Consider the following 57,671-nt stretch of genomic DNA (forward strand, 5'->3'; position numbering starts at 1 on the left):
CACGCTTAAAAATAATAAAAGCAGACTTGACCTGATAGTTTGGCTGTGAGCAATTATGTGCTTAGTGCATCTAACGCTTTTAGCAGGGGCGCGACGTCAGGAGCGTCCCTTGCCTAAACTTGTTAAGGCATTTGTGAACAAACGCCACCAGTATTTTGGTTTAGAACCAATGCATACTTCATACGAATACAGCCTATCTCGAATCAAGCAGGAACCATCCAAGATTGGCATAAAAGGTACATTCAACCTTTTCACTGCATCCCATTGGTGCACGTACTCGGTCTTGCAACTCGGACACTTTGGGTTTGCACCAGGAACAAACCTACCCCCGCAAGGGCAATCTGGAAGAGTTGCTGCTATTCGATCCAAGAGCTCTTGATTGATTTCATTTTCATACAGTAATGCATGGTCCTGCTCTCTATGGATTACATTCGAGCAAGTATCACAGAAAAAATGCGGGCAACTGTCGCTCATGCCGCTCGATTGCCAGGCAGGAGTTTCCTTCCCACACTTTGGGTTTGGGCATTTCATTCTTCCTATCCATGGTGCATTCGCTTCGTAATGTACGATTTTCATGTAGCCTTAACGCCTGGCACAGCGGATCGCAAACCTGGCGCGGCTTTTGGTACAAAAGGCGTGACAGGTTTGCGAATCCGTTGCTGCCACTTGTTAACCCTTTTGCCAGATTTGGTAACTATAATTTATGTTAGAGGCGAAGTCTTGGGTAAAAACTGGCCTAAAATTGCTGGGGATTTCAGGAAAGTAAACATCACCTTCCGGCTCGATGTCTATTGTAGATATATGTAGTGTATCTACTTGATCGATCAGGCTTTTGTATATCTCCCCACCACCTGAAACAATGACATGATCCGTTATTTTCTTTAGGTTGGTTAAAGCATCTTTAATTGATGGAAAGATCAATACGTTCTCATTGTCAGATGTAAAACTTGAACGTGTTACGACCGCATACTTTCGGTTGGGTAATGCTCCCATTGATTCAAAAGTCTTGCGTCCAACCAACAGCCATTGGTTATAGGTAATAGCTTTAAACAGGAGCTGTTCACCTTTGGCACTCCATGGAATATCAGGGCCATTCCCGATAACTCCATTCTTCGATATAGCTACCATTAGTGATAGTTTCACAATTCTTCCTCAGAGGTTAACTTTGTTTTAGGGCGACTGCCCTGCTGCGTAACATCGTTGCTGCTCCATAACATCAAACATCGACCCACGGCGTAACGCGCTTGCTGCTTGGATGCCCGAGGCATAGACTGTACAAAAAAACAGTCATAACAAGCCATGAAAACCGCCACTGCGCCGTTACCACCGCTGCGTTCGGTCAAGGTTCTGGACCAGTTGCGTGAGCGCATACGCTACTTGCATTACAGCTTACCAACCGAACAGGCTTATGTCCACTGGGTTCGTGCCTTCATCCGTTTCCACGGTGTGCGTCACCCGGCAACCTTGGGCAGCAGCGAAGTCGAGGCATTTCTGTCCTGGCTGGCGAACGAGCGCAAGGTTTCGGTCTCCACGCATCGTCAGGCATTGGCGGCCTTGCTGTTCTTCTACGGCAAGGTGCTGTGCACGGATCTGCCCTGGCTTCAGGAGATCGGAAGACCTCGGCCGTCGCGGCGCTTGCCGGTGGTGCTGACCCCGGATGAAGTGGTTCGCATCCTCGGTTTTCTGGAAGGCGAGCATCGTTTGTTCGCCCAGCTTCTGTATGGAACGGGCATGCGGATCAGTGAGGGTTTGCAACTGCGGGTCAAGGATCTGGATTTCGATCACGGCACGATCATCGTGCGGGAGGGCAAGGGCTCCAAGGATCGGGCCTTGATGTTACCCGAGAGCTTGGCACCCAGCCTGCGCGAGCAGCTGTCGCGTGCACGGGCATGGTGGCTGAAGGACCAGGCCGAGGGCCGCAGCGGCGTTGCGCTTCCCGACGCCCTTGAGCGGAAGTATCCGCGCGCCGGGCATTCCTGGCCGTGGTTCTGGGTTTTTGCGCAGCACACGCATTCGACCGATCCACGGAGCGGTGTCGTGCGTCGCCATCACATGTATGACCAGACCTTTCAGCGCGCCTTCAAACGTGCCGTAGAACAAGCAGGCATCACGAAGCCCGCCACACCGCACACCCTCCGCCACTCGTTCGCGACGGCCTTGCTCCGCAGCGGTTACGACATTCGAACCGTGCAGGATCTGCTCGGCCATTCCGACGTCTCTACGACGATGATTTACACGCATGTGCTGAAAGTTGGCGGTGCCGGAGTGCGCTCACCGCTTGATGCGCTGCCGCCCCTCACTAGTGAGAGGTAGGGCAGCGCAAGTCAATCCTGGCGGATTCACTACCCCTGCGCGAAGGCCATCGGTGCCGCATCGAACGGCCGGTTGCGGAAAGTCCTCCCTGCGTCCGCTGATGGCCGGCAGCAGCCCGTCGTTGCCTGATGGATCCAACCCCTCCGCTGCTATAGTGCAGTCGGCTTCTGACGTTCAGTGCAGCCGTCTTCTGAAAACGACACAAGTTGATTGGAATTTAATCTATATACATGTTAAAATACTTGTATAAAATTCTATGTTAAAAAAACGTACATGAATCAAAAAATTGGCTACGCTAGGGTTTCAACCGACGATCAGAACCTGCATTTGCAGAGAGATGCGTTGGCTGCTGCTGGTTGCGAGATCATTTACGAGGACAAGGCCAGTGGGAAGAATGCCGCTAGACCCGAACTTGATAACTGCTTAAAGGCTCTTAGACCTGGGGATACGTTGGTCGTTTGGAGGCTGGATAGGTTAGGCCGTAGTTTGGCAGACTTGGTGAGCGTTGTTACCCATCTGGTTGATGAGCGACGGATTGGATTTCTGAGCCTACAAGAACAGATTGAAACGAACAGTGCTTCTGGAAAGCTGGTTTTTCATGTGTTTGCTGCTTTGGCTGAATTTGAGCGAAATTTGATTAGCGAACGTACCAAGGCGGGATTGGAAGCCGCAAGAGCTCGCGGTCGCTTGGGTGGGCGGAAGCCAAAGTTACAGAAAAAGGATATCAGGGAGATTAGGGCATTACTCAAAGATGGTTCTATTCCTGTATCTGATGTTGCTAGGCGATATGGTGTATCTAGAACGACTATTTATAATCATGTAGGGGTGGTGAGTGTACAAAATTCTAGAGGGGATTAAGTGCTTAAACCCTGTCATACTACACAGACTTTATTGTATAAAATTGGTAAAGTTGCCCCGTCTTATGGAGATTGAATAATGGCTACTGCGGAACAACTAAAAGCGCTTTTAAAGAGTCACGCTGAACGTGACGATCAGCGTTTTTATTCTGTTGCCCTTCAGGTTGCTGCCAAAGAAGCTCGACAGGGGCATAATAAGCTTGCGAGCGATATTAAAAATCTTGTTGAGAAATCTCAGCGTTCTACCAATAAGCTGGGTCTAGCATCGTCTAGAACTATACCTTTTGCGCAACAGAATCAAAGTGAGTTAAAAGGTCTATTAGAGCTCACGCCACACAGTGTTCGCCTAAATGAGCTTGTTCTTTCTGATGACATACAAGAACGTATGGAGAAGGTGATATTAGAACAGCGTCAGAAGGATAAACTCAGTCAGTTTGGTTTGCAGCCGCGTAGAAAACTTCTTTTTACTGGTTCTCCTGGAACTGGTAAGACAATGTCTGCATCTATGTTGGCAACAGAGTTAAAATTACCTCTTTATACAATCGTCCTAGATAATCTTATTACTCGTTTTATGGGAGAGACTGCTGCAAAGTTGCGTTTGATCTTTGATCATATAAGGCAAACAAGAGCTGTTTATCTTTTTGACGAATTTGATGCTATAGGAACTCAACGAGGTGCACCCAATGATGTTGGGGAAATTCGTAGGGTGTTAAACTCATTTTTGTTGTTTGTAGAGCAAGATGCATCAGAGAGTATTATTGTTGCAGCTACAAACCATCCAGAGTTACTAGACCAAGCGCTTTATAGAAGATTTGATGACATCATTAAGTTTGAAAAACCAAAATTTGATCAAATATGCCTTCTTATTCAAAACCGTCTATCACTTTTCGATACCGATGATTTTGATTGGAGGATGGTTGCTGAAGCTGCAAATGGTTTGAGCTCTGCTGAGATTACCCGATCTTGTGAAGATGCAGCTAAAGAAGCTGTTTTGAATTTTAATGCAAAAATAACAAGTGAAACACTGTTAAAGGCCTTTTCTAGAAGGCAGTCAGGTAATAAAAAATAAAAAGTATATAAGGGAATTATATGGTTTCTAAAAGGAAGCATTTAGATGTGGCTCGGTTTTTCATTGACGAACCTTTTAAATCTAAAAGGCCTGGTCGAAATTCAGGTGTTCCTGGTCGAGATAGAAACCAACATGGAAGTTATTTGGCTGGTTTATATCAGAATTTAATAAATGCTTACGAACAAAAAAGAAAACAACAAATTAATCCTATCACAGATGATTCTGGTATTTATGTTGAAATTATCGGAGTTGATGGATGCAAGCTCCCATTAGATAGTTTAGATAACAGAGATTTTAAACTCTGTTCTTGCCAAATGAGAGGAGATAGAGAGTTCGCGTTAATTTTTATACCTGAAGATAAACGTGATACATTCCTTAAAAAAATACAACAGTATTTAGACCCTCAGAAAGATGGAAAACCAAATAAGGAAGGCGTTTCTTTTCCTCGAAATCATACGTTAATAGATAGTATTTCCGAGATCAGGCTTGCAAATTTGGAGTCATTTTGGACAGATCCTATAGATTTATTTCCTGCAGATAGGAATCTTGATGTCTGGTGGGAATTATGGTTGAAAAGTAACACCGTAGACGACGTTAAAAAAATAGCAGAGTCTCTTGCTGAAAGAGTTGATGGTCGCTTAGGAAACACATCTCTTTCATTTTTCAATTCTTTTGTTGTTCTTATTAAAGCCTCAGTTAATAAACTTGAGAAAGCTCCTGAATTAATTTCAAATTTAGAAGAAATTCGGAAAGTGAAGGAGACACCAGTTCCCATCATTAGCTCTTCACCAAAAGAGCAACAAGAGTGGCTGAAGAGTATTTCTGATCGAGTATCTCTTTCAGATAATATAACAACCAGTGTGTCAATACTGGATACTGGTATTAATTACAATAACATGCTGTTAAGTAAAGTGTGCTGTGATGATTTTTCTGTTTCTTGGGATCCTGATTGGCCCAAATACGATCAATATCAAGCACTAGCGCCGTTTAATGAGCATGGTTCTTTGCAGGCAGGACTTGCAGCATTTGGGAATTTGATGGATGTCGTATTAGGAAATAGCGCTATCCAACTATCACATGTTATTGAGTCAGCAAGAATTTTACCTCCGCAAGGCAACAATGATCCCTTTTTATATGGGGCTATAACGGTAGGAACAGCATCCAAACTTGAAGTAGATAGGCCAGATATAAATAGAGTATATAGCCTTGCTGTTACGTCTGATCACGAAAGAGAAAGTGGCAGACCTTCTTCATGGTCTGCAGAAATTGATCAATTCACTTCTGGTATGCAAGATGGAAAGCGGAGACTTTTTGTTATTTCTGCCGGTAACAACTTAGATATTCGTCCTGACCAAGACTATTGGGATCAAGTCAATCTCGCGCAGATAGAAGATCCAGCTCAAGCATGGAATGCTATTACTGTTGGGGCATATACAGAAATGACCACAAATGATGATCCATATTTTGAAGGTTGGTCACCATTTGCAATGGCGGGTGATGTTGCTCCATCAAGTCGTTCTTCGGTGAATTGGGCGTGGAGAAAGCAAGCACCATTTAAGCCAGATGTAGTTGCCGAAGGTGGTAATCGACTTTTGTCACCTGATAAGACTGAACTCAGTAATGAAGATACTGTTGGATTATTAACAACATCAGGAAAAACTACCGGTCAGGTTTTTGAGCGGGGTAGTGATACAAGCGCTGCGTGTGCGTTAGTCTCGAGATGTGCGGCTCAGTTAACAGCCGAGTATCCTGAACTTTGGCCCGAGACTATACGAGGTTTGATAATTCACTCTGCGGAGTGGACTCCACGAATGATGGAACGATTTGGTTTATTAAGTGCAGTACATAGTCCTAAAGTAGCAAAAGAAACATTATTGCGTACGGTTGGGTATGGTGTAACAAACATTGACAGAGCTAGATATAGTGCTGACCATGCGCTTACTTTGATCGCTGAAGGCGAAATTCAGCCATTTATCAAATCCCAAGATGCTAATGCGTCATCTGATCCTAAACTAAATCAAATGAAACTTTATCAGTTACCTTGGCCTCTCGCGGAATTGCAAAATTTGCCGCCAGAGTTAGAAGTTAAACTCAAAGTTACTTTATCTTACTTCATAGAACCTAATCCTGGTAGGAGAGGTTATCGTACAAGATATAGCTATCAATCTCATGGTTTAAGGTTTGAAACTATCAGACCTGGTCAATCAATTGCTAACTTCCGTTCTTACATTAATGGTTTAGCAAATATGGATGATTACGATGGACCAGAAGGTGACAATGATGGGTGGTTTTTAGGGAGTCAACTTCGAACAAGAGGTTCAATTCATTCAGATCACTGGACTGGTAGTGCTCAAGATTTAGCTGATATGCATACTATAGCTATTTTTCCAGTAGGTGGATGGTGGAAATATAAAACTGCAGAAGAACGGTGGGAAAATAGAGTGCGGTTTAGCCTTCTTATTAGTATTGAAGTACCTGATGAGAGTGTTGACATTTACTCTGTAATAGAGAATCAGATTGAAGTTGCAATAGAAAATCAGGTCGCAATAGAAATTGTAACTTGAGTTACTAAAAGCCATTAGTTTAATTTCCCCTGTCTTATTTTAAGACAAGAAAATACTTCTAGGAGTTGAAGGCAAGGATGAAACTGCACAGTATTCGGATATCAAATTTTCAAAGTTTTGGTGCTGAACCAATAGAACTGACACTGGAAAATATTACCTATCTGATTGGCCCCAACGGGTCAGGCAAGACTGCTGCACTCCAGGCTTTGTGCCGACTGTTTGCATTTGATCCATCATTACGCCGTATTCAGCGCTCAGACTTCCATGTCCCGCACGATGAACAAGAAGCGCCCGAAGAAAGGCAGTTATGGATTGAGGCGGACTTCGTTTTTCCCGAGTTGGAGGGTGAAGAAGATAACTCAAGCGTTGCTCCCCATTTCAGTCACATGCGCCTTGATGACCCTGACGGAATTCCTCGGGTACGGTATCGCCTAAGTGCCACTATGGGCCTAGATGGAGATATTGATGAAGCTTTCGTGTATGTGCTTGAAGTTGGTCCGGACGGCTCACCTATAAATCCTGAAACAGTTCCTCGATCTGACCGAAATCACATACAAGTCCACTATCTGCCAGCCAGGAGAGATCCTACTGACCACATAGCATACGGAACGAGTGCGCTGCTTGGCCGCTTGCTACGTGCCGTGAACTGGGAAAATGAACGAGAAAAGGTCAAAGGGTTCACCGACCAGATTAGTGAGAGCCTGGCTGCTAATTCATCGGTTAATGCTTTTAGCTCCCACCTGAAGAAAATATGGGGCACCCTCCATAAAGGCAGCTACTTTACAGATCCCAAGATTACTTTTGTGGCATCTGAGATCGAGGCGTTGCTTCGTCATTTGTCCGTATCATTCTCGCCTGGACATGATGACAATCTTGTCGATTTTTCTCGACTCAGTGACGGTCAGAAGTCGATGCTCTATCTATCGTTGGTTCTCTCATCTCAAGCTGTTGGTCGTGCTGTCCTTGCCGGTGAGGACGACTCTTTTGACCCTGAAAAGTTGCGTCCGCCAGTCTTTACTTTAATAGCCCTTGAGGAACCAGAGAACAGCCTCTCACCTCACTATTTGGGAAGAATTGTTAACGCTCTTAACTCAATGACGAGTAACGAGGATGCTCAGGCCCTAGTCGCTACGCATGCTCCGTCGATGTTGCGACGTGTCGATCCGGAACATATTCGATATCTTCGACTTACTGAAACCCGGCAATCAAGAATTAAGAAAATCCAATTACCCGCTAAAACCGATGAAGCGCACAAATTTGTACGTGAGGCTGTCCAGGCATTTCCTGAGATCTACTTCTCTCGTTTGATTGTGTTGGGTGAAGGGGATAGCGAAGAAATTGTATTACCGCGCCTTTTCCAAGCAAAGGGTGCGCCAGTTGATGAATCAGCGGTTACGATTGCTCCGCTTGGAGGTAGGCATGTAAACCATTTTTGGCGTCTGTTATCCGAACTGCAAATCCCATTTTTGACTCTTCTAGATTTAGATGTGGGCAGATATCAAGCGGGCTGGGGAAGAATAAAGTATGTAAATAACCAACTTGGTTTGTATCAACCTGAAAAGGTACTACCAACTACTTTTTCTTTATCAGATTGGAATGATGACAAAGTACCTGTTCGTACACATCATTTCTTTGAAAACGGCACTAAGAGTGTATTTTTAGAGCTGGAAACACGTGGTGTTTTTTTCTCATTTCCAATGGATTTAGATTTTTCAATGCTTCTTGCTTTCCCTAATGCGTACGGTGTTCAGCAGGAGGTTTCAGATGAGTCTACGATTAAAGCCGTTTTGGGTAAGAGCCATCATGGCTCATACCAATACAGCGGAGACGAGTTAAATCTTTTCTCTACGTATCACAAGCTTTTTAAACTGGGTAGTAAGCCCGCTGCGCATATAGATGCTCTTGCTCAACTGAGCAACGAGGAATTGCTGGCGAACATGCCAGGATCATTTGGACGACTTGCAGATGCCGTGATAGCCAAGCTTGCGGAGCTGCCCGAGTGATTGCTGTAGATGCATGGTTGCCTTCTGATGGGCTAACACTTGAACCCAATGCTCTGCTGGCTGCGAAGGAACAAGCGCGCTGTCTTGCACTGACTGCGGGGCCGGGAGCGGGCAAGACGGAAATGCTTGCACAGCGAGCTGACTTCCTCCTCCGAACCGGAACCTGCCGTTATCCGAAGAGAATACTCGCTATTTCTTTCAAAGTTGACGCCAGCAAAAACTTGAAGGAGCGAATCCAGCGACGCTGTGGACAAGAATTGGCTTCCCGTTTTGATAGCTACACATTTCATGCGTTTGCAAAGCGTATTATTGATCGCTTCCGAGTAGTGCTTACTGGTAATGATGCTCTGGATACGGATTATTCGATTGGCGAAAGAAAAGTCACAAGAAGGCAAATTACATTTCATGATCTTGTGCCGCTAGCAATTCAAATTCTCAAGGCCTCTGTTGTCGCAAGAAATGCCATACGCCAAACTTACAGCGATGTTTTCTTGGATGAATTCCAAGACTGCACGGATCAGCAATATGAACTCGTTAAGGTAGCTTTCCAAAGTACAAGCATTCGTCTTACCGCTGTCGGTGACACCAAGCAGAAAATCATGGGATGGGCAGGAGCTTTGGACGGAATTTTCCAAACGTTCGCTAAGGATTTTTCAGCCGTACCACTAAACATGTACCGAAACTTTCGTTCAAAACCACGCCTGCTTCGGATGCAGAACGAGATAATTCGTGTGCTTGATCCAGCTTCCGTTATGCCAGATCACCAACTTGCTGGTGAGGAGGGAGAGGTTTTCGCGTGGCAATTCGAGAATGCACAGGGGGAAGCTGAGTATTTGGCCGATTTGATTGCCGGGTGGATAAGAAATGAAAAGGTTCCGTTGTCCGAAATCGCCGTATTAGTGTCCAAACAACTAGATCTTTATGCCAACCACTTGATGACGGCATTGGAAGTTAGGGGAATACCGTACCGGAACGAGCAGGAGATGCAGGATATTACTGTTGAACCTGCCGCGAGGCTCGTTGTTGACTATTTGTCCTGCCTCTACGGCCAGCGAGAGCCCAAAGCTTGGGTTCGGCTTATGAATCAATTGATTCCCTTTGCTGATGATGAGGTGCAGTCTAGCGCTAGGCAAAGCTTCCAACGCTTCTTCAAGGAGCAGAGAAAAATCATCACCATGACCGAGCTGTTGGATGAGCCGTTTTCGGGATGGTGGGATTCTGTGTGTAGCTTTCTGAAGAAAATAGGAATGGAGACTCTTGTTGCTCTCTCGCCCGACTATGAGTCACATGCTAGGTTAGGTGAAGTTGTGAGAGATACCAAAGCGCGCATTGAAGAATTGCTTGAACTTACCCCCGATTTGCCTCAAGCCTTGACTCGTTTCTCTGATGATCAGGCTGTGCGTATTCTGACTATCCATAAGAGCAAAGGATTGGAGTTCGACTCAACGATAATTATGGCCGTTGAGAACGAAATATTCTTTGGGGATCAAGATGCTAATCGGTGTGCTTTCTTTGTTGGTGTATCCCGTGCCAAGCGTCGGCTTGTTGTTACATACGCAAAAGAGCGAGATAAGCCTGATAATTATTCAGGGATATGGCGAACGAATCGCTCTGCTCAGTTAGAATATTTTGGATATACATCTCCTTTTGTTAAGTGAGCCGATAGTAAGTTAGTTGAGCATCCAAACACCGCCCAAAAGGCGCTTTTTGATTATTTCCTACCACTCAAGAATCGTTCAGGTTGTAAGGTTCTATCTAAAAAGCATCAAAAAGCGACTTCTGAATATACAAGACATTTTTAAGAATGAAAACATCACCCAAAAGCCATCGAAAAGCCACTTTCTGATGAACTTGACGTTACTATCAGATTGATTAATATATGAATTGTAAACGGTAGCTGGCCCAAAACAGCATTTTTCCAAATCTAAGGCGTTTGCCTTCACTTCGTTAACCCTCAGGGGGACTGTCCCCTAGGGGCACTCCTCCGTCTAAAACCTATCTCCCCGGAGGAAAATCAGATGTTTATCATCATTGTGCTTGCAGCGTTTTGCTGCTGCCTGCGTTTGTGCATTCCGCAAGCGACCAGGCTTCCATATCGCGATCTGGCTGACAGCTATGTCGCGTTCCTGGCGCTCAATTCCGAGCGGCCAAACACAAGAGGGCCTCCCTCATCCGTCAGAACGAGTGCTGGATTTCCGGCTTACTCTATGCTCCACCCCGTCTCTGTCGCCGTAGGCGTAAACAGAGACGGGGGTAGAGCCCCCGACGGAAGCCTTGAGCCTCAAGGGCTCTAGGCTTTCGCACCGCGCACGAATGTGCGCGAATTATACCGCCTTCGGCGGTTAGCGCGCTTCGCGCTTTCCTTTCCAAAGAATGACACGACAGTACCAGCCGGATCTGCTGGCAGTTTGTTCCGTCGGAACAGACCAGCCAATGGAATGAGCAGTTCGCTCCATAGCAGTACAATTCGTAATTAATGACCGTGGACATCGGGTTTAACTGTCCTGTGTTTGGGCAAGATCCCAGCGTTGGCCTTAGCATGCAGAGCTAATTAAAAAACTGCGTTTCACTTACCACCGGATACGGACGGGCCAACAAAGTAACAATTTTGATTAACAGAGTTAGGGGGATCAATGCGTTCAGAGCGGACTAATCCGGATTCACGGAATTTTGGTCTTCGTAGTCGAGATATAAACAAGGCAGCCCTGAACGCTCTCAAGGAGGGGATGAAGAGTTTTCAGTCCATAGCCACTATTCATGACCGATGGAGCGTTTTTAGCGCTTGGATTAAGTCCGAACAGGGCATAAAGGACATGCGGGACATAGAAAAGGCTCATTTGGTCGCTTATGCGGCGCACCTTAATGATCGCTACGAGCGGGGAGAAATTGCGCCATCCACGGCGCAGAACTACCTGAGCGCAGTGAATCGGGTGATGGAGATTGCGCGTGGCGACCGACAGGTACGTGTAGATCCTGTCTCCGAGGGGGGACTTCCAAAGCGCTCAGGTATCGCCACTGGCGACCGAAGTGTTTCGGAAGCTTCCCATAATGCCGCAATGGGGGCAGCCTCCGAGCGCCTTGGGGCTTTGCTGGAACTACAGCGTAATTTCGGTCTGCGGTTCGAGGAATCGGCCAAGCTGGATGCAGCCAGAGCACTAAGAGAGGCCGAGAAAACTGGCTCCGTGAGCATAAAAGATGGCACCAAAGGTGGCCGGGCGCGCACTGTTCCGATCACCAGTGATGCTCAAATTACGGCACTCCAGCGAGCCGCCGCCATACAGGATGGCCGCAGCATGATCCCCGCAGAGAAGAATTATCGTGAGTTTCGGCAAGAAGCCTACCGGGAGATCGGCCGCCATCCGGTGAACTTCCATGGCGAAAGGCACCACTACGCTCAAACGCGCTACAAAACTTTGATGCGTGCTGATTGCCCGGTAAAAGCAGGTGTTAAACATGGGCGAGAGCACTATGAATATTTAGCCAAAGAACTTGGAGTATCAATAGCTCACGCCAAAATGCTGGACAAAGAAATCAGATCTGAAGTGGCTTTGGAATTGGGTCATGGTCGCATCGATGTGACAAATAGTTATTTGGGGTAATTGATGGAAAAATGGGTAAGAGAAAGAAGCCATGTTTATGTGCGGCATGGAGGGAAGACGGCTCGGCGAGCTATGGTAAAAAGGCTAATTTCGGCTCTAAACGATATTGCCGCCAATGAAAAAGGAGTCAACGCACCATCACAAATTGGAAGAGCTCATATCCACCGGTATTACACAAGGCATCAAGGATTGAGTACCACGACATTGCGGGATCATTTTTATGCGTTCCGACTCTTGTGGGAATTACTTAACCGTCCTGGAGAGCCTCCGCGCCCAAAAAACACCGGCTCTGCTGATTAAAAGCCATCTACGCCTATGTCATATTCCTTAATAAGACCTTCCGTTCGCTGCTTTGTTTAAATGTGCCCAAAAAGGGCCAATACAGCGCGTGTCGATTCAGAAATGAGCTGTTAAATTTGAATCAACTTCAGCTCCGTGCTGAGTATGTGCGATAGCTGGTCGCCAAAAACAAACAGCATTTTATCAATTTATCCCGTAACCGGGGTTCACCGGTTATGCGGTGTAACCCCTTCAATTCCAACTAATTGGAGGTGTTTATGTACTTTTCTACGTTCGTTTTGATCATGATTGTTACCGTGGGCGTTATTGCTTTCGGGGCTACGATTGTCGCCAAACTACTAAATAAGGCTTCGATTCTGGCATATCGATCATTGATAAAAACGCGGCCTGTACGGGTCGTTAGCCCATTGGTAACTAATAGCAGTTCATTGTGTGGTGAATGGTTGAAAGCTACCTCCGGTAGCCATCAACCTAGAGTCTCCGATGCTGTCGAATGCGCTCCGCTTGAGGGGGAGCTGGTTGCTGAACGCGCTGTAATAGGTTCCACCAGGAAATTATTGTCAGCTCAAAGATGAGGGAGATTTTATGTATCGACTGATTCTGACAAACAAAAAAAAGCGAACGCGAGAGTATCAGCCTTCTGATGCTGGTTATAGGGCAGCTCTCAAAGCCACGCGCAAGTTTTTGGAACAAAATCCCCAGGGAAATGCAGTGCTTTACGGGCATGGTGTTTGTGAGTCCTTGACTATACGCAACATGCCTGAAGCCTAATCCCTAATTAAATAACCCAACCGGGTACTTTGCCCGGTTGGGCTAAGTCCCGGCTATTAAACTTTTGGAGAATTAATATGTTGGGACAAAATCAAACAGAGATCCATCAATTCGATGTGTGTGGCCGCGTGTATTATCGTGGGGTTAACTACACTGAAAAAGAAGGTGAGTTGGCTGTTGAAACAGTAGAAGCTACTTCTCATGATGAAGCTGAAGCGCTGTTTAAAAGCCTGCAGGATGAGTATGCTCGTGAGTGTAATCGGACTGTTGAGCGCATCGATATCACTTTCACTATTGACTTGACGATAGCTGAAAGCGACAACGATGAACCGTACTTAGTGATGTAATTACTAAGAAAAGCAAAGGGCCAGCTTGTCTGGCCCTTTGCTACTTCTGGTGATAGGAATCTACTGAATCGGTTTCATTATCCTGCTTGGCCGTTTGCTCATCCAAGAGACGGAGCATCTCTGATGCCTTGCGTCTGGCCTCGGCTACAATTTCTGGCTTCTCATGCTCCAAGATCTGGTCTAGTGTTTTTGCCACTGGTAAATCTCGCTAGTTTAGTTAGACTCTAAGTATATAAGGTTTTACAAGAGAGGTTCAGTTCCGTGGATGCCTTTACTATTGCAATGTTAAGTTTGCTCGCATTTTTTACCATTGTGACGTTCGGAAGTTTGTATTTATACAACAAACACAATCAAAATCGCGCTGATCAATAAATATATGTGTATTAAACGGCCCTGTTATCTATGCTGAATAATTCAGCAACAAACTGGTATTTTTACTGTCTCAATTAGATGATCGGACATAGCGTTAATTTCCTCATCGTCTAGCTTCGGGGCAAACAGGGGCGTTCCCCAGAATTGAACCTGTGGATAGTCTGAAAGCCTAAATACTCCATGCGGCCATCGGTCCTCGTCACCCAACCACCGGCGTAAAGTCAGATCTATACCCCATCCATTCTTTAGCTCTATCCAGCAATGCGGATTGATTTGAGTCTTGCTATGCACTGTTTCAACAAACCCTACTCTGCACTGATGTGGAATGTCTGATTTGGCTAGAATGTGGCTGATCACGTAAGTCATCACATCACAACCGGCTTTTGAATCCTCCAGATTTAGCAAAGCCAGTTCCAGTTCTTCATGCCACAGACTCATTGTGCCTTCCTAAATAGCAATTGCTGGCCTTTTTCATAGATAACTGGATATGGTAAAGCTTTGCCATCCTGGAACACACTATTGGGCGGGAAATACATGACTGCCCACTCCGGCAGCGCTCGGCTCGTACTTTTGTAAAAATCGTCCATTGGAAATGATTTCACGTCGCTGACCTGGGAGAAAATCAATCGAGAATATTTGGTCGTGTTATTAGCGGCCAGATTAAAGCTATCAATATTACCACTGCCCACAAAGGCTGGTGTTTTCCACGGATTAGGCATTGTAACGTTGTATGCAATTACGCAGTTTGAGCCATCACAGCCAAATTGTGGAGCCGTTACTGCCCACATAATTAAGGGATTTCCATCAATCTTAGGCGCTGTACTTTCCACTATTTTAGTTAAATCCAGGTTCATAGATTTCGCGGCTACCGCAACGGCATTATCAATTAGGTTTATGTAGTTGCTATAAGCATCTTCTGAGGATTTAGCCATTGATGCAGGCATCCAAGCCATCAAACTTGGCCTAGCGGATGGGTTATCCGGTGATGTAAGAATGCTTGCAGTGTTAAACATGAGAGTTTGCTGACCGTTCAATCCTCTTAATGGAGCATCAAGCGATGTGGCCAGGCTTGTGACATTTAGCGCTTTCATCAGTAGAGACTGTCTATATGAGTTCCGCCCATCTTCTGAGTCTCTCAGATCTTGGTCATAAATACCCCCAGCTCTTGCCAAGTTTAACGCTCTGGACATCTCTGAATTATAGGATTTTGGGGTTGTAGCACAGCCTGCGAGCATAATGGCGGCGAACAAGGCTGTAGCTGAACTTACGGAAGTTGACATATTCATTTTCATTTAAAGCTCCTCTTTTAGAAATAGAGTGCCATTGGTTTGTGAAAATGCAACAAGGGTTAATTAAAACTTTTTAAAAATCATAAGTTTGTACTGACGTGACAAAGTTGCCGACATTATTCAATGATTAACTTTCACATGTGAAAGTTTTATTTGGACTGCCCAAATTGGACAGTTTGGGAGTTCGGTTTGTACTCATTTGCTCGGTAGGCTTTCGGGTGACACGAAACCTATTGGAGCAACAGTATGAGAGTCTCTCCCCCTTACATTAGAACACTATCTGCCTCTTGTTTAATCATCTTCTCTGTCGTCGCCACTCATGCCTCGGCTGAAGGGCTTCAGTCCGAGATGGATAGACTATTCAACGAAATGAGTAATACAACTAGACCGGGTATTCATGAGACACAACGCCGTGGAGTTATTGCGGGTGGGCGTGTGACCACCAAAGCGCGTATTTTTGATGAAAACCTAGTTAGCTTTGTCCCTCCATCCTGGAAAGCTGGGTGTGGTGGCGTTGATCTATTCGGTGGTTCTTTATCGTTTGTGAATGCAGATCAGATTGTTCAACTGATGCGAGCTGTGGCAGCAAATGCAAAGGGCTATGCTTTTCAACTAGCTCTGGATAATGTTTTTCCTGATGGTGCCAAATGGATAGAAAACTTTCAGAAGAAAGTTCAGGCTTTGAACCAGCATTTAGGCAATTCTTGTCAGTTAGCTCAGGGTATTGTTAACGATTCACTAAGTGCTTTTGACACGAAACTAAAGAACGATACTCGTACAAAAGCATCGACCAAAGGTTTATTTGAAGACATGTTTTCTGCAACGCAGGAAACGGATGGACAAACGGCAATCAAGACGCTGAAAGACAACTCGCCACAGGCCTACCAAGAGATGATAGGTAATATTGTCTGGAAGCAACTCAAAAAGAATAGTGTAAGTTCATGGTTCCAGTACGGGGATAACAGCCTGCTTGAAGCCATGATGTCTATAACTGGTGCCGTTGTCATTGGTGATTTAATTAATGATCCAAATCTTGCTGGAGCAAACAACAGTACTAATCCCATCGTCACCTTACCGGGGAATCGAATTACCCTTGGAGATCTCATTTCAGGTGGCTCTGTTAAAGTTTATTCATGTGACAGTGATACGGTTAACTGTATTTCTGCTGGTTCTGAGCTGAAGAGTGTTCAGCTCAGGGGTATTGGCAATCAAATGTCAGATTTACTTCTTGGTTCTGATTATTCACCTGGATTGATTTATAAATATGCAAACAATGTTGGGGCTTTAAGTTCTGCCGAGATAGCTTTTGTATCAAATCTCCCCAGTAGCTTTGGCTCACTTTTCCGAAATCTTTCCGCTGTTTCCAGTGATACAGCAGAGCAGTTTGCTCAGCAAGCACAGACCATCATAGCGCTAGATATAACCTACAGGTTTATTGAGGAGATATACCGGGCAACAACTATTGCGTTAGCTAACAGTGATAATGCCTATCAACAAAAAGCTGTTGATGTACTTGATGCTTCTCGGGCTGTTGTCAGACAAGAGTATGACCAATTAATTGTGAGGCACGGGAAGCTAAGTGATCTGATGGGGTATTACAACAGCTTACTTGATGTCACAAAGAAGCAGCGGCTTTTACTTGCGGCCCAAGCATCAGGGAAAAAGGAGTAACTAATGGATTTTAGTATTTATTCCGTCGGTGATGCCGCATTTCTAGAGCAAATAATGATTGCTGTAGCGATGGCTACAGGCACCGGTGATTTTGAACGAATGGTAAGTATTGGCCTTTTAATTGGCGCTCTTATCATCTCATTTCAGTCGTTATTCCAGGGAGCTAAATCCTGGGATTTACATCAAGTTTTTGCTTGTTGGCTCGTGTATGCCATTTCCTTTGGAGCCGGCGTTACGGTAACTATTGAGGACGCGTACAACGGACAAGTGCGAGTAGTGGATAACGTACCTGTTGGTCCAGCCGCCGCTGGTTCTATAATCTCAAGCGTTGGATTTGGTCTCACAAAACTCTTTGAGGTTGCATATAGCCCTGTCGCGAGTGTGACTGAATCAAAGTTCATGGATTCTTTAGAGTTATTATCAAAGCTCAGAAATCACGAAATGGAGTCAGCACTATGGACTGTCTGGAATGATTCCCTAGGAGGCGGTGCTGTTGATATGAAGAAAAGCCTGACTAACTACATATCAGAATGCACAGCAATTAAATTTTCATTAGGTGAGTCAAATGAGGATCAAATCAACACAGAGAATTGGCGTACAGCTCTCAGATTTGATTCACAAATATATGGGACCCGATTGTACCTGTCTCCATCTGGCCCGACAGATCCCAGTTGTACAGATGGCTGGATTCAGTTGAGCCAATCCTTTGAAACTGCCTTCAATTCTGGCCTTTCGCAACAAGCTCTTGGCTATTTGTTGTCTACCACTGATGCTTTGAATGCTACATCTGACGCTTTATATCGCCTGCAGGTTACGAATGTGGCCGCAGGTGATTTTATAAAAGCCAATTTTCTGCAACCTATCGTACAGCGTGGCTTTGCTCAGTACTACAGTGATATGAATGATCCGTACGCACAAATCATGCTCACTCAAGCTGAGTCTCAGCGAAATACGCAATATGCAGCCGAACAGTCTTTGTTTGTAAAATCGATTCAACCTCTTATGACCTTGGTAGAGGGGTTTGCCTATGCGATTACGCCCATAGCCGCATTTGTGATGGTGCTAGGTTCTAAAGGTTTGCTATTGGTCGGTAAGTATCTTCAAATGCTTATATGGGTACAACTTTGGTTGCCAATTATGTCGGTAATCAATCTATTCATTTACATAATGGGGCAGCAGGCGCTCGCAAAATATACCACAGGGAACTTATCCTCATTTGAAGGCGTTGCATATGCTGGGGCCGAAATTGAGCGTTGGATAGGGATAGGTGGAATGATGGCCGCAGCAACGCCAGTCCTATCGTTGATGTTAGTAACTGGCTCAGTATATGCCTTCAATAGTCTTGCTCAACGAGTGGGGGCGAGTGATACAGTCAATGAAAAACTAATGTCTCCAGACTTAGTGGACCGTGGTTCTGTTTTGAGTCAACAACCACAATTTAATCAATCCCGGATTGCTGGAACAATGACCTCTGGAGGTGAGTCGTTAGTTGATAGTATTAACTTAGGGAGTACCGTAAGTAATGCCCTTAGCAGTAGTTCTGCTGCTACTGCACAGGCTCAGAAAGGTTTCGCTAGCCAATTAAGTAATAGTGTGTTTTCTGGACATGGTTCAGAACAGACTTATTCACAACTACAATCATTAGGACAAACGTTGAGAGCGTCTGATTCAACTCAGGCTAAAAGTATTTTGTCCGCGGCGCAGAACTACGTTACTGATCGTGGGATAAATGCTTCTCACACGGATGCTGTGGCAGGAGCTATTGCTATGCGTGCTAGCGCTGGAGTGGATGCCGGAAAACTTGCTGCTGCTTTTACAGGACCGGTTGGTGCCGCTGTAAATGCCGCTAATCCGGTATCTATGAACGGTAGTTTAGATGTATCTGCGCAATCGCAGAGTCAGGATAGTAGACAGCAGCTTAGTTCTGATATTGACTCTTTATCTCGCGGACTCGGTTTTACAAAAGATGACAGTTCAGCATTAACGAGTGATTTGGCGCGGCAAGTGTCTACTGATAAAGGTCAACGTTTTACCCAGAGCTTAGGTGAAGAGCAGAGAAAGCAGCTCATGCAATCCAGTTCTGATCTTTTGTCTTCGCAACAAACCTACCAAGAGTTATCTCAGGCTCAGCAAACTATCGGGACTACTAGCAACAATAATATTATCGCGTTAGCTGACAAAGTTCTGAACAACTGGTCAGCCGGTAAGTCATTGTCAGATGGTGTTAGACAGTCATCGCCAGAGACAAGAGATTTTGCGCAAAGAAAAGCCCAGCATTACCAAGATTTAGGTATTGATTCCCAGAGGGCAATAGTTGGAGGGCAGTTGTTTGCTATGCTCAATTCCAACTCTCCATCTGAACAAGCAATTGCAGCCGGTGCAATAGCAAAGGCCACTGGTGGTAACAGTGGTATTGACTTTAATCAACCTGGTCATAGTGCAATGTTGGTAAAGGATGCTCCGCGCTATGTCTCGCCGGTTGAAAATTCGAGCGCACTTTCGGCACCGGAAAGAATGAGCAATGAACAAAAGCTTTTAGCTGAATCAGGCAGTATTGGATCTGAAAATTCTGTTCGTGACGCTCATGAAAAGGGTATCCAACAACTTGAGCAGAGTTATGGGACAAGCAGAAATGAATATCTTAATGACCGCTTGCCTGCGTTAAGAGCACAGATCATGGCATCCGATTTGGCCCCGTCAACATCCAGTGCTTTGTTTGCAGGTGCTGAGGGCGCAGGTCGTTTTGTACAGCAAGTTGTGGGTGGCGCAGGAGCCGCCAAAGAAGGGTTCGCAGAGAGTTTTGGGCAATCGATGTCTAAGTTAGCCCAGATGACTCCGGAACAACGAGATCAGTTTATTGAGGACACAAAGAAAGGGGACGATTACGTCAAGCAAGAGTATGGTCTTGGAGGCTTCCTGGCTGTAGGTGCTGCAAATCTGGGTAGGGACATCATTGGTGTGGGGATCAGTGGATTTGAAGCCGGTAAAGAATGGTTAACCGGTAAGTCAGATCTTTCAGAGGCAGCACAGGGAATGTCTGTTAGAGAAAGAGGGATGTTTTTTGCTTCTGCATTAGCAAGTGCAAGCGAGGCTGGAGCTGGAAAGGCGGCTGAGTTTGTTCAGCAATATGGTGACGAATTCAGGCAGATAGCAATGGATACTGCAAGATATGATTATGGTTTGAATAGTCAGGCAGGAGCAGAATTGTTTGCTGCATCGTTGATGGGCGGCGATTCATCGCGCTCTGGAGAACTAAGAGAAAATCTCAGAGAAGAGGTTGGTGATAACGTATTGGCAGATAAAATGGCTGCGATTATTGAAAGTTCTGCGGGGGCAGGTAAAGACCAAGCGGGCGGATATTTAGCGCCTGTATCAAGGTATTTGTCCGTAGCCAAAGGAGGCCGTTAATGAGCAGACGAGCTGAATATAGACGCGCAATTAAAGAGCTTAAAGTGATGATATTACTGGGGGAAGGGAGATGGCTAAACGAAAAGCCAATCTCCTGTGGAAATAAAAAATTTATCGTCGATGGTTCGGTGTTGAACAATGTAATCAGAGAGCATCCGGAACTTAATAAACACATTTTGATAGGTTTTTTTTCGTCGCCTCAACGGTATCCGTTATTAAGATATAAAGATAGGCAGTTAACGTTAAGTCTATAATTAATAAAAACAAAGGCTCTCAGGAGCCTTTGTTTTTATTCAATCCATAGAAGCTTCCGGATACATCTACGTCACTTACCATTGGAGATCCTGTGGCAGGGTTGTATGTGACGTCTGCAAACAGATCTCGCCCAGATAATGTGTTCGTTTTACTCCCGGAATTACTGATTAGATAGGCTCTTCTACCAATCTTTAAAGATGCCAGCAGAGAAACTCCGACTACAAAAAATATGAGCGACCATAGGCCAAGAAGTTTGTACGAATAGAACAAACTTACGATTAAAAACAAAGAGAATAGCGCCTTTTTCATTTACGCCTCCTGATTAATATGTAACCGATTATAGATTATCGTTCAGAAATGCAAATCTTCATAGCACCATAAAATGATACTGTAAAAAAACACAGTGTTTGGCGTTGCATTATCAAAAAGTCATGGTATTTATGATTGATGACAAAGTTAATCAGTGAATAAATCAGGTGTGTTATGGAGAAAGATATGAAGCATTTAGATCGTGAAACTGAAAAGCGATTAAACATCGTCGTTAAGGCAATCGGAACGTTGTTTATTCTAAGCTTTCTTACTCACTTGTTTATCTCGTCGTGGAGAGATGACCAATATGGATTTACCTTACTAGCGTTGATTGCAGGGAGCGCGTTAGTTTCAATCAATCTAGGCCGCAGAAAAAAAGGTAAGGAGGACTACTGATGTATGCCTTAGAGCCGTTAGAACGTGATGTTATTGGTAGCTTTGACAAGTTTGCCGTTCAATTGAGTGAAGAGAAGCCAGACCAAGATATTTTTGAGTTTGATTTGACTCTGTGGACACTACTGAAGCTTTTATCAGCCAATGCGCCATCCCAGGTTAGCAATCATTTTTCTCTTCCAGAAGATCTTGTTAATAAATTGGCGTCAACTCCTGACAGTTATCTTTCACAATTAGCGAGTGGAGTTCTTCTTAGCTTTAAACTTGAAACAGATCAAATGGAAGTGATCGATGCTCTTGCCGGTAGCTACGATTCTGTCATATGCCTTAAAAATGTTGTGGACGACTTTGACGCAGCGTACTGGCTATTGCTTAATAAGTTAGCTAGTAGAAACTTGGACATGGCGAGGCAAAATTTTGGTGTATCTTCTGGTCTTGCTTCCTCAGTCGCCGCCTCCTCAAACAGCCAGTTAAGGTCGTTATCGCATAGGGTCGTTATTAGATTTTCATTGAGATTTGATATTGGCGTACTCGATCAATTCTTATCAGCAGCTCTTGCCGATACAACGCCGATTTTATTAAAAAAGATTCAGCAATCTTTGGTGTGGAGATAATCATGAGTGAATGTTTTACATCTGGTTCGTTATCTCGCTGGGTAAAAGCAAGGCACATGGCATTGGCGGGTTATATCACAAAGATAATTATCCTAGAGACTGGTTTGACTTATAAGCAAGTTCGCAGGCTGTACGCTGAGCTTGAATATTGCGGATATGATGTGAAGGATAAGAAATCCAGGACATTCCGTGGTGGAGCGACGCTGATCCACAGTCAGACATCTAAAATTCAAGCATCGCTTTTAATGCAGCTCTATTCAAATCTTGGAGGGGAAAAAGTTAAGCGTTCTGTAGATATTAGCGCTCTGAATAAAGCGTTTAGGATGTATCACGCTATCCGTAAAGAAGTACCAGGTATGAAAGGAGGAAAATGGGAGCCCTTCGACATTACAGATGCCTGGTGTCTTGCCTCTGAAATGCGCAATGGAGAAGCAATGATAGAGCATTGCGAGCAATGCCAATGCACTTTTTTTACGTCAATTAATCAGCGAACATGTGTTGAATGCCCATTCTGCCGGGTCTCAAAAGCTGCCTGAATACATCCGCGTATGCCGCAAAAGGGCAAATAGCGATGCTAATTTTTATGAGAGAGCGACATAGCATTATCCAAACTAAAAAGCTGGAGAAATGCTATGTCCACTATGCCGCCCATCATGACGAGGTTTGTTGCCTCGCTCCTATGTTTAACCATCTCAGTTCTTCCGATACATTCTTATGCGGGTAATCAGGAACCTAACATCGGAGCTGTTGGTCGTGATGCCAAACAATTTGGTTTATCTATTGCGAACGGAGTTAAGCAAAACTCTGCTCAGGTTCAAGATGGTAAAATTTCTCTACCAGTCGGTAATGGTCAATCAACATCCATAAACATAAATGAACTGTTTCCTGGAGTTCAACCTGGTCAAAATACCGCAGAGTATTTCCCTGATGCAGCATCTCCAGAGGAGCTAGAACAGATATTTAGTGATGCTGATGCTATGGATCAGTTTGGTAATGAGGCAAAAGCCAATTTATTCCAAGACGCCAACAGCTCCAATCCCTCAATATCAGGTTCTGCATATCAAGTTCTCATGGATGCGGCCAATCGCTCACGCCCTGATTTCAGTAATGACCCGGTATTGAATCTAAGCAAAAAGACCTATGAGGATATGGACCTCATCGCAGGTGGCTTTGGGGATTGTTCTGCCGAAACAACCATTAATCAGAATACTATCAACACCCACATTCCAGAGTATGAACGGTGTCAGCGTGTTGTAGATCAAAGCGCGGACTGTGAGGTTGTCCATGACTACGATGCCTCTGTGGTGAAGCACTATGATGGCCCATACAACCTCAAGTCCTGTGGTGACGGATGCACGGAGCTCTGGATTGGTAAGGTTGGGGACGATTACTGGGCTGGTAACTGTAAAATCTATGAAGAGTACACAAGAGTCCAGGTTAGTAACCCGGATGCTATCGTTTCCGCAACACTTGAATATGTTAAGTGGGATGATTACATGCAAGTGTGGGTCGGTAAGTCCGGCCAAGAAACTAAAGTGTGGTCTGGCCCAGATGGCAACTTCCCTCCAGAAACAGCCGGTAGATGTGAGCTCTCCACGAGTTGGGAGCGAAACCCTAATGTTGATGTCACTCCCTATTTTAAGAACGTGAAAGATGGTGATGTTGTTACATTCAAGATCCGTGTTTCAGTAACTGGTGAAGGTGAGGGTTTTGGCCGCATAAAACTCCGCTATGACCCATCGAAAGCCATTACCAAGGATGAGTGGGCTCCACAGAGCTGCATGGATTCAGCCAAAGGGGTTGTAGATGGTTTTGCCGAAGGCGAGATAACATGTATAGATGACCCGACTGATGCTACGGGCTGCACAGTCATCAACGGGGTCAAAGTTTGCGAATCCCAACTGAAACCGTCACCTTTCCCTGGCATTCCAAAGCTGTGCAAAAAGGTTCGAGTTAAAGCCGACTATGACTTTTATAAGGGGCAAATGGACTGCTGGACAGATCCTCAAGGTGAAACACACTGCCCTGTAAATACTGGTGGAAATCTCAACAGTTGCCAGATGTATGAGGATAATCCTCAGTGTGGATTTATTAGTTCTGAATGTATTGATGGAGCAGAGGGTTCCTCGGGTAAGTGTTATGTGTTTAAAGATACCTACGACTGCGGAACGGACATATCAATACCTACTTTAGAGAAAGAAACGACGTATCAATGTGGTGGACCCATTAGGTGTATGGGGGATGATTGTCTCGATATAACAAAGTCACAAAGCACTGATTTCGCTCGTGCATCTGCATTGTTGAATGCAGCTCAGTTCATGACTCAGGATATGAGTTGTACTGGTCAAAATTATGATGATAACCCCACTGGTGAAGAAAATGTGATGTGTTCAGCTTTTGCCGGTGAGGCTGGGGAATGCAAGATTGCTGTGGGTGGTGTCTCAGATTGTTGTGAAAAGCCGACGAATATTTCGTTTGCTGATTATCTCAATTTGATTATGGCCGTGCCTAAGCTAGACGGTGCCGTTATGGGACTCTCTGATGGCAGTGCCGTGAAAGGAGCATACCAAGTATTAAGAGACCCCGTAATGTCTGGCTGGACCGAAATAACACAGCCTTTTGCAAGTTATATAGAAAATATTAGTGGAGCGGTTGATAGTTTTCTCCAGCCTGTTCAACAGTTTGCCCAGGAGACTATTGGCGCATTAAAGGAGCAAATTACCAAGCTGACTTCTGAAGCTCTAGGAAATGCTTCTGCGACGGGAGCCGCTGGCGTACCTGCTGGGGCTCCTGAATCAATGACTGAACAAATCCTCGGCCAACAAGGTGCCGCCATGCTAAGCACCGTTATGACTGTTTACACAGTCTATGTAGTGTCGATGGTCATGATCCAAATGATTTGGAAGTGCGAGGAAAAGGAGTTCACCATGAATGCTAAAAGAGCACTAAATAGCTGCACATACGTTGGATCTTACTGCAAGTCCAAAGTACTGGGAGCATGTGTCGAGGAGCGAGAGTCCTATTGCTGTTTCAACTCGCCACTCTCTCGAATCATCCAAGAGCAAGTGCGGCCACAACTTGGCCTTAACTTTGGTGATGCGCGCACACCTCAATGCGGCGGAATTCCATTGGATCGAATAGCGGATATTGATTGGAGTAAGGTTAACCTAGACGAGTGGTTGGGTATACTTCAGCAAAATGGAAAACTTCCTGATCCCGCATCGTTAAACTTGGATGCTTTAACGGGAGCTGGAAGTGATTTTAATATTGATGGTACTCGACAAGACGCCTCAGAACGTATTATGGAGCGGCTGGAAGGGATTAATGTGGACAAAATTAGAAACGACAAAGCGCGTGAAATCTTTCCTGACTTGGATGGCAATGGTGGTTGATGTTTATCAATGAGAAACTTTCACATGTGAAAGTTTTTGTGTCGGAATAAATCGCCTAGGTGCCCAAATAGGGCACTTCCAGAGGCCATGTTTACGGGGGTTCACCCTCAAAATTTCTCCAGTAAATCAATGATGATGCTGGAGAAATTTATGCAGCAAACTTTAAATGAAAAAGATTACAGTCACCTGCAGATGATCTCTGTGTATGAGGTGACTGCCCTACTTAAAATCTCTGTGCCAACGCTTCAACGAATCCGCACAAACGACCCTTCATTTCCCAAACCATATAAAATCAGTGGCGATAAAACACTAAGATACAGGTTAGATCAGTTGGAGGCATGGCTTGATTCCCGCAGGGTAAGTAATGAAGCCATTTAGCCAACTACTTGCTCAGTATCAGGCGGATATCGAAGTAGAAAATAGTGATAAATCACAAGGCTTGAGTCGGGCTGAGTCTGAATTAATAGATGCCTCAGTAAGGATTAAATCAGATCCACCCTCGCCCAATGATTTCACTTTTATGCACTCAATCATGTGCCAAGTCGGTTTGCCTCGTTCAAGAGTAAATGGATCTGAGTTTGAGAGGCGTTGTGGTGCTGCTGGTCTATACATCCGAGCGGGTAAAATTTGGGATGGTAAGCAGTTTCTCCAACAGCCTGTTCCGTATGGTCCCATGCCAAGGCTTGTAATGGCATATCTGAATACTCAAGCGTTGCGTTCAAAATCACCCGAGATTGATGTCGGCAATAGCGCCAGTGCTTTCCTCAAACAACTGGGCAAGGAGTCATCAGGAGGAAAAAATGGGAGCTATACAAACTTCCGTAAACAGCTTTTGGCGTTATCTGCTTGTAGTATTACCCTTGGTTTTAGTACCGCTGATAAAGCGTTCACTTACGATGGTAAGCCCATCCAAAAATTTGAGGCTTGGATTGGTAACAGCGACAATCAAGGTGCTTTATGGCCTGGTGTTATTACATTTTCACACGAGTATTTTACTACGCTAAGCGAACATGCTGTACCGCTTGATTTAAGGGCTCTAAATCAGCTTAATAGCAGTGCTCTTGCGATGGATATTTATGCCATGCTTTCGGATCGTTTACATCGAATTAGCGGTAGGCCTGTCGTATTGTACTGGCGTAATTTGCGCGAGCAGTTTGGTCAAGAATATACCGGAGACGACGCTGACAGGAACTTTAAGAAGGTATTCCTTCCTGCTCTAAAGAGAGTCCTTACTGTTTATCCGGATGCAAAAGTTAAGAAAGTGACTGGCGGAATTCTGATGATGTCCAGCCCCCCACCGATTCCATACCGTAATTGACTTAATAACCGGCCAATGTGCCGGTTTTTTTATGTTATTGTTTTGCAAAGTTGTGGAAAACACTGTTGGTTTTGGATTTTATCCACGCATAATCGCCCCCCCCTTTTTACGCATAATTACCCCCCTGACTACTGACGAGCTGCGCATAATCACCCCCACTTTGCACGCATAATTTCCCCCCCCCTAAACCTATAGGTATTGCCTTTAAAAAAATCCTATAAAGATACCTATAGTTGAACCATGTTCAGGCGTTAATAACTTTGTTCGCGCCCTAAAAGGGCAGATCCAGAGCCGAGGATTGGTAGCTGTCTCTCATAAACTAGGTCTATCAATAACTGGTGTGTAACGGGTAGGCTGATGACTGTAGACGTGAATGAAACCTTGAATGCCTTGAGAAGCGAAATTGCAGAAATGAAGCAATTACTGGCTCAGGTCGTTGAAAATACGGTGAGTGACGGCAGCAAATCAAACTTACCACCATCTGATAAAGAGTATCTTACCGTCGATGAGGCGGCGGCATACGTTGGAGCAAAACGCTCATACATCTACCGCCTGACGCATGAAAAGCGCTTATCGTTTACTAAGCCGGGTGGTAATCGGGTGCTAATTAAGCGCTCAGACCTTCAAGCATGGTTGGAAAAGAACAGAGTGAAGTCTGCTCATGAACTTCACCAAGACGTTACAAATTACATCACGAGTTTTCCTCGCGGCCGTAGGGCATCTTAAAGTGTTTTATTCAATACGGACTTTCCGCAGTGAGGACAGCAAGTTCCAGATTCTTGTACTTTATCTTCAAAAATATCTGGAAAGCCTCTCATTGCTGTTACCCGGCGACTTTCAAGGATATCAGCATAAATTTCCGTTGTTCTCAATTCTGAGTGTCCAAGAAGGCGAGAGAGAGAATAGATATCAACCCCACGGTTAAGCTGGGCCACAGCAAATGTATGTCTGCCTACGTGGAAAGTAACATGTTTTTGAACGCCTGCTAGCATTGCCCAGTGTAGCAAAGCAACGTTGGTGTAACTGCTATATTTTAACCCTTTAAATACTCGCTCCGCTTTATCTTGGCGCTCTCCCATAAGCTTGACGGCTGAGTCTGGTAGATCCAGGTAGACTAAGCTGTTTCCGGCATTCAGTAATTTAGCTTGTTTGAAAATAATTCTGTAGTGTCCATCCTGAAACTCTTCTATTTCTTTCCAAGTAAGCTTCTGAATATCGCTCCATCTCAAGCCAGTTGTGCAACTAAAAAGAAATGCTCGTTTAAGTACGTCATAGCGACATTCCGCTTTTGTCATAGCTCGAACTTCATCCAGAGTGAGGTAGGTTCGCTGGGTATTTTCTGCTTTGACACTTTTTACTCGCTGGACTGGGTTATCCCTGATGATGCCTTCCCGGAACGCTTCATTTAGTGCGGCTCTGACTTTGTTGAAGTAACTAGAGGCTGTGTTTTTCGCAAGTTTTGATTGCGATTTCGTTAGTGGTTCCTCTAAAAGGTATTTCCTAAACCCTTCTAGGAATTTTTTATCAATTTCTTCAAAAGTGAGCTCTGCTCTTCCGTGATAGCTCCGAAGATGTTTACCTGCTGAGATCCAAATAGAATAGTTTGAAGAGCTTCCAGACTCTTTACTGGCAGTTAACTTGTCGTAGTAATCGTAAAAGCTCGAAGCAAGTTTTACTCTGTCTTCCAGTTGGAACTTATTACTGTGAGATTCAACGAGCCTTGCTGACCGCGCAGCCTCAGCCTGACGCAACATTTCTTTATTGTGCTGACGCTCTGCTTGTGTCTTTGGGTTCTCGTAGAGATAGAGTTCTAAAGGTTCGTAGTCGCGCTTTGCTCGTTTTTTGCCATCCTCACCTTCAACAACTCCGTAATAGTACACTAGCCTAAGTTGCTGGAGCCCCTTCGAGTTAGGGTTACGCTTGTTTACTGATACCTTCATAATTGCTCCGCTTTGCTCCCGTTACTCCAAAATTTTAACTCGGGAGCAAATGTGGATCAATAATTAGCAAAACGGAGCAAAATCGTGAGAAGGGAAGTAAAACCTAACCATAAGAGAACTTCCTAAAATTGCCATAAATAACAATTGGTTGTTTTGATATGTTTTGAAAGGTTTTACTTCGTTTTTAATTTAATTTAGGAGATTTACTTCCCAATACAGAAGCTGGAGAAAATCCGTCCCAGCAGATCGTCGGAGGTAAACTCGCCGGTAATCTCGCTTAAGCTTTGCTGCGCCAGGCGCAACTCTTCCGCCAGCAGTTCCCCTGCCCATGCGCCTAATAGCTGCGCTTTGCCCTGCTCAAGGTGTTCAGCGGCTTCCGCCAGCGCCTGTAGGTGACGGCGACGGGCCAGGAAGCCGCCTTCCATATTGGTATCAAACCCCATGCTCTGCTTGAGGTGGTTACGCAACACGTCGACGCCTTCGCCGGTACGCGCCGAGAGGCGAACCAGTGAGTGACCGTTTACTTCACTAATACCCAACGGTTCGCCGGTGATATCCGCCTTGTTACGTACCACGGTAATCGGTAGATTTTTGGGCAGACGGGCGATAAAGTCCGGCCATATGTCGGCAGGGTCAACGGCGTCCGTCGTGGTGCCATCCACCATAAACAGCACGCGATCGGCCTGTTCAATCTCCTGCCAGGCGCGTTCGATGCCGATACGCTCAACTTCGTCGCTGGCGTCGCGCAGTCCGGCGGTATCGATGATATGCAGCGGCATCCCGTCGATGTGGATATGCTCGCGCAACACGTCACGCGTGGTACCGGCGATATCGGTGACAATGGCTGCTTCACGGCCTGCCAGCGCATTCAGCAGGCTGGATTTCCCGGCATTCGGGCGTCCGGCAATCACTACCTTCATCCCTTCGCGCAGCAGGCTGCCCTGGCGCGCTTCGGTGCGCACGGCGTCAAGATCGGCGATGACGCCATTGAGCTGCGCTTCGATTTTGCCGTCAGAGAGAAAGTCGATCTCCTCATCCGGAAAATCGATAGCCGCTTCGACGTAGATTCGCAGGTGAGTAAGTGCTTCCACAAGGTGGTTAACGCGGGCGGAAAATGCCCCCTGTAACGAGTTTAGCGCCGAACGCGCCGCCTGTTCGGAACTGGCATCGATCAGGTCGGCAATGGCTTCTGCCTGGGCTAAATCGAGCTTATCGTTGAGGAACGCTCGCTCGGAGAACTCGCCCGGTCGGGCAATGCGCACGCCTGGAAGCGTCAGGATACGTTTTAACAGCAGGTCCAGGATCACCGGACCGCCGTGCCCTTGTAGCTCCAGCACATCTTCACCGGTGAAGGAGTTCGGGCCGGGAAACCACAGCGCAATACCCTGATCCATCGCGCTGCCGTCAACGTCTTTAAACGGCAGGTAGTCGGCATAGCGCGGCTTCGGCAGCTTGCCCAGCACCTCTTGCGCAACGTCGCGCGCCTTCAGACCGGAAATACGCAGGATACCCACGCCACCGCGTCCCGGTGGGGTTGCCTGGGCGACGATAGTGTCGTTATGGCTCATGGTTAGTCTCAACTTTGTTGCAATAAAAAAGGCGGTCATATGACCGCCTTTTGATTGTAGGCCTGATAAGCGTTAGCGCCATCAGGCTGACCGGCGCGCCTTGCCGGATGGCGGCTTCGCCTTATCCGGCCTACACCGAATCAGGATTTTTTCTTCTCGCGGCTATGCAGGCCACGCTTCTCCAGACCACGGTAAATCAGCTGCTGCTGAATGATAGTGACCAGGTTGCTGACGATATAGTACAACACCAGACCTGACGGGAACCACAGGAAGAACACCGTAAAGATGACCGGCATAAAGGTCATGATCTTCTGCTGCATCGGGTCGGTCACGGTGGTCGGCGACATCTTCTGAATGAAGAACATCGTTACGCCCATCAGGATCGGCAGAATGTAGTACGGGTCCTGTGCGGACAGGTCATGAATCCACAGCGCGAACGGCGCATGACGCAGTTCAATGGAACCCATCAGCATGTAGTACAACGCCAGGAAGATAGGCATCTGGATGATCAGCGGGAAGCAGCCGCCCAGTGGGTTAACCTTCTCCGCTTTGTACAGGGCCATCATCTCCTGGCTTTGGCGCTGTTTATCATCGCCAAGACGTTCGCGCATCGCCTGAATTTTCGGCTGCAGCATACGCATCTTCGCCATTGACGTGTACTGCGCTTTGGTCAGCGGGTACATGATACCGCGAACGATAAAGGTAATGATGATAATGGAGAAGCCCCAGTTGCCCACAAAGCTGTGGATCCACTTCAGCAACTTGAACAGTGGCTGAGAGATGAACCACAACCAGCCGTAGTCCACGGTCAAATCCAGGTGCGGTGCAACAGCCGCCATTTTATCCTGAATTTCCGGGCCGACCCACAGGGTGCTGGTCATCGCGCCAGTCTGGCCTGGCTGTACCAGTACCGGCTGCGCTTTATAGCCGATAGCGACAATGCCGTTACCCAGATTGGCGGTGTAGAAATTGTTGGTGCCGTCGTTACGCGGAATCCATGCGGTAGCGAAATACTGTTGCAACATTGCCACCCAACCGCCTTTGGAGCTGACGTTGAGGTTTTCGTTATCGGCAATAGTGTCGAATTTGTATTTCTCATACTTCTCATCCGGCGTGGAGTACGCTGCGCCGCGGAACGTATGCAGCGCAAAGTTGCTGCTGCCGGTGTCGCGATGAGGAGGTAGGTTGACGGATTGTTTTAACTGACCAAAGGTGGAGACTTCCAGCGGTTTTTCGCCGGTGTTCTGCACGCTATAGTTCACGTTAACCGCATAATCGCCACGCTTAAAGACAAACGTTTTGGTAAACGTGTTGCCTGCGGCGTCAGTATAAGTCATCGGAACCTGCAGTTCGTTCTGACCGTCGGCCAGTACAAACGCCTCTTTCTCGACGTTGTACAGCGGACGCGGGCCGTTCGCCGGGTTATCCGGGCCGTCGCGGCCTGTCAGGCCGCTTTGCGCCTGATAGATAAACTGCGGGGTGGTTTCCAGCAGCTGGAACGGTTCGTTGGAACCCAGTTCTTTCGGGTAAGCCGGGAGCAAGGCCTGCTCGACATCACCACCACGGGTGTTGATAGTCAAATCAAGCACATCGGTTTTCACCGTAATCATTTTCCCCTGGCCACTGGCTGGTACGCCCTGGTCGGCGGCGCTACCCGCTGCGGTGGTCGTTGTCTGCGTGGTCTGTTGAGTCTGAGGTTGCGGATTTTTATCCTGCTCCCAGGCTTGCCAGATCATGAAAGACACGAACAGCAAAGCGATGACTAAAAGATTGCGTTGCGAATCCATCGTTAGTGTTCTCTGGTATCAAATGGTCCGGGCGGGACGGGATCGTCACCACCAGGGTGTAAAGGGTGGCATTTTAATACGCGTTTCACCGTCAACCAACTGCCTTTTATCACTCCAAACCTGCGCAATGCCTCAATTCCGTAGCTTGAGCACGTTGGCGTGAAACGACAATGCGGCCCAAGCAGCGGACTGATCAGGCGTTGATAGACCCGAATAAGGGCTATCAGGACCCGCGAGCCAGGCGACAGTGGCGGCGCCATAATTTTTCCAACGCTTCCGAGAGAGCACGGTTATCGAGGTCGGCAACCCCTTTTTTCGCCACCACCACGAAATCCATTGCAGGAAGTTCATGCTGGCGCAGACGGAAGCTTTCACGCGTCAGACGTTTAATCCGGTTGCGTTCATGCGCACGTCGAACATTTTTCTTGGCGACGGTAAGACCGATACGGGGATGCCCCAGCGAATTCAGGCGGCCGAGGATGGTGATTTGCGGCGTGCCAGCCCGTTGAGGTTGCTGGAAGACGAATGTGAAATGAGCGGGAGTTAACAAACGTAACTCCCTGGGAAATGCGAGCTTAACCACTCAGGGGTTAGCTTTATTACTTGGAAACGGTCAGACGAGCGCGGCCTTTAGCACGACGACGTGCCAGAACCTGACGACCATTTTTAGTAGCCATACGAGCACGGAAGCCGTGAGAACGGTTGCGCTTCAGTACAGACGGTTGAAAAGTGCGTTTCATGGCGATTTCTACCTAAACTTGAATAAATTCACTGACTTTTGCGTATACCCGAACAAACTTTGAACGACTTACGCCACAGTGTGGGTGATTAAAGAGGCCGGATTGTAATAATTGTACACTCCGGAGTCAATTCTCTTTCCTTATTTTCCCGCGATTTTCCACGCCTTTTTGTGCGGAAAATAAGCAGCGTTGACGCCATATGACGGGCATTGCGCGACGGGTGGAGAATTATACGGACTGCCAGGTAAAGCGCAAGGATCGCCCTGGATCTTTATGCGATCTTTTAGGCGTCTGCTCACCTTTACCTATTAATTTTTTCAATATGCGCGCGAAAGCGTACAGGAGTTCCCCAGGATCGATTACACTTATCCTTTCCTGGAAAGTCCTGTGGATAAATCGGGAAGAATCTGTGAGAAACAGAAGATCTCTTGCTCAGTTTAGGCTATGATCCGCGGTCCTGATCGTTTCAAACGATCCTGGTCAGGCATGAACACGAAATCTTTCAGACTGCGTGAAGTCGCGATCGTTTGAAAGATCCGTGAAAACCGCAGACAGCGGTTCGTGCGTCACCCTTCATGCAGGGTCTTATCGACGTGCGCCAACAATCATTAATGTATCAGCCTTTGTCATTTATCGACTTTTGTTCGAGTGGAGTCCGCCGTGTCACTTTCGCTTTGGCAGCAGTGTCTTGCCCGATTGCAGGATGAGTTACCAGCCACAGAATTCAGTATGTGGATACGCCCGTTGCAGGCGGAACTGAGCGATAACACGCTGGCTTTGTATGCGCCAAACCGTTTTGTGCTCGATTGGGTAAGAGATAAGTACCTCAACAATATCAATGGATTACTCAACACATTCTGTGGCGCGGATGCCCCACAACTGCGTTTTGAAGTGGGAACAAAGCCCGTTACGCAAACGCTAAAAACGCCTGTGCATAACGTTGTCGCGCCTGCGCAGACAACGACGGCGCAGCCGCAGCGCGTAGCGCCTGCGGCCCGTTCGGGCTGGGATAACGTACCAGCGCCGGCGGAGCCGACCTACCGCTCCAACGTCAATGTTAAACATACATTTGATAACTTCGTCGAAGGTAAATCCAACCAACTGGCGCGCGCGGCGGCACGTCAGGTGGCGGATAATCCTGGCGGCGCTTATAACCCGTTATTCCTCTATGGCGGCACCGGTCTGGGTAAAACTCACCTGCTGCACGCGGTGGGTAACGGCATTATGGCGCGCAAACCCAACGCGAAAGTCGTGTATATGCACTCCGAGCGCTTTGTGCAGGACATGGTAAAAGCCCTGCAAAATAACGCCATCGAAGAGTTTAAACGCTACTACCGCTCCGTTGACGCATTGCTGATCGACGATATTCAATTCTTCGCCAATAAAGAACGATCCCAGGAAGAGTTTTTCCATACCTTTAACGCTCTGCTGGAAGGCAATCAGCAGATCATTTTGACGTCGGATCGCTATCCGAAAGAGATCAACGGCGTTGAGGATCGTCTCAAGTCCCGCTTTGGCTGGGGGCTAACAGTGGCGATCGAACCGCCAGAACTGGAAACCCGCGTGGCGATCCTGATGAAAAAAGCGGACGAAAATGATATTCGTCTGCCAGGCGAAGTAGCGTTCTTTATCGCCAAGCGTCTACGCTCTAACGTACGTGAACTGGAAGGCGCGCTGAACCGGGTGATCGCCAATGCCAACTTTACCGGCCGGGCGATTACTATCGACTTTGTGCGCGAAGCGCTGCGCGATTTACTGGCGTTGCAGGAAAAACTGGTCACCATCGACAATATTCAGAAGACGGTGGCCGAGTATTACAAAATCAAAATTGCGGATCTGCTTTCTAAGCGTCGATCTCGCTCGGTAGCACGTCCGCGCCAGATGGCTATGGCGCTGGCAAAAGAGCTCACCAACCACAGTCTGCCGGAAATCGGCGATGCGTTTGGCGGGCGCGACCACACTACCGTACTTCATGCCTGTCGTAAAATTGAGCAACTGCGTGAAGAAAGCCACGATATCAAAGAAGATTTTTCGAATTTAATCAGAACATTGTCGTCGTGATCCTATGAAATTTACCGTTGAACGTGAACATTTATTAAAACCGCTTCAGCAGGTCAGCGGCCCGCTGGGCGGTCGTCCTACGCTGCCGATTCTCGGTAACCTGCTCCTCCAGGTAGCGGACGGTACGCTTTCTCTGACCGGCACCGATCTTGAAATGGAGATGGTCGCGCGCGTTACGCTTTCTCAGCCGCATGAGCCGGGTGCTACTACCGTGCCGGCGCGGAAATTCTTTGATATCTGCCGCGGCCTGCCGGAGGGCGCGGAGATTGCCGTTCAGTTGGAAGGCGATCGGATGTTGGTGCGTTCTGGCCGTAGCCGCTTCTCGCTGTCTACGCTGCCTGCCGCCGATTTCCCGAATCTTGACGACTGGCAAAGCGAAGTTGAATTTACGCTGCCGCAGGCCACGATGAAGCGCCTGATTGAAGCGACCCAGTTTTCGATGGCCCATCAGGATGTGCGCTACTACTTAAACGGTATGCTGTTTGAAACGGAAGGCAGCGAACTGCGCACTGTTGCGACCGACGGCCACCGTCTGGCGGTGTGTTCAATGCCGCTGGAAGCGTCTTTACCCAGCCACTCGGTGATTGTGCCGCGTAAAGGCGTCATTGAACTGATGCGTATGCTCGACGGCGGTGAAAACCCGCTGCGCGTGCAGATTGGCAGTAATAATATCCGCGCGCACGTCGGCGATTTTATCTTTACCTCGAAGCTGGTGGATGGTCGCTTCCCGGATTACCGTCGCGTTCTGCCGAAGAATCCGGATAAACATCTGGAAGCGGGCTGCGATATCCTCAAGCAGGCGTTTGCCCGCGCGGCAATCCTCTCGAATGAGAAATTCCGCGGCGTGCGTCTGTACGTCAGTGAGAATCAGCTCAAAATCACCGCCAATAACCCGGAGCAGGAAGAAGCGGAAGAGATTCTGGACGTGAGCTACGGCGGGACGGAGATGGAAATCGGCTTTAACGTCAGTTACGTGCTGGACGTGCTCAATGCGCTGAAGTGCGAAACCGTGCGCATTATGCTGACGGATTCCGTATCCAGCGTACAGATTGAGGATGCGGCGTCACAGAGTGCTGCCTACGTTGTTATGCCAATGAGGCTGTAGAATCTGAAAAGGGGCTGGTTTACTTGCCATTTCGCCTCCCGGCAGTGCTCGAAATGCTCACGTACTTCGTGTACGCTCCGCTTTCTGCGCGCTGGCGGTAGACGAACTGGCTGCGACACACACGCCCCTGGACGAATGTACTAATATATGTCACTGACGCGCCTTTTAATCAAAGACTTCCGCAACATAGAAAATGCGGATCTCGCTTTATCCCCCGGCTTTAACTTCCTGGTTGGCGCCAACGGCAGCGGCAAAACCAGCGTGTTGGAAGCTATCTATACGCTTGGCCACGGTCGGGCTTTTCGCAGTTTGCAGCCTGGCCGCGTGATTCGTCATGAGCAGGAAGCGTTTGTTCTCCACGGGCGCCTGCAGGGCGAAGAGCGTGAGATGTCGATTGGTTTAACCAAAGATAAGCAGGGCGACAGCAAAGTCCGTATCGATGGTACTGACGGTCACAAGATCGCGGAGCTGGCGCATTTAATGCCGATGCAGTTGATTACGCCGGAGGGGTTTACTTTACTCAACGGCGGCCCCAAATACAGAAGAGCGTTCCTTGACTGGGGATGCTTTCACAACGAAGCCGGATTCTTCACCGCCTGGAGCAACCTGAAACGATTGCTGAAACAGCGTAATGCCGCGCTGCGCCAGGTGAGTCGTTATGAGCAATTGCGCCCGTGGGATAAAGAGCTGATTCCGCTGGCGGAACAAATTAGTACCTGGCGGGCGGAGTACAGTAGCGCTATCGCACAGGACATGGCGGATACCTGTCAGCAGTTTTTACCTGAATTTTCCCTGACGTTCTCTTTCCAGCGCGGCTGGGAGAAAGAGACAGACTATGCGGACGTGCTGGAGCGAAGCTTTGAGCGTGACCGTATGTTGACCTACACCGCGCACGGGCCGCATAAAGCGGACTTTCGCATTCGCGCTGACGGCGCGCCGGTGGAAGATACCCTGTCGCGCGGGCAGCTAAAGTTATTGATGTGCGCCTTACGTCTGGCGCAGGGCGAGTTCCTCACCCGCGAAAGCGGGCGGCGCTGCCTGTACCTGATAGATGATTTTGCCTCTGAACTTGACGATGCGCGTCGCGGGCTGCTGGCCAGCCGCTTAAAAGCCACGCAATCGCAGGTCTTTGTCAGCGCAATTAGCGCTGAACACGTTATAGACATGTCGGATGAAAATTCGAAGATGTTTACCGTGGAAAAGGGTAAAATAACGGATTAACCCAAGATTAAATGAGCGAGAAACGTTGATGTCGAATTCTTATGACTCCTCCAGTATCAAAGTCCTGAAAGGGCTGGATGCGGTGCGTAAGCGCCCGGGTATGTATATCGGCGACACGGATGACGGCACCGGTCTGCACCACATGGTATTCGAGGTGGTAGATAACGCTATCGACGAAGCGCTCGCAGGTCACTGTAAAGATATCGTCGTAACTATTCACGCCGATAACTCCGTGTCCGTAACGGATGATGGCCGTGGCATTCCGACCGGTATTCACCCGGAAGAAGGCGTCTCGGCGGCGGAAGTGATCATGACCGTTCTGCACGCGGGCGGTAAATTTGACGATAACTCCTATAAAGTCTCCGGCGGTCTGCACGGCGTGGGCGTCTCGGTAGTCAACGCTCTGTCGCAAAAACTGGAACTGGTTATCCAGCGAGATGGCAAAATTCACCGTCAGATCTACGAGCACGGCGTGCCGCAGGCACCCCTGGCCGTCACTGGCGATACCGATAAAACCGGCACGATGGTACGTTTCTGGCCGAGCCACGAAACCTTCACCAACGTCACTGAATTTGAATATGAGATCCTGGCGAAACGCCTGCGTGAACTGTCATTCCTGAACTCTGGCGTTTCCATCCGCCTGCGCGACAAGCGCGATGGCAAAGAAGATCATTTCCACTACGAAGGCGGCATCAAAGCGTTTGTTGAATATCTCAACAAGAATAAAACGCCGATTCACCCGAATATCTTCTACTTCTCCACCGAAAAAGACGGTATCGGCGTGGAAGTAGCGCTGCAGTGGAACGACGGTTTCCAGGAAAACATCTACTGCTTTACCAACAACATTCCGCAGCGCGACGGCGGTACCCACCTGGCAGGCTTCCGTGCGGCGATGACCCGCACGCTGAACGCCTACATGGACAAAGAAGGCTACAGCAAAAAAGCCAAAGTCAGCGCCACCGGTGATGATGCCCGTGAAGGCCTGATTGCGGTGGTTTCCGTAAAAGTGCCGGACCCGAAATTCTCCTCGCAGACCAAAGATAAGCTGGTCTCTTCCGAGGTGAAATCGGCGGTAGAACAGCAGATGAACGAACTGCTGAGCGAATACCTGCTGGAAAACCCATCTGACGCGAAAATCGTCGTCGGCAAAATTATCGACGCCGCGCGTGCGCGTGAAGCGGCGCGTCGCGCCCGTGAAATGACCCGTCGTAAAGGCGCGCTGGATTTAGCCGGTCTGCCGGGCAAACTGGCGGACTGTCAGGAACGCGACCCGGCGCTGTCCGAACTGTACCTGGTGGAAGGGGACTCCGCGGGCGGCTCTGCGAAGCAGGGGCGTAACCGCAAGAACCAGGCGATTCTGCCGCTGAAAGGTAAAATCCTCAACGTCGAGAAAGCGCGCTTCGACAAGATGCTATCCTCTCAGGAAGTGGCGACGCTGATTACCGCGCTGGGCTGCGGTATCGGTCGCGACGAGTACAACCCGGACAAGCTGCGCTATCACAGCATCATCATCATGACCGATGCGGACGTCGACGGCTCGCACATCCGTACGCTGCTGTTGACCTTCTTCTATCGTCAGATGCCGGAAATCGTTGAACGCGGCCACGTCTACATTGCCCAGCCGCCGCTGTACAAAGTCAAGAAAGGCAAGCAGGAACAGTACATCAAAGACGACGAAGCGATGGATCAGTACCAGATTTCCATCGCGCTTGACGGTGCGACTCTGCACGCGAACGCTCATGCGCCAGCGCTATCCGGCGAAGCGTTAGAAAAACTGGTCTCTGAATATAACGCCACGCAGAAAATGATTGGTCGTATGGAGCGTCGCTTCCCGAAAGCGCTGCTCAAAGAGCTGGTGTATCAGCCAACTCTGACCGAAGCCGATCTTTCTGATGAGCAGACTGTAACGCGCTGGGTGAATGCGCTGATTACCGAGCTGAACGAGAAAGAGCAGCACGGCAGTCAGTGGAAGTTCGATGTTCATACTAATACGGAACAGAATCTGTTCGAGCCGATCGTTCGCGTGCGTACGCATGGCGTGGATACCGATTATCCGTTGGATCACGAGTTTGTGACCGGCGCGGAATATCGTCGTATCTGCACGCTGGGCGAGAAGCTGCGCGGTCTGATTGAAGAGGACGCGTTTATCGAACGCGGCGAGCGTCGCCAGCCGGTAACCAGCTTCGAGCAGGCGCTGGAGTGGCTGGTGAAAGAATCACGTCGCGGTCTGGCTATCCAGCGTTATAAAGGTCTGGGTGAAATGAACCCGGATCAGCTGTGGGAAACCACCATGGACCCGGAAAGCCGCCGTATGCTGCGCGTGACCGTTAAAGATGCGATTGCTGCCGACCAGCTGTTCACCACGCTGATGGGTGATGCCGTTGAGCCGCGTCGTGCCTTTATCGAAGAGAACGCCCTGAAAGCAGCGAATATCGATATTTAACCTGCCTTAATCCCCGGCCTACCGCTGGTTGGCCGGGGCATCATGATGTTCATCGACATAGCTGAATAAAAAATCTCTAAAGCGCTGAGTGGCGGGCGTTTGTGCGCGCCACGCATGGAAATAAAGGTTCATATTGCGCCGCAGCGGAGGCGTGAGCGAACAGGTCGCTAATTGGTAGCTTTTGGCGTAATGGCGGGAAAAGGTTCCGGCGATCACCACGCCTTCACACTGCGCCGCCAGCGACATGGCGGTCGCCATATGTTCCACCGTCATTTTGGGCTTAATGCGCACGCCAGCGGTTGCGGAGATCATCGGAATGGATTCGTTGCCAACGGCGATCAGCTCTTCGCTTTGAATCTCTTCCCAGCGAACCGTTTTTTTATGCAGCCGATAGTCCGGATGGCAGTACAGGGCGATTTCCGTTGTGAACAGCGTTTGTTTGTCGATTTCCGGTTCCAGCGGCCGCTCCGGGCCGATACCAAAATCGGCTTCTCCCAACATAATGCTTTTTTGTAATTGCGACATGGGATTATCAATAAGCTGTACGTGGGTATGCGGATGCTGCCGCTTAAAGGCATGGATGATTTGCGGCAGAAAAGCACAGGCGATCAGCGGCGCGCCAACAACCCGCACCAAGGATTTTTTGATCTCTTTCAGGTCGCGGGCATAATTTTCGGCCCGTTGAAACTCTTCAACAACCCGCATGGCGGCGGGTAAAAACTTTTCGCCGTCGGGCGATAGCTTCACCACGCGCGAAGTGCGGTCGAAAAGGGAAACCTCCATCTGGCTTTCCATTTCGTTGATTAAACCGCTAACAGCTCCCTGCGTGATGCACAGATATTTGCTGGCGGCGGTAAAACTACGCAAATCCGCGACGGCCAGAAACGCGCGAAATTGCCGGATAGTTAAATTCATTTGCCACCTGTGTTACCCCTTTACTGAGAGGATTTTATCTCAGGCTGGATAAGGTCACGTTGATACGACTCGCAAATACAGGGTGTCTGCCTGCGGCGCAGGCAGACAGTTGGCTTATTTTACGGTAATGGTTGGTGATTTTTTCATGGTTTCTTCGGTCAGTTCCTGGCCGATGCCGGGAAGCTCCGGGACTTCGTACATGCCGTTCTTCGGCAGGTAGTTGTATTTACAGGTCTGTGTATTCGGCTCCAGCAGCGCATACCGGTGCAGTTCGTGGATGACGAAGTTAGGGATCACGGTTTCCATATGCAGCGCCACTGCTGTGGAAATTGGCCCGCCGCAAACGTGGATTTGCACCGTTTTGTCGTAAACGTGCGCCATATCGCAGATTTTCTTCACTTCGGTGATGCCGCCGCAGGTGCAGATATCGGGCTGAATAACGCTCAGGCTGCCGTTTTCCAGGAAAGGACGGTATCCCCAGCGCCAGTAAATACGTTCGCCAGCCGCCAGTGGAATATTGACCTTATCGGCAACCTGCTTCATCTGTGCGGGATTTAACGGCATAACCGGCTCTTCGTAGTAGAAGATGCCCAGTTCTTCGATCATGCGGCCAAACTGAATCGCCGAGGTGGTGTCGGTAAAGGCATGCATTTCGGCGATGATATCCACGTCCGGGCCGACTGCATCGCGAATGGCGGCCATACGGTCGTAGCCCAGACGCAGGATTTTATCGGTGAGAGGCCCGTTGAGGTTTTGCTGGTTCCAGTTGCCGTGGCGATCCATTGCGACGGTATCCACTTTTATTGCGTCATAGCCTTCGCTGACGGCGGTCAGCGCCGCCTGTGCATACTGCTCCGGCTCGGTCAGCATATCTTTATCGCTGCCGTCCCCCCAACCAAACTGTAGCTGACTGGCGTAGGTTCTTATTTTCTCGCGGCTTTTGCCGCCAAGCATTTTATACAGCGGTACGCCCCACGCTTTGCCTTTGATATCCCACAGCGCGATATCGATACCGCTCATCGCCGCGGAAAAAATGCCGCCGCCGCCCTGCCCCCAGAAGGTTTTTTTGAGCATTTTTTCCCAGATAGCTTCGTTATTCATCGGGTCCATGCCGATGATAATGGCCGACAGGTCTTTCGCCATTCCGATGCCCGCAGAAGCGCCGACGCCGTAAGCCAGCCCGACTTCGCCAAAACCGGAAATGCCCTCATCGGTATTAATTTTTACCACCACCGGACGCCATTTGCTGGTGGCGGACGCAAAATCGTTCGCCACATCAATAATATCAACGCTGGTAATTTTCATAATTTACTCCTCGTAATTAATATTTTTTAATCGTTAAGATTAATGCCGATACCACGGCGATAGCGCTGATAAAAACCAGGCATAGTAAGCCGCCGGTATAAGTTCCAGTGATAGAAATAAATAAGCCGATAAATACAGGAGATAATGAAGAGAGTCCGTTGGCGACGCCGTTCATTACGCCGCTGGCGGCGGATATGGATTTTCCTGGTATCATTCCCTGTAATAACGTCCAGGCAACGGGCGTACCCATCGTACAGAAAGCAACAGCAAAGGAGAGGAGTACCGCTGACATATATTTATGTTCGGTTATGGTACCGAAATAGATACTGACGCCAGCGAAAAACATTAATACCATTAATATGGGGGCGCTGCGTCCTATTTTATCGACGAAGACGCCTGCGGCTGCTTTGGCAAATATCGACAGGACAAAGGGAAGCGACGCCAGCCAACCCATTTCCGCCCAACTGAACCCTCTGGCTGATTTTAGATAGGTCGGCAGCCAGGTAATCATCCCCCAGTACAGGCATTGCAGACACAGATACCACAGCACCAGCAACCAATAGCTGTAGTTGGTAATCACCGGTTTTACCCGCAACATAAAACTTTCGCTGCTGCCTGCGCTTTCCGTTTCCTGCCCGGCTTTGATATAAGCCAGTTCCTGCTCGCTGATACTTTTATGTTGTTCTGGTTTATCAGCAACATATCGCCAAAGTAGCCAAAGAGGGATTAACCCGAGAGCGGCGCATAAGAAAAAGTTGGAACGCCAGCCGTAGGTGCCTATCCACCAGGTGAAAAAAGGCATCGCAATGGCGGGTGCCACCGACTGGCCGACGATCCACGCCGCGTTTGCTCTGCCGCGCTCCTGCTTCGGGAACCAGTTTTTAATAAATACGCTTTGCAGCGGATAATAAAAACCCTCCCCAACGCCCAGTAATATACGGCAAATAATAATTAGAGCGAATGATGTTGCTACGCCGCCAATCATTAAAGCGATAGTCCAGATCAGAATACAAAGCATCATTGCTTTTCTGGGGCCGAGATAATCGCCAAGCGGTGATAATACAACGTTAGCGATACCATAAGCGGCCAGAAAGACGGTCATCATCATGCCGATTTGCAATGGCATACCTTCAATACCCATATAGGCTAAGAAGGGTTCATTCGCGGCTAATACCGAAACATTAACGCGATCGAGATAAGCAATAAATATTCCAATAAACAGACAGGCAACGATTAAAAATCTTTTCCTGGTTGGGGGGGCGGTAAGGGCCATCGACATTAGCGATCTCCTTCTCATCGGATAAGGTTATTTTAAAATATAAGTTTTTGTTGATTTTTACTGATTAAGAACCAATCCCATTAGGCTCTAAGTGATGATGTCCAAAGTAGCAATACACATTCTTTTAGAAAAACGGTATTTTCTGTTTGATTAATGAGGTTATCTAATACATCAGGAGGGAGAATACGGCCTGAAAAGGGGAATCCCGTTTGTGAATCTTATCCCCCTTTCTCTCGGATTCTTTACTGTTTTTTGAGCGGAATCGCGTTAGCATGAGTCAGGACTCATTTAATGCGGGGATTTCATGGCTATCAAACTTATTGCTATCGACATGGATGGCACCCTTCTGCTGCCCGATCACACCATTTCTCCGGCGGTTAAAAACGCGATTGCCGCTGCGCGTGAAAAAGGGGTAAACGTGGTGCTGACCACAGGCCGTCCGTATGCGGGTGTGCACAGTTACCTGAAAGAACTTCACATGGAACAGCCCGGTGATTATTGCATCACCTATAACGGGGCGCTGGTGCAGAAAGCAGGGGACGGCAGTACGGTTGCGCAAACGGCGCTCAGCTATGATGACTACCGTTACCTGGAAAAACTGTCCCGTGAGGTGGGTTCTCACTTCCACGCATTAGACCGAAATACGCTTTATACCGCTAACCGCGATATCAGCTACTACACGGTGCATGAGTCGTATGTGGCGACCATTCCGTTGGTATTTTGTGAAGCGGAGAAGATGGACCCGAACACCCAGTTCCTGAAAGTTATGATGATCGATGAGCCTGCCGTTCTCGACCGGGCGATTGCGCGTATACCGGCAGAGGTGAAGGAAAAGTACACCGTGCTGAAAAGTGCGCCGTACTTCCTTGAAATCCTCGATAAACGGGTTAATAAAGGCACTGGCGTAAAATCACTGGCCGAGGCGCTGGGTATTAAGCCAGAGGAGGTGATGGCGATTGGCGATCAGGAAAACGACATTGCGATGATCGAATACGCCGGTATGGGCGTGGCAATGGACAACGCCATTCCGTCGGTCAAAGAGGTGGCTAACTTTGTGACTAAATCGAACCTTGAAGATGGTGTTGCCTGGGCGATTGAACAACATGTTCTGTCCTGATTCACTCCGGCCCGATCGCCGTCGGGCCGATAGTTCCACCCATGAAGCTAATGTGTTGCAACAAAGACGTTGTAGAAAATAGTTTTTTATTTCAAAAGATTAATTCGCACAGAAATCCCGCCCACCAGGCGACGATTACTATATTCTCCCTCCTCCTTTCGATCCGGCGGCGCTTCTCGCCAGAATAAACGCTTCATCATTATGAAAAAACGCTCCCTTTTGCTGTTGGCGCTGCCCGCTATGGCTTTTTCTACCTGGGCGGCTACCAGCCCCCCGGCGAACCTGTCGCTTGTTTATAGCTATCAGGATGACGTCCCATCTGCTGCCACACCGCCAGTCGCGACAACGCCGGTGGCAAAGCCTGCCAGTACATCAGTGTTGCCTTTTCTGGGTGATGAAGCCCGAAAGCGTGGCTATGAGCTTCCCGAGCCATTTGGCCTCAATATTAACTACATGAATATTGGGCAGAATATTAACGTTGATAGCATCAACTTTAATGGCCTGGCTTTAGGTCCCAACGGGGGAATTCCATTAGATAACGCATTTAAAATTAACGTCGGTCATACCCGTGAAAAGAGCAAGACCGAAACGGTCAAGCTGGATGCCTGGCTGCTGCCATTTATGAATGTGTACGGCCTGGTGGGCTATACCGATGGTCATTCCGTTTCGCAAATTGGTGTTGGGTTGATGACGAAAAATGGCCACGTTTTTCATCCCGCCGATCTGCAAAACCTCAAGTTTAAACTCGACTTTAAAGGCACTACCTATGGCATCGGCACCACGCTGGTCGGCGGCGTAGGTAACTGGTTTACCGCTGTTGATGCTAACTACACCCAGACACAGTTCGATATTCTTGATGGCAGCATCGACGCCTTTACCGTCTCACCTCGTGTTGGTTACCGTTTTACCACCCCGGGTATAGATAAGATGCATCTGCCGTCGGGCAAGCTAAACGTCTGGGTCGGCAGCATGTATCAGGATGTGCAGCAGGAGTTTAAAGGCAGCCTCGACGACCTGACCATGCCGTCAGCGACGCTACAAAGGCTGGTGAGTATGGCTAACTATAACAATAACGGCCGCTTTGACGTCAAACAGCATCTACAATCACCGTGGAACATGCTGCTGGGCGCACAGTATGAAATAACCCGCCATTTCAACGTTACCACAGAGTTTGGCTTTGCCGAGCGCAATAGCTTCTTTGTGGCCGGTGAGTACCGCTTTTGAACCGCTGCCATTGCCGACTGTTGCTTTGCGTCGCCGGTGTGCTGTCCGGCGTGGCGCAGGCGGCGCTGCCCAGCCGCAGTCAGGTGGACGGCTGGCTACAACAAATGGGGGATAGCGATACTTACGATGCCGCCAAAGGCGTCAACTGGGGAGTAATGCCCGGGCCATTTTATACCCCTGAACTGGGGCTGGGCATCGGCACCGCCATCGTCGGTATGTATCGCCCCGATCCTGCCGATAAGGTTAGCCAGGTATCCACGCTGTCGCTGAGCGGCTATTTCAGCTCCACAGGCGCTTTTGGCGTAAGCCTGCAAAATTACGCTTTTTTCGCGCAAGATCGCTGGCGTTTCTTCCTCACTGGCGCATTGAGCGACACGCCCACTTACTATTGGGGACAGGGTTTTGCCGCCGGTGATAAAGACAGCCATAAGCAGGCCTATACTGCGCAGGTGCTGGATCTGCAACCCATGCTGTATCGTCGGCTGGTCAACAATATCTATCTTGGCGTTGGCTGGACGCTGGATATACAGCACGCCGCGCAAATTGATGAGACCGATCCGCCCAAAATTCAAAGTACAGCGCAGGGCTGTTCTTCACTGAGTAACGGCGGTAGCGTTGAGATTAGCTGGGATGATCGTGATTTTATACCTAACCCACGCAAAGGGCAGTATGCCACCCTTCGCTATACCCACTTCGCACCGGACGTCGGTAGCGATACGCGGTTTGATGAATACCAACTGCACTATAGTCGTTACCATGCCGTCAATGATAAAGATGTGCTGGCCTGGGAAACGGACGGCGCCTTTACTCAGGGTGATGTGCCGTGGAATATGCTGCCGCTGCTGGGCAGTAACCATCGTATGCGCGGCTATTATGAAGGACGCTATCGCGATAAAAATGCTATCAGCGGTCAGCTGGAATATCGCCATAAGCTGAGCTGGCGGCATGGCGTTGTCGGTTGGGTGGGCGCGGGCACCATGGGATCGTCTTTGCACCATCTGGATGACGGGCGATGGCTGCCTTCTGCGGGCGTGGGCTATCGCTTTGAGTTCAAGCCGCGCGTCAACGTGCGGCTGGATTACGGCGTGGGCAAAGCTAGCAGCGGTTTTTATTTTCAGGTAGGAGAAGCATTTTGAGGTCCGTCGTTCGGGTTATCTTTCTGGCGCTGCTGTTTCTGGCGGGGAGCGCCCGCGCCGCCTTACCACTGACGCTCTATCTGTCCTCTCTCCCAATGCCAGTTGCCAGTGAAGCCTGGCCGACGATGCCGCCGCAGCCACTGCCAAAGGGGTTGCGTCCGTGTTGCGCTTTTGGTTACGACCTGCATGCCGAGCTGCTGGGACTGCCGGTTCCGTTCTATCAGTTAAATAACATCGTGACGGTGGACTCGCTGGGGCATCATCAGTACAACGACCATCTGTACTCGGGCGTGGCAAACCTGATTGGCCTTAGCGGTGAGAATAACGGTATTGTGTATACCTTGCGTGGCGGATTCATCGACACCGCACATGTGCGGGATACCGCTGATATGACAGTGTATATCTTCAGCCAACTACTACCAAAGCTGGGGCAGGCTTTTACGCTGAATCTGGGCGAGGAGCTGGCCGAACGGCGTCTGGTTTTTACTGCTTTTACCCCTCCGGTCGATGCACGCGAGCGTTACACGCTGGCCGCCTGGCTGTCGGCGCATCTGGCGTTCCAGGTGGCGGAGTGGCACGAAATCGCCCAATGGTACGGTTTCGAGTCTGTTCGCGGATTTTCTGAGGGAGTATCGGCCTTTTCGCCGGAAGATCTCTATTCTAACCTCGCGGGTGCCCGTCTGGCGGCGTCTTTAATTGTCGGCGGCCAGACGAAAACGCAAGAGATGTACAACACGGCGATGGAAACCGCGCTGCGGCAAGCGCTGACGCAGCTGGCAGCGCAGCCGGCGCAGATCACCCGTTTTCAGTTTGATATGCTTGATGGCCGTTGGTGGAACAGCCAGCGGCGGGTACCGGAAAAATATCTGGTGCTGCATCGTAATTATCAGATGGGCGATGACCGCCTGCCGACCGCCATTCCTGGCGAGATAATGCCGCTATTGCCGCTGAGCTTGCCCCATCGCTGGCGCGGTATCCAGCTTAGCACGCTGGCGCAACTACAATTGTGGCCCAGCGAGGATATGGCGCAGCTACCGCCTCCCGCGCACTATTACAGCGAAAAAGATTTTGCCGCCCTGGCGGAGCAGGCACGGCTACAGGACGAAAAAACACAGAATCATTAAACAGGCAGTAGCCGTAGGCTATTTCCCTCTTATACCCTCGGCGTACTGTTTTATGTTCTGATAACTGGTGATGTGAAACGCGTCGTTTGGCGAGCCGGAAGCTATTATGGCGAAGGATGACCGGCTATCCATGCGTCGAGCGCCGTCACTCCCTGCGTCACGATAGTTTTAATATCTATATCGCTAAGCGGTTGCAATTCCAGCTCCCGACAGGCTTCGGTTGCCTGCGTCATCCCCAGGCTGGCGCAGCCGCTTTTTAATTTATGCGCCAGCCGCTTAATGTTAACGTCGTCATTCATGGCGCGCGCCGCCTCGATCTCCTCGACTAAAGGCAGCGCGCTGTCTTTGAATAACGCGATCCATTGCCGGAGTTTTTCCGGGCCGACAGACGCCATATCGCCGGCAAGCTGATGTTCATTCAGCATCGCCCGCGCATTGTGAGATTTGCCCTGTAAATAGTGCGCTATCATGCGGTAAAGCTCCTCGCGGGGAACGGGCTTTTGAATAATCCCGCAGAAAAGACCGGCGGTACGCTGACGAAGATTATCGTCTATCACATGCGCGCTAAAACCAATGCGTTTCATGGCGGGATACAGGCTCATCAACTGCTGCGCCAGGGTTAAGCCGTCATAATCCGGTAAATCAAAATCCACCAGCGCCACATCAAAGGACTCGCCTTCGGCTAAACAGCGTAGCGCGTCATTCGCGCTTTCAGCTACTGAGACCTTCACTCCTTTACCCGTGAGCATTTCAGCGGTAATACGCTGCGTCAGCATATTATCTTCAATCAGCAACAGGCGTAGTCCGTTAAGATTTATCGGTTCCCTGAACGCATTTTTGCTTGCGGGTTTGGGGTGGCGAACCGGCAGTTGTAAGCGAAAACAACTGCCAACATGAAGCGTACTGGTGACGGTTAGCGTCCCGCCCATCGCCTCTGCCAGGCTGGCGCTGATAGCCAGCCCCAGGCCCGTCCCGCCCCGGCGTCCAGTCGCCTGCACAAACGGTTTGAAAATAGCCGTCAGTTTTGCTTCAGGGATACCGCACCCGGTATCTTCAACCTCAATAAACCAGCTCTGATCGTCGCAAAATGTGCGTAGCACTATGCTGCCGCGATCGGTAAATTTCGCCGCATTACTTAAAAGATTAATCACAATTTGACGTATCCGGCGCGGATCGCCTTGTAGCGTGGAGGGGAGTTGCTCGCTAAAGTCGGCGATGAGCGCCACCTGCACGCGGCTGTGCATTAAATGCAGCGCGCTATTCAACAATTGTCGCGGTTCAAACGGCTCCTCGCTAATAGAAACGTTGGTACCGCCTACTTCAATCGCCGAGTAATCCAGAATATCGTTAAGAATCGCCAGTAGCGATTCGCCTGAATCATTAATGGCCTGTAAGTCGTCGCGGTAGTTTGCCATGAGCGGTTTATCGGCCAGCAATTGTACCGTACCGAGAATGCCGTAAAGCGGCGTGCGAATTTCATGGCTCATGGCGGCAAGGAACGTCGATTTCGCCTCGTTGGCCTTTTCCGCTTCGGCGCGCGCCTGCCGGTGTTCCAGCACCAGCGCATGAAGCTCCGCCGTTTGCGATCGCACCTGTTCCGCCAAATCCTCACGATGGCGGTTTAATTTGCGCACGTTGGCGCGAAACGCTTCCATCAGACGGCTGATGGTATCCAGTTCGCTGACGCCAGCCGCCTCCGGAAACGGTGAGTCAATATCGCCCTCCAGTAGCCGCTGTAAGGCCTGCGTTTGTTGCGCCAGCGGGCGGGATACGGAACGGTAAACCACTCGCCAAAGGATAAAACTTAATGAGCACAGCGCCAGGATACCTAAGATCACTAACCCTATTTGCCCACGCTGACTGGCGTGTGTAAGGCGCGCTAACCCAGCCTCGTTTCGTTTTTCGATGGCGTTCACCAACTGCGACACTTCCGTACTGAAGCGGGTAAACTGAAAGAGGTTATTGGCCATAAGCGTTTGAAGCTGGTCGCGGATGGCATTTTCCTTACGAAACAGGGTAACTAGTGTGGTGTACTGGTTTATTTTCTCCAGCGCGTCGGCGATTTGGGCGCGAACGGTAGGATCTTCTATACGCTGCTGGCGGCGGGATAAAATTTTAACCAACTGATTAAGTTTTTCATCGGTGTCCTCGGCATCGCTCAGCCCTTGCGCGTCTTTTAAGGTCACAATGAGCTGCTTAAACCGCAGGGCATTGACCCGCAACTCATTCATCTGATTCACATACTCAAGGTCGATATCAATCAATCGGTCAAGCGCGCGTTCAGCCTGATCCCCTTTACCGCTTTCGATAAGATCGTAAATACCGGCCTGGGTGGCGCCCGCAGATGTCGCGGCATTATTGGCCTGACCGTGAGCCTGGGCGGCAATGCTTTCCGCCGCCTCCGCAATCTGGCGGCTTAACTGCTGTTGCTGTGCGCGCAGCGTGAGAATTTCACCGACCAGCGTTCCCTGTTGCCCAAGCGTTTGTGCAATCTCTTTTTCTTGCCGGGCGATGGCCGAGGTATTAAACCCCTGCTCGCTTAATGCCTGCAAAAGATGGTTAATTTTAAGGCTTTGCGCTTTCAGCATCTTCCCCTGCGCCAGCCAAACGCCCTCACTGTCGGCATTGGTCAGATTTTGCGCGGAAAAGAGCTCGTAAGCGCTGGCTTCGCTTAACTGCCTGGCCATATTCATCGTGGGGAGCAGCGCTTGCGTATTGGTTTGCTCCACCTGACTAATGACGCGCAGGCTTATCCAGCCGATCACGGTGCTGAGCAGGGTGAGTGCCGCCATCAGGGCGAAGGCCAGCCATAATCTGCGGGTCAGTGAAGGCGTTGACATTTATGCGCCGCGGGTGAAATGGGTTGAGTTGCCGCCGGAAAAACCATTAGGATAAAACCTTGTTGCTGGTGGGGCTATCATGCGCGCGCTTATTTCGTTCTTTTTTTTGATAATCATCGTCTCGAATGTAGAAACGGCGTCAGCCGAAACCGGGCTGTTACACTGGACGCGCGCCGATCGGGCGATTCCCTGGCGGCAAACGTCAGTCAATGCGAGTAAACCCTGGAAACTGTGCGCATTATACCCCAGCCTGAAAGATTCTTACTGGTTGTCCGTCAACTACGGGATGCAAAAAGCGGCCAAATTGTATGGCGTTGATTTAAAAGTGCTGGAAGCGAATGGCTATCGGCAACTGGCGACGCAACAACAGCAAATGATGCAATGCCGGGAGTGGGGCGCCGACGCTATTCTGCTTGGCAGCAGTACCGATCGTTTCCCGGAACTGGAACGGTATGCCGGTAATGTGCCGGTTATTGAACTGGTGAACATGATTCACGATGCCAGCGTCGCAACCCGCGTTGGTCTGCCGTGGTTTCAGATGGGGTATCTGCCGGGACGTTTCCTGGTGCAGTGGAGCAAAGGAAAAGCGCTTAACGTTTTACTCTTCCCGGGGCCGGAAGAAGCCGGCGGCAGTCAGGAGATGGTGGCGGGTTTTCGTCAGGCAATTAAAGGCAGCGCCATCAACATTGTGGATATCGCCTGGGGCGATAACGACATTGAAGTGCAACGAAACTTACTCCAGGAAATGCTGGAGCGCCATCCGGACGCCAATGTGGTCGCCGGGTCGGCGATAGCGGCGGAGGCGGCGATGGGCGAAGGGCGAAATTTGACGACTCCGCTCACGATCGTCTCATTTTATCTGACGCATCAGGTTTATCGCGGTTTAAAACGCGGCCATATCCTGATGGCGCTCAGCGATCAGATGGCCTGGCAGGGAGAATTAGCGATAACGCAGTCGATTAAGGTCTTACAGGGGCAACCGGTACCTGAAAATATCAGCCCGCCAGTGCTTATTTTGACGCATAACAACGCTGACAGCGCGCGCGTTCGTCGTTCGCTATCGCCTCCGGGATTTCGGCCCGTCTATCTGTATCAATACACCTCCGAGGCTAAAAAGTAGCCTTCGCCATGCTGTGTGACCAACAGTTCCGGCGTAATTTTATGGCGTAAGCGGCGAACCAGGACATCAATCGTGCGGAGATCCGGAGTCTCTACGCGGCGGGCGGAAAGCATTCGCAGCAGACGTTCGCGATGCAGCACTTTGCCTGGGTTGGTCACAAAGGCCAGCAGTAACTCGTACTCCGCGCGCGTAAGCTTAATGGCTTCACCGTTGTACTCCAGCGTGTGATTCATCACGTTCAGGCAGTAACCGGAAAACATATAGCAGTTTTCACTGGCATTTTGCGGCGTGGGGCGGGCCAGATCGATGCGCCACAAAAGATTTTTCACCCGTACTACCAGCTCGCGCAGTTCCAGCGGCTTGGTGACGTAGTCGTCCGCGCCCATCTCCAGTCCGACGATGCGGTCTATTTGGTCGCAACGCCCCGTCACCAGAATAATGCCCACCGTGGAACGTTCGCGTAGCGCCCTGGTCAGCATCAACCCGTTTTCATCGGGGAGGTTGATATCCAGCAGGATCAGCGAAACGTGCTCATGCTCCATAATGTCGCGCAGGCCCGCGCCGCTGTCGGTCACCGAAACGCGATACCCCTCCTGCTCAAAATAGGCCTGTAATCTGGCCTGAGTAACAGGTTCATCCTCAACAATAACAATGTGATGTGACATCCTGCGCGCGGTCTCTTTCTGTTCATATCTGTTCATATATTGCCGTATCCCGTTCATCCTGACCAGTGACGCTGTTCATATTTGCGGAATAAGATCTGCGCATTAAACCATATAATTACAGGGGCTATTATGCGAAAACTCTGGAGAGCGCTACTCAGGCCAAGCGCCCGTTGGTCGATACTGGCGCTGGTCATTGTCGGGATTGTGATCGGCGTTGCGCTGATCGTGTTACCTCACGTCGGTATCAAACTGACCAGTACGACAGAGTTTTGCGTCAGCTGCCATAGTATGCAGCCGGTGTATCAGGAATATAAACAGTCCGTACATTTCCAGAACGCTTCCGGCGTACGCGCGGAATGCCACGATTGCCATATCCCCCCTGATATTCCAGGCATGGTGAAACGTAAGCTGGAAGCCAGCAACGATCTTTACCAGACATTTATCGCCCACTCGATTGATACCCCGGAAAAATTTGAAGCCAAACGCGCCGAGCTTGCCGAGCGTGAATGGGCGCGCATGAAAGAGAATAACTCCGCGACCTGTCGTTCCTGCCATAACTACGATGCGATGGATCACGCGAAACAGAACCCGGAAGCGGCGCGGCAAATGAAAATCGCCGCGAAAGAAAATCAATCCTGCATCGACTGTCATAAAGGGATTGCCCACCAGCTACCGGATATGAGCAGCGGTTTCCGCAAACAGTTTGATGAACTGCGCGCCAGCGCCAGTACGCATAATGACGGCGATACGCTCTATTCGCTGGATATCAAGCCGATTTACGCCGCTAAAGGCGATAAAGAACCGGCAGGTTCGCTGTTACCTGCTTCTGAAGTGAAAGTCCTTAAACGGGACGGTGACTGGCTGCAAGTGCAAATCGAAGGCTGGACGGAGACGGACGGTCGCCAGCGCGTGCTGACGCAGTTGCCTGGTAAACGTATTTTTGTCGCCTCGATTCGCGGCGATGTGCAACAGCATGTGAAAACGCTGGAAGAGACCACCGTCGCGGCGACCAATACTCAGTGGAGCAAATTACAGGCAACTGCGTGGATGCAAAAAGGCGACATGGTAAATGACATTAAACCGATTTGGGCCTATGCCGACTCCCTCTATAACGGCACCTGTAATCAGTGTCACGGCGCGCCGGACAAAGCGCACTTTGACGCTAACGGCTGGATCGGCACGCTCAACGGCATGATCGGTTTCACCAGTCTGGATAAGCGTGAAGAACGTACCTTGTTGAAATATCTCCAGATGAATGCGTCTGATACCACCAACACGCCGCACAGCGATAAGGGAGAACACAATGAAAAATAAGGACTCGTTACACGTCTCTCGTCGACGTTTTCTGGCGCAGCTTGGCGGTTTGACGGTGGCAGGAATGCTGGGGCCGTCACTGCTGACGCCCCGTAGCGCCCGCGCAGCGGATGCCGTTGCGCCAGGCGCCGCGACGAAAGAGGGTATCCTTACCGGCTCTCACTGGGGGGCGATTCGCGCCACGGTGGTTGACGGTCGATTTGTGGCGGCAAAACCGTTTGAACAGGATAAATACCCGTCCAAAATGATCGCCGGCCTGCCCGATCACGTCCACAACGCGGCGCGTATTCGCTATCCGATGGTGCGCGTCGACTGGATGCGCAAAGGTCATCAAAGCGACACCTCGCAGCGCGGCGATAATCGTTTTGTGCGCGTCTCCTGGGATGAAGCGCTGGATCTGTTCTATCAGGAACTGGAGCGGGTGCAAAAAACCTACGGGCCGAGCGCGCTACTGACGGCGAGCGGCTGGCAATCTACCGGCATGTTCCATAACGCCTCCGGGATGCTGGCGCGCGCGATTGCGCTACATGGCAATAGCGTTAGCACGGGAGGGGACTATTCGACCGGCGCGGCGCAGGTGATTCTGCCGCGCGTGGTGGGTTCAATGGAAGTGTACGAGCAGCAAACGTCATGGCCTCTGGTTTTACAGAACAGTAAAACGATTGTGCTATGGGGTTCTGATATGGTGAAAAACCAGCAGGCAAACTGGTGGTGCCCGGATCACGATGTCTATCAGTACTATGAACAATTAAAAGAGAAGGTTGCCAGCGGCGCTATCTCGGTCATCAGCATCGACCCGGTCGTCACCTCCACGCACGATTATCTGGGGCGCGATAAGGTCAAACATATCGCCATTAACCCGCAGACGGATGTCCCGTTACAACTGGCGCTGGCGCATACGCTGTACAGCGAGAAACTGTACGATAAAAATTTCCTCGATAACTACTGCGTCGGTTTTGAGCAGTTCCTCCCCTATTTGCTGGGCGAAAAAGATGGACAGCCCAAAGATGCCGCCTGGGCGGAAAAACTGTGCGGTATTGACGCCGACACCATCCGCGCGTTGGCGCGGCAGATGGCGGGCGACAGAACGCAAATCATCGCTGGCTGGTGCGTACAACGTATGCAGCATGGCGAACAGTGGTCATGGATGGTCGTCGTGCTGGCGGCAATGCTGGGACAGATTGGTTTACCGGGCGGCGGCTTTGGTTTTGGCTGGCACTACAACGGCGCCGGGACGCCTGGCCGTAAAGGGATCATTTTAAGCGGCTTTTCCGGTTCGACGACCGTTCCGCCAGTGCACGACAGCACGGATTACAAAGGCTACAGCAGCACCATTCCTATTGCGCGTTTTATGGATGCCATTCTTGAACCGGGCAAGGTCATTAACTGGAACGGCAAATCGGTTAAATTACCGCCGCTGAAGATGTGCGTGTTCGCCGGGACTAACCCGTTCCACCGACACCAACAAATTAACCGCATAATTGAAGGGTGGCGCAAGCTGGAAACGGTCATCGCTATTGATAACCAGTGGACGTCGACCTGCCGCTTTGCGGATATCGTTTTGCCGGCTACCACCCAATTTGAGCGTAACGACCTCGATCAGTTCGGCAATCACTCTAACCGCGGGATTATCGCCATGAAACAGGTGGTGTCGCCGCAGTTTGAAGCGCGTAACGACTTTGATATTTTCCGCGATCTCTGCCGACGCTTTAACCGTGAAGCGGCATTCACGGAAGGTCTTGATGAAATGGGCTGGCTGAAACGCATCTGGCAGGAAGGGAGCCAGCAGGGAAAAGGTCGCGGTATCCACTTACCGACTTTCGAGGTGTTCTGGAATCAACAGGAGTACATCGAGTTTGATCATCCGCAGATGTTTGTGCGCCATCAGGCTTTCCGTGAAGATCCGGACCTGGAGCCGTTGGGCACGCCAAGCGGTTTGATCGAGATTTACTCCAAAACGATCGCCGACATGCAATACGACGATTGTCAGGGCCATCCCATGTGGTTCGAAAAAATCGAACGCTCGCATGGCGGGCCGGGATCGCAGCGCTGGCCGCTGCACTTACAATCCGTCCACCCTGATTTCCGTCTGCATTCCCAACTGTGCGAGTCGGAAACGCTGCGTCAGCAATATGCCGTTGGCGGCAAGGAGCCGGTCTTTATTAACCCACAGGATGCCAGCGCGCGCGGGATCCGCAACGGTGACATCGTGCGGGTATTCAATGCACGCGGGCAGGTACTGGCGGGAGCGGTAGTTTCCGATCGCTATGCGCCGGGCGTGGCGCGAATTCATGAAGGCGCCTGGTACGATCCTGATAAAGGCGGCGATCTCAACGCGTTATGTAAGTACGGCAACCCTAACGTATTAACGCTGGATATCGGTACATCACAGCTCGCGCAGGCGACCAGCGCGCATACGACGCTGGTGGAAATTGAAAAATATACCGGCCCTATTGATAACGTCACGGCGTTTAACGGTCCGGTCGAGATGGTCGCGCAGTGTGAATATGTACCCGCATCGCAGGGGAATCCGCATGATTAAGCAGCCAGCGCTTGCTCAGGAACAGTACGCCTGCGTATATGCATGGCTGGCGTTACTCTTTTTCCGGGAAGTGGATGATGAAGGGTTAATACAATTACAGTCCGCGGAGATCGCGGACTGGCTGGCGCTGTTAAAGCGTCAGCCTGCGCTGGCGGCGTCGGTGGCGTTACTCGAACAAAAAATTGCCGCGCTTAGCCTGCGCCAGGATGCGCAGCTGGAGCTGGCCGCAGATTTTTGCGGATTGTTCCTGATGACGGATAAAAAATCGGCCTTGCCCTACGCCTCGCAATACCCACAGCAGGAACCCGGCATGATTAAACATTTATTGCTTGAAGCCGGGATGGAGGTCAACGACGATTTTAAAGAGCCGACCGACCACCTGGCGATTTATCTGGAATTACTCAGCCATTTACATTTTTCATTGGGTGAATCGTTCCAACAACGGAGAATGAATAAATTACGCCAGAAAACATTGTCGTCATTACTGGAATGGCTTCCGGAATTTACAAATAATTGCCTTAAGCATGATTCCTATGGTTTTTATGCTGCGTTAAGTCAATTATTGTTGGCTATCGTTCGTTTTGATGACGGAAAAGAGGATTTATCCATTGTTGCGGCTGAATAAACCCTGTGACGGGCATCGCAAAATAAATCTTACGATAGTCGGGGGTTATCATATCTATAGGTTTAGCCAATTGTAATTATTGATACCAATCAATATCCATGATGGGTTTGTATTTAGTATTGACGGGCCTCATGAGTAAAAAAATAAAATTTAATTAATCATGCCGCAATACCCCATAAGGATAGTGATATGAAAAAAATTACCCTCTATGCGACAACGGTTATCACCGTTGGGCTGTTATGTTATTTAGGTTTGTCCGGGTATGTATGGTATTACGACAAACAGCGCAGTAAAAAAAGCGATGTGCAGGCCTCGGTTATGGGTGAAAATAATAAAATACTGGGTTATTTCAGGGAGAAAGGATGTGATTATTGTCATACGCCTTCCGCTGAATTACCTTTTTATTCCTCTTTTCCGGTGGCAAAGCAGCTAATGGATTACGATATCCAGCTCGGCTACAAATCGTTTAACCTGGAGGCGGTACGGGCCGCCCTGATTGCGGATACGCCGGTGCCGCAAAGCGAACTAAATAAAATTGAATGGGTTATGCAACATCAGACTATGCCGCCAACCCGCTATGTCGCGCTGCACTGGGCGGGGGGCGTCAGCGATAAAGAGCGTACTGACATCCTGAACTGGATAGCCGATCAGCGTGAGCGCAACTATGCCAGCGCCGATACCGACGCCGCGCACCGGAATGAACCCGTTCAGCCTATTCCGCGCAATATTCCCGTCGATGCGAAAAAAGTCGACTTA

At 49.2% G+C, this 57,671-nt stretch carries 46 protein-coding genes (1 of these 46 running past the window's edge); 30 read left to right on the forward strand and 16 right to left on the reverse strand.

Annotated features, from left to right (window positions below; genetic code table 11):
* Positions 1 to 669: 669 nt before the first annotated feature.
* Positions 670 to 1,143, reverse strand: a complete 474-nt coding sequence (dfrA1, locus tag NA330_RS22080) for a trimethoprim-resistant dihydrofolate reductase DfrA1 (protein ID WP_000777554.1) — start codon at positions 1,141 to 1,143, stop codon at positions 670 to 672.
* A 156-nt stretch (positions 1,144 to 1,299) separates the two neighbouring features.
* On the opposite strand from dfrA1, the gene intI1 reads away from it, so the two are divergent.
* The 8 genes from intI1 (at position 1,300) to NA330_RS22120 (ending at position 13,823) form a co-directional block, all read left to right on the forward strand.
* Positions 1,300 to 2,313: a class 1 integron integrase IntI1 gene (intI1, locus tag NA330_RS22085; protein WP_000845039.1), complete on the forward strand. Its 1,014-nt coding sequence runs from the start codon at positions 1,300 to 1,302 to the stop codon at positions 2,311 to 2,313.
* A 273-nt stretch (positions 2,314 to 2,586) separates the two neighbouring features.
* A complete protein-coding gene (locus NA330_RS22090; RefSeq protein WP_001072145.1) occupies positions 2,587 to 3,171 on the forward strand; it encodes a recombinase family protein in 585 nt (194 codons plus the stop codon).
* A gap of 78 nt (positions 3,172 to 3,249) precedes the next feature.
* Complete coding sequence (locus NA330_RS22095) at positions 3,250 to 4,239, forward strand: AAA family ATPase (protein ID WP_049208435.1); 990 nt, start codon at positions 3,250 to 3,252, stop codon at positions 4,237 to 4,239.
* Positions 4,240 to 4,259: 20 nt separating this feature from the next.
* Positions 4,260 to 6,803 (forward strand): S8 family peptidase, encoded by a 2,544-nt coding sequence (locus tag NA330_RS22100; protein ID WP_438796417.1) that lies wholly within the window; start codon positions 4,260 to 4,262, stop codon positions 6,801 to 6,803.
* A gap of 77 nt (positions 6,804 to 6,880) precedes the next feature.
* Entirely contained in the window at positions 6,881 to 8,806 is a 1,926-nt protein-coding gene (locus NA330_RS22105; RefSeq protein WP_000766277.1) for an ATP-dependent nuclease, read from the forward strand.
* The gene (locus tag NA330_RS22110) at positions 8,803 to 10,464 is read left to right on the forward strand and encodes a UvrD-helicase domain-containing protein (protein WP_000562220.1); all 1,662 of its coding nucleotides are present in this window, start codon (positions 8,803 to 8,805) and stop codon (positions 10,462 to 10,464) included. The genes NA330_RS22105 and NA330_RS22110 overlap by 4 nt, the downstream gene beginning before the upstream one ends.
* A gap of 1,068 nt (positions 10,465 to 11,532) precedes the next feature.
* Complete coding sequence (locus tag NA330_RS22115) at positions 11,533 to 12,405, forward strand: integrase domain-containing protein (protein ID WP_000834750.1); 873 nt, start codon at positions 11,533 to 11,535, stop codon at positions 12,403 to 12,405.
* Between the two features lie 1,148 nt (positions 12,406 to 13,553).
* Entirely contained in the window at positions 13,554 to 13,823 is a 270-nt protein-coding gene (locus NA330_RS22120; protein WP_000901446.1) for a hypothetical protein, read from the forward strand.
* 414 nt (positions 13,824 to 14,237) lie between these two features.
* Here the strand turns inward: NA330_RS22120 and NA330_RS22125 are convergent, their stop codons facing one another.
* Both NA330_RS22125 and NA330_RS22130 read right to left on the reverse strand, forming a co-directional pair.
* Entirely contained in the window at positions 14,238 to 14,633 is a 396-nt protein-coding gene (locus NA330_RS22125; RefSeq protein ID WP_000060800.1) for a hypothetical protein, read from the reverse strand.
* Complete coding sequence (locus NA330_RS22130) at positions 14,630 to 15,487, reverse strand: hypothetical protein (protein ID WP_000783473.1); 858 nt, start codon at positions 15,485 to 15,487, stop codon at positions 14,630 to 14,632. Before NA330_RS22130 ends, NA330_RS22125 begins: the two co-directional genes overlap by 4 nt.
* A 243-nt stretch (positions 15,488 to 15,730) precedes the next feature.
* On the opposite strand from NA330_RS22130, the gene NA330_RS22135 reads away from it, so the two are divergent.
* Together NA330_RS22135 and NA330_RS22140 are read left to right on the forward strand one after the other, a co-directional pair.
* Complete coding sequence (locus NA330_RS22135) at positions 15,731 to 17,155, forward strand: conjugal transfer protein TraH (RefSeq protein ID WP_001536376.1); 1,425 nt, start codon at positions 15,731 to 15,733, stop codon at positions 17,153 to 17,155.
* A gap of 3 nt (positions 17,156 to 17,158) precedes the next feature.
* A complete protein-coding gene (locus NA330_RS22140; RefSeq protein WP_080164352.1) occupies positions 17,159 to 20,563 on the forward strand; it encodes a conjugal transfer protein TraG N-terminal domain-containing protein in 3,405 nt (1,134 codons plus the stop codon).
* 273 nt (positions 20,564 to 20,836) lie between these two features.
* Here NA330_RS22140 and NA330_RS22145 read toward each other — a convergent pair whose 3' ends face one another.
* Entirely contained in the window at positions 20,837 to 21,127 is a 291-nt protein-coding gene (locus tag NA330_RS22145) for a hypothetical protein (protein WP_000709418.1), read from the reverse strand.
* Positions 21,128 to 21,313: 186 nt separating this feature from the next.
* Between NA330_RS22145 and NA330_RS22150 the strand changes: the two genes are divergently transcribed.
* The 7 genes from NA330_RS22150 (at position 21,314) to NA330_RS22180 (ending at position 27,570) form a co-directional block, all read left to right on the forward strand.
* The gene (locus NA330_RS22150) at positions 21,314 to 21,523 is read left to right on the forward strand and encodes a hypothetical protein (protein WP_001747911.1); all 210 of its coding nucleotides are present in this window, start codon (positions 21,314 to 21,316) and stop codon (positions 21,521 to 21,523) included.
* On the forward strand, positions 21,523 to 22,134 hold the full coding sequence (locus NA330_RS22155; protein WP_001747910.1) for a hypothetical protein: 612 nt from the start codon (positions 21,523 to 21,525) through the stop codon (positions 22,132 to 22,134). Before NA330_RS22150 ends, NA330_RS22155 begins: the two co-directional genes overlap by 1 nt.
* Before the next feature lie 2 nt (positions 22,135 to 22,136).
* Entirely contained in the window at positions 22,137 to 22,670 is a 534-nt protein-coding gene (locus NA330_RS22160; RefSeq protein ID WP_024140163.1) for a FlhC family transcriptional regulator, read from the forward strand.
* Between the two features lie 96 nt (positions 22,671 to 22,766).
* Positions 22,767 to 25,526: a conjugal transfer mating pair stabilization protein TraN gene (gene traN, locus NA330_RS22165; RefSeq protein WP_080164351.1), complete on the forward strand. Its 2,760-nt coding sequence runs from the start codon at positions 22,767 to 22,769 to the stop codon at positions 25,524 to 25,526.
* Between the two features lie 150 nt (positions 25,527 to 25,676).
* Positions 25,677 to 25,904, forward strand: coding sequence for a helix-turn-helix transcriptional regulator (locus NA330_RS22170; protein ID WP_001187968.1), 228 nt, complete (start codon positions 25,677 to 25,679; stop codon positions 25,902 to 25,904).
* Positions 25,891 to 26,844: a replication protein RepA gene (locus NA330_RS22175; protein WP_000802150.1), complete on the forward strand. Its 954-nt coding sequence runs from the start codon at positions 25,891 to 25,893 to the stop codon at positions 26,842 to 26,844. Before NA330_RS22170 ends, NA330_RS22175 begins: the two co-directional genes overlap by 14 nt.
* 357 nt (positions 26,845 to 27,201) lie before the next feature.
* Complete coding sequence (locus tag NA330_RS22180; protein ID WP_000215270.1) at positions 27,202 to 27,570, forward strand: helix-turn-helix domain-containing protein; 369 nt, start codon at positions 27,202 to 27,204, stop codon at positions 27,568 to 27,570.
* Here the strand turns inward: NA330_RS22180 and NA330_RS22185 are convergent.
* The 7 genes from NA330_RS22185 to NA330_RS22215 form a co-directional block, all read right to left on the reverse strand.
* Positions 27,567 to 28,784 (reverse strand): site-specific integrase, encoded by a 1,218-nt coding sequence (locus tag NA330_RS22185; protein WP_000868887.1) that lies wholly within the window; start codon positions 28,782 to 28,784, stop codon positions 27,567 to 27,569. The genes NA330_RS22180 and NA330_RS22185 overlap by 4 nt on opposite strands.
* 203 nt (positions 28,785 to 28,987) lie before the next feature.
* Positions 28,988 to 30,352, reverse strand: coding sequence for a tRNA uridine-5-carboxymethylaminomethyl(34) synthesis GTPase MnmE (mnmE, locus tag NA330_RS22190; protein WP_023242091.1), 1,365 nt, complete (start codon positions 30,350 to 30,352; stop codon positions 28,988 to 28,990).
* A 140-nt stretch (positions 30,353 to 30,492) separates the two neighbouring features.
* Positions 30,493 to 32,139: a membrane protein insertase YidC gene (yidC, locus tag NA330_RS22195; RefSeq protein WP_000378283.1), complete on the reverse strand. Its 1,647-nt coding sequence runs from the start codon at positions 32,137 to 32,139 to the stop codon at positions 30,493 to 30,495.
* 2 nt (positions 32,140 to 32,141) lie between these two features.
* Positions 32,142 to 32,399 carry a membrane protein insertion efficiency factor YidD gene (yidD, locus tag NA330_RS22200; RefSeq protein ID WP_001307474.1) on the reverse strand — a complete coding sequence of 86 codons (258 nt, stop codon included), beginning with the start codon at positions 32,397 to 32,399 and terminating at the stop codon, positions 32,142 to 32,144.
* The gene (rnpA, locus tag NA330_RS22205; RefSeq protein ID WP_000239725.1) at positions 32,363 to 32,722 is read right to left on the reverse strand and encodes a ribonuclease P protein component; all 360 of its coding nucleotides are present in this window, start codon (positions 32,720 to 32,722) and stop codon (positions 32,363 to 32,365) included. The genes yidD and rnpA overlap by 37 nt, the downstream gene beginning before the upstream one ends.
* Before the next feature lie 16 nt (positions 32,723 to 32,738).
* A complete protein-coding gene (gene rpmH, locus NA330_RS22210) occupies positions 32,739 to 32,879 on the reverse strand; it encodes a 50S ribosomal protein L34 (protein ID WP_000831330.1) in 141 nt (46 codons plus the stop codon).
* 228 nt (positions 32,880 to 33,107) lie between these two features.
* Positions 33,108 to 33,200 carry a hypothetical protein gene (locus NA330_RS22215; protein ID WP_418142141.1) on the reverse strand — a complete coding sequence of 31 codons (93 nt, stop codon included), beginning with the start codon at positions 33,198 to 33,200 and terminating at the stop codon, positions 33,108 to 33,110.
* A 339-nt stretch (positions 33,201 to 33,539) separates the two neighbouring features.
* Between NA330_RS22215 and dnaA the strand changes: the two genes are divergently transcribed.
* The 4 genes from dnaA to gyrB all read left to right on the forward strand — a co-directional run bounded on the left by dnaA (position 33,540) and on the right by gyrB (position 39,709).
* On the forward strand, positions 33,540 to 34,940 hold the full coding sequence (gene dnaA / locus NA330_RS22220; RefSeq protein WP_000059093.1) for a chromosomal replication initiator protein DnaA: 1,401 nt from the start codon (positions 33,540 to 33,542) through the stop codon (positions 34,938 to 34,940).
* A gap of 4 nt (positions 34,941 to 34,944) precedes the next feature.
* Positions 34,945 to 36,045, forward strand: coding sequence for a DNA polymerase III subunit beta (dnaN, locus tag NA330_RS22225; RefSeq protein WP_000673474.1), 1,101 nt, complete (start codon positions 34,945 to 34,947; stop codon positions 36,043 to 36,045).
* A 147-nt stretch (positions 36,046 to 36,192) separates the two neighbouring features.
* The gene (gene recF / locus NA330_RS22230; protein WP_000060078.1) at positions 36,193 to 37,266 is read left to right on the forward strand and encodes a DNA replication/repair protein RecF; all 1,074 of its coding nucleotides are present in this window, start codon (positions 36,193 to 36,195) and stop codon (positions 37,264 to 37,266) included.
* 28 nt (positions 37,267 to 37,294) lie between these two features.
* Positions 37,295 to 39,709: a DNA topoisomerase (ATP-hydrolyzing) subunit B gene (gene gyrB / locus NA330_RS22235; protein WP_000072047.1), complete on the forward strand. Its 2,415-nt coding sequence runs from the start codon at positions 37,295 to 37,297 to the stop codon at positions 39,707 to 39,709.
* Positions 39,710 to 39,727: 18 nt separating this feature from the next.
* Here gyrB and NA330_RS22240 read toward each other — a convergent pair whose 3' ends face one another.
* From NA330_RS22240 to NA330_RS22250, 3 genes are all read right to left on the reverse strand, one after another.
* Positions 39,728 to 40,624: a LysR family transcriptional regulator gene (locus tag NA330_RS22240; protein ID WP_023242090.1), complete on the reverse strand. Its 897-nt coding sequence runs from the start codon at positions 40,622 to 40,624 to the stop codon at positions 39,728 to 39,730.
* Between the two features lie 114 nt (positions 40,625 to 40,738).
* Entirely contained in the window at positions 40,739 to 41,932 is a 1,194-nt protein-coding gene (locus NA330_RS22245) for a mandelate racemase/muconate lactonizing enzyme family protein (protein ID WP_024149245.1), read from the reverse strand.
* A 13-nt stretch (positions 41,933 to 41,945) separates the two neighbouring features.
* Positions 41,946 to 43,208: an MFS transporter gene (locus NA330_RS22250; protein ID WP_023242088.1), complete on the reverse strand. Its 1,263-nt coding sequence runs from the start codon at positions 43,206 to 43,208 to the stop codon at positions 41,946 to 41,948.
* 304 nt (positions 43,209 to 43,512) lie between these two features.
* Here NA330_RS22250 and yidA point away from each other — a divergent pair, with 304 nt between their 5' ends.
* The 4 genes from yidA to NA330_RS22270 all read left to right on the forward strand — a co-directional run bounded on the left by yidA (position 43,513) and on the right by NA330_RS22270 (position 47,809).
* Entirely contained in the window at positions 43,513 to 44,325 is an 813-nt protein-coding gene (gene yidA, locus NA330_RS22255) for a sugar-phosphatase (RefSeq protein WP_000985571.1), read from the forward strand.
* 201 nt (positions 44,326 to 44,526) lie between these two features.
* Positions 44,527 to 45,549: a hypothetical protein gene (locus NA330_RS22260; RefSeq protein WP_001528257.1), complete on the forward strand. Its 1,023-nt coding sequence runs from the start codon at positions 44,527 to 44,529 to the stop codon at positions 45,547 to 45,549.
* The gene (locus NA330_RS22265; protein ID WP_023138228.1) at positions 45,546 to 46,685 is read left to right on the forward strand and encodes a BamA/TamA family outer membrane protein; all 1,140 of its coding nucleotides are present in this window, start codon (positions 45,546 to 45,548) and stop codon (positions 46,683 to 46,685) included. Before NA330_RS22260 ends, NA330_RS22265 begins: the two co-directional genes overlap by 4 nt.
* The gene (locus tag NA330_RS22270) at positions 46,682 to 47,809 is read left to right on the forward strand and encodes a DUF4056 domain-containing protein (RefSeq protein ID WP_001258174.1); all 1,128 of its coding nucleotides are present in this window, start codon (positions 46,682 to 46,684) and stop codon (positions 47,807 to 47,809) included. Before NA330_RS22265 ends, NA330_RS22270 begins: the two co-directional genes overlap by 4 nt.
* Before the next feature lie 104 nt (positions 47,810 to 47,913).
* Here NA330_RS22270 and torS read toward each other — a convergent pair whose 3' ends face one another.
* Positions 47,914 to 50,649, reverse strand: a complete 2,736-nt coding sequence (torS, locus tag NA330_RS22275) for a TMAO reductase system sensor histidine kinase/response regulator TorS (protein WP_052894951.1) — start codon at positions 50,647 to 50,649, stop codon at positions 47,914 to 47,916.
* 79 nt (positions 50,650 to 50,728) lie between these two features.
* On the opposite strand from torS, the gene torT reads away from it, so the two are divergent.
* On the forward strand, positions 50,729 to 51,769 hold the full coding sequence (gene torT, locus NA330_RS22280; protein WP_001202038.1) for a TMAO reductase system periplasmic protein TorT: 1,041 nt from the start codon (positions 50,729 to 50,731) through the stop codon (positions 51,767 to 51,769).
* On the opposite strand, the gene torR is transcribed toward torT, so the two are convergent.
* Positions 51,742 to 52,434, reverse strand: a complete 693-nt coding sequence (gene torR, locus NA330_RS22285) for a two-component system response regulator TorR (protein ID WP_001747553.1) — start codon at positions 52,432 to 52,434, stop codon at positions 51,742 to 51,744. The genes torT and torR overlap by 28 nt on opposite strands.
* Positions 52,435 to 52,563: 129 nt before the next feature.
* On the opposite strand from torR, the gene torC reads away from it, so the two are divergent.
* The 4 genes from torC to NA330_RS22305 form a co-directional block, all read left to right on the forward strand.
* Entirely contained in the window at positions 52,564 to 53,748 is a 1,185-nt protein-coding gene (torC, locus tag NA330_RS22290; protein WP_001230254.1) for a pentaheme c-type cytochrome TorC, read from the forward strand.
* Positions 53,738 to 56,290: a trimethylamine-N-oxide reductase TorA gene (gene torA / locus NA330_RS22295; RefSeq protein WP_023242085.1), complete on the forward strand. Its 2,553-nt coding sequence runs from the start codon at positions 53,738 to 53,740 to the stop codon at positions 56,288 to 56,290. The genes torC and torA overlap by 11 nt, the downstream gene beginning before the upstream one ends.
* The gene (gene torD / locus NA330_RS22300; protein ID WP_023242084.1) at positions 56,283 to 56,915 is read left to right on the forward strand and encodes a molecular chaperone TorD; all 633 of its coding nucleotides are present in this window, start codon (positions 56,283 to 56,285) and stop codon (positions 56,913 to 56,915) included. Before torA ends, torD begins: the two co-directional genes overlap by 8 nt.
* A 189-nt stretch (positions 56,916 to 57,104) precedes the next feature.
* On the forward strand, positions 57,105 to 57,671 hold the start of the coding sequence (locus tag NA330_RS22305) for a cytochrome-c peroxidase (RefSeq protein ID WP_023242083.1). 834 nt of this gene lie beyond the right edge of the window; 567 of the gene's 1,401 nt are visible here — the first part of the coding sequence; it begins with the start codon at positions 57,105 to 57,107; its stop codon lies beyond the right edge, outside the window.

It is taken from the genome of Salmonella sp. NW722, from assembly GCF_051702785.1.
Classification (GTDB): Bacteria; Pseudomonadota; Gammaproteobacteria; order Enterobacterales; family Enterobacteriaceae; genus Salmonella; species Salmonella enterica.

Bases quoted from the DNA above. Each gene is read 5' to 3' on its own strand.
- yidD (WP_001307474.1), bottom strand. From the start codon at position 32,399: ATGGCGCCGCCACTGTCGCCTGGCTCGCGGGTCCTGATAGCCCTTATT.
- torC (WP_001230254.1), top strand. From the start codon at position 52,564: ATGCGAAAACTCTGGAGAGCGCTACTCAGGCCAAGCGCCCGTTGGTCG.
- yidC (WP_000378283.1), bottom strand. From the start codon at position 32,139: ATGGATTCGCAACGCAATCTTTTAGTCATCGCTTTGCTGTTCGTGTCT.
- NA330_RS22105 (WP_000766277.1), top strand. From the start codon at position 6,881: ATGAAACTGCACAGTATTCGGATATCAAATTTTCAAAGTTTTGGTGCT.
- NA330_RS22250 (WP_023242088.1), bottom strand. From the start codon at position 43,208: ATGTCGATGGCCCTTACCGCCCCCCCAACCAGGAAAAGATTTTTAATC.
- NA330_RS22095 (WP_049208435.1), top strand. From the start codon at position 3,250: ATGGCTACTGCGGAACAACTAAAAGCGCTTTTAAAGAGTCACGCTGAA.
- torD (WP_023242084.1), top strand. From the start codon at position 56,283: ATGATTAAGCAGCCAGCGCTTGCTCAGGAACAGTACGCCTGCGTATAT.
- NA330_RS22115 (WP_000834750.1), top strand. From the start codon at position 11,533: ATGAAGAGTTTTCAGTCCATAGCCACTATTCATGACCGATGGAGCGTT.
- NA330_RS22160 (WP_024140163.1), top strand. From the start codon at position 22,137: ATGAGTGAATGTTTTACATCTGGTTCGTTATCTCGCTGGGTAAAAGCA.
- dnaN (WP_000673474.1), top strand. From the start codon at position 34,945: ATGAAATTTACCGTTGAACGTGAACATTTATTAAAACCGCTTCAGCAG.
- intI1 (WP_000845039.1), top strand. From the start codon at position 1,300: ATGAAAACCGCCACTGCGCCGTTACCACCGCTGCGTTCGGTCAAGGTT.
- rpmH (WP_000831330.1), bottom strand. From the start codon at position 32,879: ATGAAACGCACTTTTCAACCGTCTGTACTGAAGCGCAACCGTTCTCAC.
- NA330_RS22125 (WP_000060800.1), bottom strand. From the start codon at position 14,633: ATGAGTCTGTGGCATGAAGAACTGGAACTGGCTTTGCTAAATCTGGAG.
- torT (WP_001202038.1), top strand. From the start codon at position 50,729: ATGCGCGCGCTTATTTCGTTCTTTTTTTTGATAATCATCGTCTCGAAT.
- NA330_RS22155 (WP_001747910.1), top strand. From the start codon at position 21,523: ATGTATGCCTTAGAGCCGTTAGAACGTGATGTTATTGGTAGCTTTGAC.
- torR (WP_001747553.1), bottom strand. From the start codon at position 52,434: ATGTCACATCACATTGTTATTGTTGAGGATGAACCTGTTACTCAGGCC.
- NA330_RS22240 (WP_023242090.1), bottom strand. From the start codon at position 40,624: ATGAATTTAACTATCCGGCAATTTCGCGCGTTTCTGGCCGTCGCGGAT.
- NA330_RS22180 (WP_000215270.1), top strand. From the start codon at position 27,202: ATGACTGTAGACGTGAATGAAACCTTGAATGCCTTGAGAAGCGAAATT.
- NA330_RS22145 (WP_000709418.1), bottom strand. From the start codon at position 21,127: ATGAAAAAGGCGCTATTCTCTTTGTTTTTAATCGTAAGTTTGTTCTAT.
- NA330_RS22170 (WP_001187968.1), top strand. From the start codon at position 25,677: ATGCAGCAAACTTTAAATGAAAAAGATTACAGTCACCTGCAGATGATC.
- NA330_RS22260 (WP_001528257.1), top strand. From the start codon at position 44,527: ATGAAAAAACGCTCCCTTTTGCTGTTGGCGCTGCCCGCTATGGCTTTT.
- traN (WP_080164351.1), top strand. From the start codon at position 22,767: ATGTCCACTATGCCGCCCATCATGACGAGGTTTGTTGCCTCGCTCCTA.
- NA330_RS22120 (WP_000901446.1), top strand. From the start codon at position 13,554: ATGTTGGGACAAAATCAAACAGAGATCCATCAATTCGATGTGTGTGGC.
- NA330_RS22135 (WP_001536376.1), top strand. From the start codon at position 15,731: ATGAGAGTCTCTCCCCCTTACATTAGAACACTATCTGCCTCTTGTTTA.
- recF (WP_000060078.1), top strand. From the start codon at position 36,193: ATGTCACTGACGCGCCTTTTAATCAAAGACTTCCGCAACATAGAAAAT.
- NA330_RS22175 (WP_000802150.1), top strand. From the start codon at position 25,891: ATGAAGCCATTTAGCCAACTACTTGCTCAGTATCAGGCGGATATCGAA.
- gyrB (WP_000072047.1), top strand. From the start codon at position 37,295: ATGTCGAATTCTTATGACTCCTCCAGTATCAAAGTCCTGAAAGGGCTG.
- torA (WP_023242085.1), top strand. From the start codon at position 53,738: ATGAAAAATAAGGACTCGTTACACGTCTCTCGTCGACGTTTTCTGGCG.
- NA330_RS22090 (WP_001072145.1), top strand. From the start codon at position 2,587: ATGAATCAAAAAATTGGCTACGCTAGGGTTTCAACCGACGATCAGAAC.
- NA330_RS22130 (WP_000783473.1), bottom strand. From the start codon at position 15,487: ATGAAAATGAATATGTCAACTTCCGTAAGTTCAGCTACAGCCTTGTTC.
- NA330_RS22140 (WP_080164352.1), top strand. From the start codon at position 17,159: ATGGATTTTAGTATTTATTCCGTCGGTGATGCCGCATTTCTAGAGCAA.
- NA330_RS22100 (WP_438796417.1), top strand. From the start codon at position 4,260: ATGGTTTCTAAAAGGAAGCATTTAGATGTGGCTCGGTTTTTCATTGAC.
- yidA (WP_000985571.1), top strand. From the start codon at position 43,513: ATGGCTATCAAACTTATTGCTATCGACATGGATGGCACCCTTCTGCTG.
- mnmE (WP_023242091.1), bottom strand. From the start codon at position 30,352: ATGAGCCATAACGACACTATCGTCGCCCAGGCAACCCCACCGGGACGC.
- torS (WP_052894951.1), bottom strand. From the start codon at position 50,649: ATGTCAACGCCTTCACTGACCCGCAGATTATGGCTGGCCTTCGCCCTG.
- NA330_RS22185 (WP_000868887.1), bottom strand. From the start codon at position 28,784: ATGAAGGTATCAGTAAACAAGCGTAACCCTAACTCGAAGGGGCTCCAG.
- NA330_RS22150 (WP_001747911.1), top strand. From the start codon at position 21,314: ATGAAGCATTTAGATCGTGAAACTGAAAAGCGATTAAACATCGTCGTT.